The 55,678-nt window shown below is 59.9% G+C and carries 57 protein-coding genes (2 of these 57 running past the window's edge); 30 read left to right on the top strand and 27 right to left on the bottom strand.

The genetic code is table 11. The features are described 5' to 3' along the window. From metF to QU606_RS02350, 4 genes are all read left to right on the top strand, one after another. A protein-coding gene (gene metF / locus QU606_RS02365; RefSeq protein ID WP_069077461.1) for a methylenetetrahydrofolate reductase [NAD(P)H] crosses the window boundary here: on the top strand, nt 1-524 show its 3' portion. The gene continues 322 nt to the left of window position 1, outside the view; the window shows 524 of its 846 coding nt (coding positions 323-846); its start codon lies beyond the left edge, outside the window; it ends in the stop codon at nt 522-524. A gap of 78 nt (nt 525-602) precedes the next feature. Beyond that, a complete protein-coding gene (locus QU606_RS02360) occupies nt 603-1,685 on the top strand; it encodes a hypothetical protein (protein ID WP_304998073.1) in 1,083 nt (360 codons plus the stop codon). Between the two features lie 63 nt (nt 1,686-1,748). Next, complete coding sequence (locus QU606_RS02355; RefSeq protein WP_304998072.1) at nt 1,749-2,552, top strand: ABC transporter substrate-binding protein; 804 nt, start codon at nt 1,749-1,751, stop codon at nt 2,550-2,552. A 222-nt stretch (nt 2,553-2,774) separates the two neighbouring features. After that, nucleotides 2,775-4,661, top strand: a complete 1,887-nt coding sequence (locus QU606_RS02350; RefSeq protein ID WP_069077190.1) for a DEAD/DEAH box helicase — start codon at nt 2,775-2,777, stop codon at nt 4,659-4,661. Nucleotides 4,662-4,729: 68 nt separating this feature from the next. Here the strand turns inward: QU606_RS02350 and QU606_RS02345 are convergent, their stop codons facing one another. Together QU606_RS02345 and QU606_RS02340 are read right to left on the bottom strand one after the other, a co-directional pair. Further along, a complete protein-coding gene (locus QU606_RS02345) occupies nt 4,730-5,326 on the bottom strand; it encodes a YceI family protein (RefSeq protein WP_041161044.1) in 597 nt (198 codons plus the stop codon). Nucleotides 5,327-5,358: 32 nt separating this feature from the next. Then, nucleotides 5,359-5,910, bottom strand: coding sequence for a cytochrome b (locus QU606_RS02340; RefSeq protein WP_024077867.1), 552 nt, complete (start codon nt 5,908-5,910; stop codon nt 5,359-5,361). A 274-nt stretch (nt 5,911-6,184) separates the two neighbouring features. Between QU606_RS02340 and QU606_RS02335 the strand changes: the two genes are divergently transcribed. Together QU606_RS02335 and QU606_RS02330 are read left to right on the top strand one after the other, a co-directional pair. Further along, complete coding sequence (locus QU606_RS02335) at nt 6,185-7,591, top strand: adenosylmethionine--8-amino-7-oxononanoate transaminase (protein ID WP_024077868.1); 1,407 nt, start codon at nt 6,185-6,187, stop codon at nt 7,589-7,591. 150 nt (nt 7,592-7,741) lie between these two features. After that, a complete protein-coding gene (locus QU606_RS02330) occupies nt 7,742-8,461 on the top strand; it encodes a 16S rRNA (uracil(1498)-N(3))-methyltransferase (protein WP_024077869.1) in 720 nt (239 codons plus the stop codon). Between the two features lie 68 nt (nt 8,462-8,529). Here the strand turns inward: QU606_RS02330 and QU606_RS02325 are convergent, their stop codons facing one another. The 3 genes from QU606_RS02325 to QU606_RS02315 are packed head-to-tail and all read right to left on the bottom strand — an operon-like array spanning nt 8,530 to nt 11,059. After that, entirely contained in the window at nt 8,530-9,432 is a 903-nt protein-coding gene (locus tag QU606_RS02325) for a transporter substrate-binding domain-containing protein (RefSeq protein ID WP_024077870.1), read from the bottom strand. A 24-nt stretch (nt 9,433-9,456) separates the two neighbouring features. Next, complete coding sequence (locus QU606_RS02320; RefSeq protein WP_024077871.1) at nt 9,457-9,807, bottom strand: RidA family protein; 351 nt, start codon at nt 9,805-9,807, stop codon at nt 9,457-9,459. A gap of 10 nt (nt 9,808-9,817) precedes the next feature. Further along, entirely contained in the window at nt 9,818-11,059 is a 1,242-nt protein-coding gene (locus QU606_RS02315; RefSeq protein WP_304998071.1) for a D-amino acid dehydrogenase, read from the bottom strand. A gap of 107 nt (nt 11,060-11,166) precedes the next feature. Here QU606_RS02315 and QU606_RS02310 point away from each other — a divergent pair, with 107 nt between their 5' ends. The 4 genes from QU606_RS02310 (at nt 11,167) to QU606_RS02295 (ending at nt 17,498) form a co-directional block, all read left to right on the top strand. Then, on the top strand, nt 11,167-12,033 hold the full coding sequence (locus QU606_RS02310) for a LysR family transcriptional regulator (RefSeq protein ID WP_304998070.1): 867 nt from the start codon (nt 11,167-11,169) through the stop codon (nt 12,031-12,033). A 1,061-nt stretch (nt 12,034-13,094) separates the two neighbouring features. Further along, the gene (locus QU606_RS02305; protein WP_304998069.1) at nt 13,095-14,714 is read left to right on the top strand and encodes a B12-binding domain-containing radical SAM protein; all 1,620 of its coding nucleotides are present in this window, start codon (nt 13,095-13,097) and stop codon (nt 14,712-14,714) included. Between the two features lie 152 nt (nt 14,715-14,866). After that, the gene (locus QU606_RS02300; RefSeq protein ID WP_168232800.1) at nt 14,867-15,715 is read left to right on the top strand and encodes a DUF692 family multinuclear iron-containing protein; all 849 of its coding nucleotides are present in this window, start codon (nt 14,867-14,869) and stop codon (nt 15,713-15,715) included. Nucleotides 15,716-16,241: 526 nt separating this feature from the next. After that, a complete protein-coding gene (locus QU606_RS02295) occupies nt 16,242-17,498 on the top strand; it encodes a hypothetical protein (RefSeq protein ID WP_168232801.1) in 1,257 nt (418 codons plus the stop codon). Nucleotides 17,499-17,813: 315 nt separating this feature from the next. Here the strand turns inward: QU606_RS02295 and QU606_RS02290 are convergent, their stop codons facing one another. Continuing rightward, nucleotides 17,814-18,431 (bottom strand): hemolysin III family protein, encoded by a 618-nt coding sequence (locus QU606_RS02290; RefSeq protein WP_024077878.1) that lies wholly within the window; start codon nt 18,429-18,431, stop codon nt 17,814-17,816. A 144-nt stretch (nt 18,432-18,575) separates the two neighbouring features. Here QU606_RS02290 and QU606_RS02285 point away from each other — a divergent pair, with 144 nt between their 5' ends. Then, entirely contained in the window at nt 18,576-19,490 is a 915-nt protein-coding gene (locus tag QU606_RS02285; RefSeq protein WP_150054231.1) for a LysR substrate-binding domain-containing protein, read from the top strand. A gap of 300 nt (nt 19,491-19,790) precedes the next feature. Here QU606_RS02285 and madM read toward each other — a convergent pair whose 3' ends face one another. The 12 genes from madM to QU606_RS02225 form a co-directional block, all read right to left on the bottom strand. Beyond that, nucleotides 19,791-20,555 (bottom strand): malonate transporter subunit MadM, encoded by a 765-nt coding sequence (gene madM, locus QU606_RS02280; protein ID WP_024077880.1) that lies wholly within the window; start codon nt 20,553-20,555, stop codon nt 19,791-19,793. Between the two features lies 1 nt (nt 20,556). Continuing rightward, nucleotides 20,557-20,961, bottom strand: coding sequence for a malonate transporter subunit MadL (gene madL / locus QU606_RS02275; RefSeq protein ID WP_015886323.1), 405 nt, complete (start codon nt 20,959-20,961; stop codon nt 20,557-20,559). A 67-nt stretch (nt 20,962-21,028) separates the two neighbouring features. Then, complete coding sequence (mdcH, locus tag QU606_RS02270) at nt 21,029-21,928, bottom strand: malonate decarboxylase subunit epsilon (RefSeq protein WP_102623706.1); 900 nt, start codon at nt 21,926-21,928, stop codon at nt 21,029-21,031. Further along, nucleotides 21,925-22,521: a malonate decarboxylase holo-ACP synthase gene (locus tag QU606_RS02265; RefSeq protein ID WP_150295646.1), complete on the bottom strand. Its 597-nt coding sequence runs from the start codon at nt 22,519-22,521 to the stop codon at nt 21,925-21,927. Before QU606_RS02265 ends, mdcH begins: the two co-directional genes overlap by 4 nt. Then, entirely contained in the window at nt 22,515-23,285 is a 771-nt protein-coding gene (mdcE, locus tag QU606_RS02260; RefSeq protein ID WP_069077208.1) for a biotin-independent malonate decarboxylase subunit gamma, read from the bottom strand. The genes QU606_RS02265 and mdcE overlap by 7 nt, the downstream gene beginning before the upstream one ends. Further along, nucleotides 23,282-24,124: a biotin-independent malonate decarboxylase subunit beta gene (locus QU606_RS02255; protein WP_150295644.1), complete on the bottom strand. Its 843-nt coding sequence runs from the start codon at nt 24,122-24,124 to the stop codon at nt 23,282-23,284. Before QU606_RS02255 ends, mdcE begins: the two co-directional genes overlap by 4 nt. Further along, entirely contained in the window at nt 24,117-24,416 is a 300-nt protein-coding gene (locus QU606_RS02250; RefSeq protein WP_024077886.1) for a malonate decarboxylase subunit delta, read from the bottom strand. Before QU606_RS02250 ends, QU606_RS02255 begins: the two co-directional genes overlap by 8 nt. Further along, nucleotides 24,416-25,264, bottom strand: a complete 849-nt coding sequence (locus tag QU606_RS02245; RefSeq protein ID WP_024077887.1) for a triphosphoribosyl-dephospho-CoA synthase — start codon at nt 25,262-25,264, stop codon at nt 24,416-24,418. Before QU606_RS02245 ends, QU606_RS02250 begins: the two co-directional genes overlap by 1 nt. After that, nucleotides 25,265-26,935, bottom strand: coding sequence for a malonate decarboxylase subunit alpha (gene mdcA, locus QU606_RS02240; RefSeq protein WP_304998068.1), 1,671 nt, complete (start codon nt 26,933-26,935; stop codon nt 25,265-25,267). Between the two features lie 308 nt (nt 26,936-27,243). Next, the gene (locus QU606_RS02235; RefSeq protein ID WP_069077206.1) at nt 27,244-27,498 is read right to left on the bottom strand and encodes a DUF6124 family protein; all 255 of its coding nucleotides are present in this window, start codon (nt 27,496-27,498) and stop codon (nt 27,244-27,246) included. Between the two features lie 327 nt (nt 27,499-27,825). After that, on the bottom strand, nt 27,826-28,245 hold the full coding sequence (locus QU606_RS02230) for a hypothetical protein (RefSeq protein ID WP_069077205.1): 420 nt from the start codon (nt 28,243-28,245) through the stop codon (nt 27,826-27,828). Next, nucleotides 28,223-28,606: a polymorphic toxin type 44 domain-containing protein gene (locus QU606_RS02225; protein ID WP_304998067.1), complete on the bottom strand. Its 384-nt coding sequence runs from the start codon at nt 28,604-28,606 to the stop codon at nt 28,223-28,225. Before QU606_RS02225 ends, QU606_RS02230 begins: the two co-directional genes overlap by 23 nt. Nucleotides 28,607-28,932: 326 nt before the next feature. On the opposite strand from QU606_RS02225, the gene QU606_RS02220 reads away from it, so the two are divergent. Continuing rightward, nucleotides 28,933-29,211: a type II toxin-antitoxin system RelE/ParE family toxin gene (locus QU606_RS02220; RefSeq protein WP_304998066.1), complete on the top strand. Its 279-nt coding sequence runs from the start codon at nt 28,933-28,935 to the stop codon at nt 29,209-29,211. 14 nt (nt 29,212-29,225) lie between these two features. Beyond that, nucleotides 29,226-29,513: a HigA family addiction module antitoxin gene (locus QU606_RS02215; RefSeq protein WP_102623709.1), complete on the top strand. Its 288-nt coding sequence runs from the start codon at nt 29,226-29,228 to the stop codon at nt 29,511-29,513. 61 nt (nt 29,514-29,574) lie between these two features. Here the strand turns inward: QU606_RS02215 and QU606_RS02210 are convergent, their stop codons facing one another. The 6 genes from QU606_RS02210 to pilG form a co-directional block, all read right to left on the bottom strand. Continuing rightward, entirely contained in the window at nt 29,575-30,030 is a 456-nt protein-coding gene (locus tag QU606_RS02210) for a chemotaxis protein CheW (protein WP_304998065.1), read from the bottom strand. Continuing rightward, on the bottom strand, nt 30,023-35,842 hold the full coding sequence (locus QU606_RS02205) for an Hpt domain-containing protein (RefSeq protein WP_304998064.1): 5,820 nt from the start codon (nt 35,840-35,842) through the stop codon (nt 30,023-30,025). Before QU606_RS02205 ends, QU606_RS02210 begins: the two co-directional genes overlap by 8 nt. A 198-nt stretch (nt 35,843-36,040) precedes the next feature. Continuing rightward, a complete protein-coding gene (locus QU606_RS02200; RefSeq protein WP_024077895.1) occupies nt 36,041-38,092 on the bottom strand; it encodes a methyl-accepting chemotaxis protein in 2,052 nt (683 codons plus the stop codon). Further along, nucleotides 38,089-38,613: a chemotaxis protein CheW gene (locus QU606_RS02195; protein WP_024077896.1), complete on the bottom strand. Its 525-nt coding sequence runs from the start codon at nt 38,611-38,613 to the stop codon at nt 38,089-38,091. Before QU606_RS02195 ends, QU606_RS02200 begins: the two co-directional genes overlap by 4 nt. A gap of 12 nt (nt 38,614-38,625) precedes the next feature. Continuing rightward, nucleotides 38,626-38,991: a twitching motility response regulator PilH gene (gene pilH / locus QU606_RS02190; protein ID WP_014720320.1), complete on the bottom strand. Its 366-nt coding sequence runs from the start codon at nt 38,989-38,991 to the stop codon at nt 38,626-38,628. A gap of 46 nt (nt 38,992-39,037) precedes the next feature. Then, nucleotides 39,038-39,445, bottom strand: a complete 408-nt coding sequence (gene pilG / locus QU606_RS02185; RefSeq protein ID WP_010564379.1) for a twitching motility response regulator PilG — start codon at nt 39,443-39,445, stop codon at nt 39,038-39,040. Nucleotides 39,446-39,684: 239 nt separating this feature from the next. Between pilG and gshB the strand changes: the two genes are divergently transcribed. The 7 genes from gshB (at nt 39,685) to QU606_RS02150 (ending at nt 45,596) form a co-directional block, all read left to right on the top strand. Then, the gene (gene gshB, locus QU606_RS02180) at nt 39,685-40,638 is read left to right on the top strand and encodes a glutathione synthase (RefSeq protein ID WP_069077201.1); all 954 of its coding nucleotides are present in this window, start codon (nt 39,685-39,687) and stop codon (nt 40,636-40,638) included. A gap of 77 nt (nt 40,639-40,715) precedes the next feature. Further along, on the top strand, nt 40,716-41,621 hold the full coding sequence (locus tag QU606_RS02175) for an energy transducer TonB (RefSeq protein ID WP_024077898.1): 906 nt from the start codon (nt 40,716-40,718) through the stop codon (nt 41,619-41,621). 81 nt (nt 41,622-41,702) lie between these two features. Beyond that, on the top strand, nt 41,703-42,272 hold the full coding sequence (locus tag QU606_RS02170; RefSeq protein WP_069077200.1) for a YqgE/AlgH family protein: 570 nt from the start codon (nt 41,703-41,705) through the stop codon (nt 42,270-42,272). Then, entirely contained in the window at nt 42,272-42,709 is a 438-nt protein-coding gene (gene ruvX / locus QU606_RS02165) for a Holliday junction resolvase RuvX (RefSeq protein WP_003195067.1), read from the top strand. Before QU606_RS02170 ends, ruvX begins: the two co-directional genes overlap by 1 nt. A gap of 83 nt (nt 42,710-42,792) precedes the next feature. Further along, on the top strand, nt 42,793-43,299 hold the full coding sequence (gene pyrR / locus QU606_RS02160; protein ID WP_024077900.1) for a bifunctional pyr operon transcriptional regulator/uracil phosphoribosyltransferase PyrR: 507 nt from the start codon (nt 42,793-42,795) through the stop codon (nt 43,297-43,299). A gap of 24 nt (nt 43,300-43,323) precedes the next feature. After that, nucleotides 43,324-44,328: an aspartate carbamoyltransferase catalytic subunit gene (locus tag QU606_RS02155; protein ID WP_024077901.1), complete on the top strand. Its 1,005-nt coding sequence runs from the start codon at nt 43,324-43,326 to the stop codon at nt 44,326-44,328. Next, nucleotides 44,325-45,596, top strand: coding sequence for a dihydroorotase (locus QU606_RS02150; protein WP_069077199.1), 1,272 nt, complete (start codon nt 44,325-44,327; stop codon nt 45,594-45,596). Before QU606_RS02155 ends, QU606_RS02150 begins: the two co-directional genes overlap by 4 nt. A 66-nt stretch (nt 45,597-45,662) precedes the next feature. Here QU606_RS02150 and QU606_RS02145 read toward each other — a convergent pair whose 3' ends face one another. Beyond that, nucleotides 45,663-46,091: a TM2 domain-containing protein gene (locus tag QU606_RS02145; protein WP_024077903.1), complete on the bottom strand. Its 429-nt coding sequence runs from the start codon at nt 46,089-46,091 to the stop codon at nt 45,663-45,665. 250 nt (nt 46,092-46,341) lie between these two features. Between QU606_RS02145 and QU606_RS02140 the strand changes: the two genes are divergently transcribed. Further along, nucleotides 46,342-46,977, top strand: a complete 636-nt coding sequence (locus QU606_RS02140; RefSeq protein WP_024077904.1) for a C40 family peptidase — start codon at nt 46,342-46,344, stop codon at nt 46,975-46,977. Between the two features lie 139 nt (nt 46,978-47,116). Here QU606_RS02140 and QU606_RS02135 read toward each other — a convergent pair whose 3' ends face one another. Continuing rightward, a complete protein-coding gene (locus QU606_RS02135) occupies nt 47,117-48,151 on the bottom strand; it encodes a type IV pilus twitching motility protein PilT (protein WP_069077198.1) in 1,035 nt (344 codons plus the stop codon). Nucleotides 48,152-48,208: 57 nt separating this feature from the next. Here QU606_RS02135 and QU606_RS02130 point away from each other — a divergent pair, with 57 nt between their 5' ends. From QU606_RS02130 to QU606_RS02090, 9 genes are all read left to right on the top strand, one after another. After that, nucleotides 48,209-48,895, top strand: a complete 687-nt coding sequence (locus QU606_RS02130; protein ID WP_024077906.1) for a YggS family pyridoxal phosphate-dependent enzyme — start codon at nt 48,209-48,211, stop codon at nt 48,893-48,895. Nucleotides 48,896-48,928: 33 nt separating this feature from the next. Further along, on the top strand, nt 48,929-49,747 hold the full coding sequence (gene proC / locus QU606_RS02125; RefSeq protein WP_024077907.1) for a pyrroline-5-carboxylate reductase: 819 nt from the start codon (nt 48,929-48,931) through the stop codon (nt 49,745-49,747). 24 nt (nt 49,748-49,771) lie between these two features. Then, nucleotides 49,772-50,359, top strand: coding sequence for a YggT family protein (locus tag QU606_RS02120; RefSeq protein ID WP_024077908.1), 588 nt, complete (start codon nt 49,772-49,774; stop codon nt 50,357-50,359). Between the two features lie 125 nt (nt 50,360-50,484). After that, nucleotides 50,485-51,624 (top strand): homoserine O-acetyltransferase, encoded by a 1,140-nt coding sequence (locus tag QU606_RS02115; protein ID WP_024077909.1) that lies wholly within the window; start codon nt 50,485-50,487, stop codon nt 51,622-51,624. Nucleotides 51,625-51,631: 7 nt separating this feature from the next. After that, nucleotides 51,632-52,252: a methionine biosynthesis protein MetW gene (gene metW, locus QU606_RS02110; RefSeq protein ID WP_024077910.1), complete on the top strand. Its 621-nt coding sequence runs from the start codon at nt 51,632-51,634 to the stop codon at nt 52,250-52,252. A 21-nt stretch (nt 52,253-52,273) separates the two neighbouring features. Continuing rightward, entirely contained in the window at nt 52,274-52,708 is a 435-nt protein-coding gene (locus QU606_RS02105; RefSeq protein WP_024077911.1) for a DUF4426 domain-containing protein, read from the top strand. Continuing rightward, the gene (gene rdgB / locus QU606_RS02100) at nt 52,705-53,301 is read left to right on the top strand and encodes an RdgB/HAM1 family non-canonical purine NTP pyrophosphatase (protein ID WP_162163625.1); all 597 of its coding nucleotides are present in this window, start codon (nt 52,705-52,707) and stop codon (nt 53,299-53,301) included. Before QU606_RS02105 ends, rdgB begins: the two co-directional genes overlap by 4 nt. Beyond that, the gene (gene hemW / locus QU606_RS02095; protein ID WP_304998063.1) at nt 53,298-54,500 is read left to right on the top strand and encodes a radical SAM family heme chaperone HemW; all 1,203 of its coding nucleotides are present in this window, start codon (nt 53,298-53,300) and stop codon (nt 54,498-54,500) included. Before rdgB ends, hemW begins: the two co-directional genes overlap by 4 nt. Nucleotides 54,501-54,519: 19 nt before the next feature. After that, on the top strand, nt 54,520-54,843 hold the full coding sequence (locus QU606_RS02090; RefSeq protein WP_003176691.1) for a DUF3392 domain-containing protein: 324 nt from the start codon (nt 54,520-54,522) through the stop codon (nt 54,841-54,843). Nucleotides 54,844-54,985: 142 nt separating this feature from the next. Here the strand turns inward: QU606_RS02090 and trmB are convergent, their stop codons facing one another. Further along, nucleotides 54,986-55,678, bottom strand: partial view of a tRNA (guanosine(46)-N7)-methyltransferase TrmB gene (trmB, locus tag QU606_RS02085; RefSeq protein WP_024077914.1) — the 3' portion only. It continues 33 nt past the right edge of the window; 693 of the gene's 726 nt are visible here — the last part of the coding sequence; its start codon lies off the right edge, out of view — the gene reads right to left on this strand; the stop codon is at nt 54,986-54,988.

Raw genomic sequence — 55,678 nt, 5'->3', positions numbered from 1 at the left:
GCATGGCCAGCGGTGAGCTGCGCCACGCCAATGACCTGGTGAGCTTCATCCGCGAGGAAAGCGGCGATCACTTCCATATCGAAGTGGCGGCTTACCCGGAGATGCACCCTCAGGCGCGCAATTTCGAAGATGATCTGCAGAATTTCGTGCGCAAGGCCAACGCTGGCGCCGACAGTGCGATCACCCAGTACTTCTTCAACGCCGACAGCTACTTCTACTTCGTCGAGCGTGTACGGGCCATGGGTGTGAACATCCCGATCGTGCCCGGCATCATGCCGATCACCAACTACAGCAAGCTCGCGCGTTTTTCCGACGCCTGCGGTGCCGAGATTCCACGCTGGGTACGCAAGCAACTGGAAGCCTATGGCGACGACGTCAAGAGCATCCAGGCGTTCGGCGAACAGGTTATCAGCGAGATGTGTGAACAATTGTTGCAAGGTGGCGCGCCAGGGTTGCACTTCTATACCCTGAACCAGGCTGAACCCAGCCTTGCCATCTGGAACAACCTCAAGCTGCCACGCTAAAGCTTGTCCGGCTGTGCCAAGGCCCTCGTTTCTACGAGGGCCTTTGTCGTTTTACATGCCTACGGAACCCAGCAGTTCATGAATACAGCGCCCACGACTTCCCGCCCGCAACTGGTCTACCTGGTCTTTGGCTCCGAGACCTACCACCAGGAGGCGGTATTCAGTATCGCCAGCGCACTGGCGTTTCTGCAGGAAACCCCGGACGCCGCCGTGGACATCCAGGTATTCAGCGACAACCCACAGCCCTATCGCCTGCTGCCGGTGCGGGTGCGCACGCTGGACGAGGCCACGCGCAAACGCTGGAGCGAGCCCCACGGCTATCATTTCCGCACCAAGCACGTGGCGCTGCGCCAAGTGCTGGAAGAGTCGCCGCTGGCGATCCTGATCGACACCGACACCTTCTTCCACCATTCACCCATGGACCTGTTCGAGCGCGTGCAACCCGGCACGCTGTTGTGCAACGCGTTCTACACCCGGTATGGCGATAACCACGAAAGCGTCCTCTACACCGCGCTGCACCAGCGCCTGCTGGACATGGGCGTGGCCGACGATGACATGATGACCCTCAACTCCGGGGTCATGGGCCTGACGCAACAGGACGCGCATATCCTCGATCGCTCCATTGCGTTGATGGACGAACTGTTCCCCCACGCCCAGGGCGCCTACACCCTGGAAGAGTTCTGCCTGTCGATCGCCGCCTACCGCACCGTCAACGTGCGCGAGTGCCCGGACCTGATCCACCATTACTGGAGCCGCAAGCAACTGTTTCGCGCCAAGGTCAAGGCGTGGATCGCCAAGCACGCAGCCGCCCCCACCAGCTCGCTGGCCCTGGCCGATACTCGCCAGGTCTCGGCGCACCTGCCGCGCCCGCCTCGCGTGCAGCGCCTGATGTACAAGCTGATCACCCTGCTTTTGCCCAAGCACCAGCAGCAGTTCATCCGCGAAATCCTCTATGGCTGCTACGAGCATGAGAACGAATTCGACCAGGCTTGCGGCCCGGTTTGGTGGGACAAGGCCCGGCAGAACCAGGAAGAGCGGCAGAAACGCCCGATCGATGCCCACCAGCTGGAGCATTGGTTCGCCAACCCGGTGGTACGCCTGATTCTCGGCACTCGACGCGCCGCGATCTACGAACACTTGATGACCTCGCCGGCCAAGTAGCAGCGCCCGCAGAAGCTTGCGCCAGAGCTTCTCTTTAGCGCAGGAGCGTCGTAACCTCCGGGTATGTCCGTCATCCCCAAGCTGTTGACCGTTGCCCTCTTGACTTGCCTGAGCCTGGCCGCTCATGGCGAGAAACTGCGCATTGTCACCGAGCCATGGGCGCCCTATGTGTACGACGATAACGGTGCCATGCGCGGGCTGGACTACGAAACCACGGTGATCGTGTTCCAGCGCCTGGGCGTCGATGTTGAATGGCAATTCCTGCCCTGGAAGCGCTGCCTGGCCATGCTCGAACAGGGCCATGCCGACGGCGCGCTGGATATTTTCCACAGCCACGACCGCGACGCACTGCTGCTGTATCCCAGCGAGCCCCTGTCGGAAGTGGAATTCGTATTGTTCTACGCCAACGAACGCCCTTATCCGGCCCAGACCCTCGATGACCTGCGCGGCCGGACGGTCGGCACCTCGCCGGGCTATCTGTATGGCACCGAATTCACCGACTCCAGCCTGTTCACCCGCGAACCGGCTCCCAGCCATGAAGCCAACTTCGGCAAATTGTTGCTGGGGCGCATCGATCTGCTGATCACCGACAGCCGAGTGGGTCAGCATGTGATCAAGCAACTGGGCCTGGAGGACAAGGTCAGCCAGGCCCCCCTGGTGGTCAGCCGCCAACAGCAATTCCTCGCCGTGCGCCGTGGCGCGGGCATGGACCTGCTGGTGCAACGCTTTGCCGCTGAGCTCAAACGCTTCAAACAAGAGCCGGCCTACACTGCCCTGAGCGCCAAATACGGCGGCCTCCATGCCAAAAACGCTGCCATTACGGCACCTGAACGCACCGTTGAGCAGCAGGAAAGCAGCGCGCGGTGATTGCTCTGTTATACTCCGGCCTTCCCGCCAGGCTTACGCCCGGCCGCTGAGGTCTTGAAAAAGGCACCCAACCCCGCTACTGCGCAGCTTTCAAGCCCGCGCGAGCCGGTGGAGTGCCCGCCAGACGCAGCAGGACCGGACGGGATTGCGCTCCCCTAAGCGCCATTCACGCCCGGCAAGATTATCCCTTTGGGCCAAGCCCTAACTAAAACAGGATTACTCATGTCCTTTGCTTCCCTCGGTCTCTCCGAGGCTTTAGTCCGCGCCATCGAGGCAGCGGGCTATACCGAGCCTACTCCGGTGCAACAGCGGGCCATTCCCGCCGTGTTGCAAGGTCGCGACCTGATGGTTGCGGCTCAGACAGGTACTGGTAAAACCGGCGGCTTCGCCCTCCCGATTCTGGAGCGGTTGTTCCCCAACGGTCATCCGGACAAATCCCAGCGTCACGGCCCGCGCCAACCGCGCGTCCTGGTCCTGACCCCTACCCGCGAACTCGCCGCCCAGGTGCATGACAGCTTCAAGCTGTATGCCCGCGACCTGAAGTTCGTCAGCGCCTGCATCTTCGGCGGCGTCGGCATGAACCCACAGGTTCAGGCCATGTCCCGCGGTGTCGACGTGCTGGTCGCCTGCCCAGGTCGCTTGCTTGACCTGTGCGGCCAAGGCAGCGTCGATTTGTCCCACGTGGAAATCCTCGTGCTGGACGAAGCCGACCGCATGCTCGACATGGGCTTTGTCCATGACGTGAAGAAGGTCCTCGCCCGCCTGCCGGCCAAACGTCAGAACCTGCTGTTCTCGGCAACGTTCTCCAACGACATCACCGCCCTGGCCGGTAAGCTGCTGCACAACCCGGAACGTATCGAAGTCACGCCGCCGAACACCACGGTCGAGCGTATCGAGCAGCGCGTGTTCCGCCTGGCCGCCAGCCACAAGCGTTCGTTGCTGGCGCATCTGATCACCCACGGCGCGTGGGAACAGGTCCTGGTGTTCACCCGCACCAAGCACGGCGCCAACCGCCTGGCCGAGTACCTGGACAAGCACGGCCTGACCGCCGTCGCCATCCACGGCAACAAGAGCCAGAACGCGCGTACCAAGGCCCTGGCCGACTTCAAGGCCGGTGAAGTACGCATCCTGGTAGCCACCGATATCGCCGCGCGCGGCCTGGATATCGACCAGTTGCCCCACGTGGTCAACTTCGAACTGCCAAACGTCGACGAAGACTATGTGCACCGTATCGGCCGTACCGGCCGCGCCGGTCGTTCGGGCGAGGCCATTTCCCTGGTCGCACCGGACGAAGAAAAACTGCTGAAAAGCATCGAGCGCATGACCAAGCAGAAAATCGCCGATGGCGACCTGATGGGCTTCGATGCCAGCGCCGTCGAGGCTGAAAAGCCTGAAGTACGCGAGCGTCCGGACGTGCGTAACCCACGCAACCCACGCGGTCCGAAGGGCGATGGCCCGAACGGCGGCGGTGGTGGCGGTGGCCGTCGTGACAAGGGCAAGGACAAGGGCGGCAAGGAAAAAGCGCCAACCAACGGCCGTGGCGAACGCCCGGCCCGCGAGCAGAAACCCCGTGAAGGCACCCCGGCCCGCGAACAGCGCCAGCCGAGCCAGCCACCACGCGCCGCATCCGATCGTGCCCCGGACGAGTTCCTCGATGACGACGTGGATAACTTCGGTAACCGCGTCGACTACGTACCCCAGGCCAAACCGGCCCAGGGCCGTGGCCGTCGTCCAGGCGCACCGGCACAAGGTGCTGGCGCTGGTGCTCCACGTGGCGGCCAGCCGCAGGGCGGTCGTCAGAACGGCCCTCGCAACAGCAGCGGCGGCACCACCGGCACACCACCGGCCAAGCGCAGCGGCCCGCGCAATGGCGCACCCCGTGATGGCCAGGCGCGTCGCGAAGATTCGCGCAGCAACAACCGCCGCCCGGCCCGTGACGACCAGCCACGCTTGTCCGAACCCGCCGTGCAGAACCCACGCGGTGGCCCGGCGCCAAAGATCATCCACAAGGAGTCGAAAGCCGACCGCTTCCCGACACCGGAGCAGTTGGATCAACTGCCAGGCCGTCCTCGTGGTGAAAAACCAGCGCTGCTGACCCGCAACCGCTGAGTTTCAAAGCACCATAAAAAATGCCCCGCATCCAAAGATGCGGGGCATTTTTGTATGCGAGGCGAAAATTACTTCGCTTTCACACCTTCAAACGTGACGTACAGTTCAACCGTGTTGGACGCTGGGCCCAGGTCCATCTGCTTGCCGAAGTCCTGGCGATTGAAGCTGGTGGTGCCTTCAAAGCCAGCACGGTAGCCGCCCCATGGGTCCTTGCCTTCACCCAGGAAAGTTGCCTTGACGACGATCGGCTTGGTCACACCGTGAAACGTCAGGTCGCCGGTCACGTCAGCAGTGACTTGGCCTGCAGCATTTTTACCGGTGGTTTTAACACTGGTGGAGACGAACTTGGCATCGGCAAACTTGCCCACGTCCAGGAAGTCTTTGCTGGAGATGTGCTTGTCACGTTCGGCGTGGTTGGTGAACACGCTGGCGGTACGGACATTGAACTCAATCTTGCTGTCTTCAGGCTTGGCGGCATCGAAGCTGAACTTGCCGTCCAGATCCTTGAAGGTACCGGTGATGTAGCTGTAGCCCAGGTGGCTGATCTTGAAATCAACGAAGGCGTGCTGGCCTTCTTTGTCGACAACATAATCAGCGGCCATCACCTGGCCTGCCGACAGCAGAGCAGAACCGATTGCCAGCGCGGCGAGTGTCTTTTTCAACATGCTTTCTATTCCTTGTGAGTCGAGGTTGAACATCAGGCTTTGCGCCCCAGCATTCGCTTAAGGGTCGCATCACGATCGATAAAGTGGTGTTTCAAAGCAGCCACGCCGTGCAAGCCGGCAAAGACCACCAACACCCAGGCGAGGTACAGGTGCACCACGCCAGCGGTGTCCGCCTGGTCCGGTAGACCGGAAACCACGGCAGGAATGTCGAACAGGCCAAACACCGGGATACCGACACCGTCTGCGGTGGAAATCAGGTAACCGGCAATCATCACGGCAAACAGGCCGATATACAGGAACGCGTGGCCAAACGCGGCGCCGATACGAGTCAAGCGGCTGTAGCTGGCCAACGGTGGTGGCGGCGGGCTGATCAAACGCCAGACGATACGCACCAGCATGATGGCGAACAGTGTGATGCCAATACTCTTGTGCAGGTCCGGCGCGTCTTTGCGCCAGGCGCTGTAGTAGTCGAGCCCGACCATCCACAAGCCCAGGGCGAACAGGCCAAACACCACCAGGGCCACGCCCCAGTGCAAAATCATACTGACCCAGCCGTATCGGGCCGGAGAGTTACGTAGCTGCATGTACTTAATCCCGTAAGAACTGTGCCCAAGACTAGCGATTTACCTATCGAATTAAAGCGGAAAATTTTGCTTTGAAATATCGAGAAATACGATCTTGAGGGTATGAAGAGTAAATTAACCAAGGATTAAGGACTATCCAGAAGAAACGTGACAGACCGTCCTGCGTTTACTGCCAATTCATACATAACAGGTTGTGACAAACCCGCCCATTGCATAGGCTTGCGCGATTGTTTCACCTGCGCCAGTTGCAGGACCGCTTCGAGGAGATAACCCGATGGGCTTGAACAACCAGTGGATGCAACGCGACCTCGCGGTGCTGTGGCATCCCTGCACCCAGATGAAAGACCACCAGCAACTGCCGCTGATCCCGATCAAGCGCGGTGAAGGCGTGTGGCTGGAAGACTTCGAAGGCAAGCGCTATCTCGACGCCGTCAGCTCCTGGTGGGTCAACGTCTTCGGTCACGCCAACCCGCGCATCAACCAGCGCATCAAGGACCAGGTCGACCAGTTGGAACACGTGATCCTCGCCGGCTTCAGCCACCAGCCGGTGATCGAACTGTCCGAACGCCTGGTCGCGATGACGCCCGAAGGCCTGACCCGCTGCTTCTATGCCGACAATGGTTCGTCGTGTATCGAAGTCGCCCTGAAGATGAGCTTTCACTATTGGCTCAATCGCGGCCTGCCGAATAAAAAGCGCTTCGTGACCCTGACCAACAGCTATCACGGCGAAACCATCGCCGCGATGTCGGTGGGCGACGTGCCGCTGTTTACCGAGACCTACAAGGCGCTGCTGCTGGACACGATCAAGGTGCCCAGCCCGGATTGCTACCTGCGCCCCGCCGGCATGAGCTGGGAAGAACACTCGCGCACCATGTTCCTGGCCATGGAGCAGACCCTGGCGGACAACCATGACACCGTCGCCGCCGTGATCGTCGAGCCGCTGATCCAGGGCGCGGGTGGCATGCGCATGTACCACCCGGTGTACCTCAAGCTGCTGCGCGAAGCCTGCGACCGCTATGGCGTGCACCTGATCCACGACGAAATCGCCGTGGGCTTCGGTCGCACCGGCAGCATGTTTGCCTGTGAGCAGGCCGGCATCCGCCCGGACTTCCTGTGCCTGTCCAAGGCCCTCACGGGTGGCTACCTGCCGCTGGCGGCGGTGGTGACCACCGAAGACGTCTACGCGGCCTTCTACGACGACTACCCGACCCTGCGCGCCTTCCTGCATTCCCACAGCTACACCGGCAACCCGCTGGCGTGCGCGGCAGCATTGGCGACGTTGGATATTTTCGAAGAAGACAACGTCATCGAGAACAACAAGGCATTGGCCCAGCGCATGGCCACCGCCACCGCGCACCTGGTCGACCACCCGCACGTATCCGAAGTGCGCCAGACCGGTATGGTACTGGCCATCGAGATGGTCCAGGACAAAGCCACCAAGACCGCCTACCCGTGGCAGGAACGCCGTGGCCTCAAGGTGTTCGAACATGCCCTGGAACGTGGCGCGCTGTTACGGCCGCTGGGCAGCGTGGTGTATTTCCTGCCGCCCTATGTGATCACGCCGGAGCAGATCGACTTTCTGGCAGAAGTCGCCAGCGAGGGCATCGATATCGCGACCAACAGCCAGGTCAGTGTGGCGGTGCCGAAGGACTTCCACCCAGGTTTTCGTGATCCGGGCTGATCATCCCGCGCCCCTGCAGGAGCCGGCTTCCTGTGGCGAGGGCGCTTGCTCCCCCTGGGGTGCGAAGCGCCCCAATAGCCGGCGACTGCTGCGCAGTCGAACGGGAGCAAGCCAGCTCGCGCCTACAGAACACTTTTCCAGAGAACAGAAATGAGACTGTCCCGTTTTTTCACCGACACCCCGCTGAGCCTCGGCGACCATGAACTGCCGGAAGCCCAGGCGCACTACATCAGCCGCGTGCTGCGCATGGGCGAAGGTGACGCCGTGCAATTGTTCGACGGCTCCGGCCAGGAGTTTCGTGGCACGCTGCTGGAGGTCGGGAAAAAACGCGTCACCGTGCAACTGACCGAAAGCTTTGCCGGGCAGAGCGAATCGACGCTGCATATCCACCTCGGTCAGGGTTTATCCCGAGGCGAGCGAATGGATTGGGCGATCCAGAAAGCCACCGAACTGGGGGTCAACGCCATCACGCCGATTTTCAGCGAGCGTTGCGAAGTGCGCCTCAAGGACGAACGCGCCGACAAACGCCTGCTGCACTGGCGCCAGGTGGCGATCAGCGCCTGTGAGCAATGCGGGCGTTCGACGGTGCCGGTGATTCATCCACCGTTGTTGCTGGCGGACTGGTTGAAGCAGGTCGAGGCGGACCTGAAGCTGGTGCTGCACCCGGTGGCCGAGCCGATGATCAGCCATGCCAAGCCTGGGAGCCTGGCGTTTTTGATCGGGCCGGAGGGTGGGCTGACCGACAACGAAGTCGACACTGCCCAAGGCGCCGGCTTCCATGCCGCCCGCCTCGGCCCACGCGTGTTGCGCACCGAGACCGCGCCAGTGGTCGCATTGGCGGTCGCCCAGCAGTTGTGGGGCGACTTCTAACCCCCCACTGCAAACCCAATCAAAAATGTGGGAGGGGGCTTGCCCCCTCCCACATTTGGATGCGGTGATCACTCCACCGGATCGCTGACCGGCTTGGCAATGATCGCCTTCAGCTCACTGGTCATCGGGAATTCCAGGTTCAAGCCCTTGGGCGGAATCGGCTGTTCAAACCAGCGCTGGTAAATCCCATTGATCTCCCCCGAGCGGTACAAGTCCCCCAGCGTTTCGTTGACCACCGCGAGAAACTGCGGATCATCCTTGCGCACCATGCAGCTGTAGATTTCCCGCGATTGCTCTTTGCCTACCACGACCCAGTTGTGCGGGTCCTTGGCCTTGGCCCGCTCGCCATAAAGCAATGCGTCGTCCATATAGAACGCCACTGCGCGGCCGGTCTCGAGCATCTTGAACGCCTCGCCATGGTCCTTGGCGCTGATCACGAACATATTGCTCTTGTGCTCGGCGTTGTAGCTCTTGAGAAAGCGCTCATTGGTGGTGCCGGCGGTGGTGACCACGTTCTTGCCCTTGAGGTCGTCAAAACCGTTGATGCCGCTGTCCTTGGCGGTCAGCAATTGGCCCTTCACGTAGATAAACCCATAGGAAAACGCCACCTGCTTCTGCCGCTCGGCGGTCACCCCGGTGGAGCCGCATTCCAGGTCGACGGTGCCGTTCTGTACCAGCGGGATACGGGTCTGGGAGGTCACCAGGTTGTACTTCACGTTGAGGTCGGCAACCCCGGTTTTCTGCTGCACGCGCTCGACGATCTTGCTCGCCAGGTCCACCGAATAGCCCATGGGTTTGCCGCTGTGGTCACCCACATAGGAAAACGGCACCGAGGCGTCGCGGTACCCCAGGGTGATGGACTTGGCACTGGCGATCTTGCTCAGCGTGCCGCCCAGCGCCGGTTCGTTCGCCTGAACCTGTGCGCCGAACAAAAGCCCCAGGGTGCAACCGGTCAACAGGATTGTTCTCATTGTTATGCTCCGTTGGTCTTTGAGTTACTGACGTACTGCAATCACGCTGATTTCCACCAGCACGTCAGGGCGTGCCAGTTCCGCTTGCAGGGTGGTTCGGGTAGGCGCCATGCCTGGCGAAAGCCACGCGGACCACTCCGTGTTCATCGGCGCAAACCCTTGCGCGATATCCTTCAGGTAGATGGTCGCGTTGAGCAGATGATCCTTGTCGCTGCCTGCTTCAGCCAGCAGCGCATCGATCTTGGCCAGCACCTCGCGAGTCTGGCCCGCCACATCCTGGGCGTCTCCCGGCACCTGGCCGGAGAGGAATACCAGGTCCTTGTAGGTCACGGCACCCGAGAGACGCTCATTGCTGCTGATTCGGTTGATGGTCATCGGTGCATCCTCAAGCGGCGCGGGGCGCCAGGCCCTGCATATCAATGGAAGGAAGGTGTTGGTCGATCAGCTCGGCCAGCAATTGGCCGCTGCCGCATGCCAGGGTAAAGCCGAGGGCGCCGTGGCCCAGGTTCAGCCACAGGTTGCGGTAGGCACTGGCGCCAATCAGCGGCACGCCGGTTGGCGTGGCCGGGCGCATGCCGGCCCATTCAATCGCCTGGGCATAGTCGCCGGCCATAGGAAATGTCTCGAGCGCCTGGCGCTTCATCAGCGCCAGGCGCTTGGGCTCAAGGCCGGCGTCGAAGCCGACGATATCCACCATGGCCGCCACCCGCAGTTGCTCGCCAATACGCGCGTAGACCATCTTGCGGTCGTAGTCCGTGATGCTCACCTTCGGCGCCTGGTGCTGCGCGCCAATCGGCACGCTAAGGCTGTAGCCCTTCAGCGGATAAAGGGGCAGCGACAACCCTGGCAAGCCCAGTTCAGCGCTGCGATGCCCGGCGGCCAGCACCAGGTGCTCCACCGGCATCACCTCATCGCCCACCTCGATGGCCTGCACCACGCCGCCGGCATGGCGAATCGCGGTGACCTTGCGGCCCAACAAAAAGCGGCAACGCCCCGACGCATCAAGCCGCGCTGCCAGGCGCTGGCAGAAGGCATGACAATCGGCCACTTCCTCATTCGGTGTGTAGATACCGCCGACAAAATCACCCTCGGCCAGCGCCGGTTCCACGCGCGCGCAATCCGTGGCCGACAGCACCTGTTGTTGGAGGATATCGGCGACCTTGCCGCGCGCATGCTCGAAGCTGGCGGCATGACGAAACGTCACCAGCTTGCCGTTGCGACGCCAGTTGAAGCCCTCCAGGCGATCATCCTCGCGCCATTGCTGCAAGGTGTCCTGGCTCAGGGAAGCCAGGCGCAGCAGGTGGGCCGCATTGCGCTTGTTCACCGAGCCACGGCAAGCACGCAGGAACGCCGCCATCCAGCGCCATTGCTGGGGGTCCAGGCGCGGGCGCAGCTTCAACGGCGAATCCCCCCGCAGCAGCCAGCCAATCGCTTGCAGCGGCACCCCGGCATCCGCCAGCGGCGCAACATAGCGGTAGGACAATTGCCCGCCATTGGCGAAACTCGTCTCGCGACCCAAGGCGTCGCGTGCGTCGATCACTGTCACCTCATGGCCGGCGCGCACCAGCGCATAGGCGCTCGCCAAGCCGATGACCCCGCCGCCGATGATGCAAACCTGCTTGGCCATGCCAGCCCCCGACCGTTGATTAAGAGAGGCCAAGCCTAGGGGCAGGTGACAGGCCACCGACAATGAATAAAGATGGGTCACCTATAAACAAAGGTTATGAACCTGCCATGCGCTTGCGTCATATCGAAATCTTCCAGGCCATCCGCCAGACCGGCTCCGTCAGCGCTGCTGCGCAGTTGCTGCACGTCTCGCAACCGGCGGTGACCAAAGTATTGCAACACGCCGAATTACAGTTAGGCTTCCCGCTGTTTCTGCGGGTGCGCGGTAAATTGCAGCCAACACCTGAAGCCCTGGCGCTGGAACGCGAAGTCGAGAAAGTCACCGAGAGCCTGCAAGGCGTGCGACGCCTGGCCAAGAGTTTGCGCCGTGCACCTGAGCAAAGCGTGCGGATCGGGGCTATTCCGGCGTTGGCGCTGTCGCTGCTGCCACCGGCGATTCTGGAATGGAAACGCGAATACCCGGACATCGCCTGCGAGCTGTCCAGCGACCATAGTCGCGAGCTGGTGCAGAAACTGTTGATGCGCGAGATCGACCTGGCGCTGACCCTCAATTTCTCCGGGCATCCAGGGTTGACCACACAGGTGCTGGCCAACGGTGTGCTGGTGGCATTGGCCTCAAAGGGCTATTGGCCCGACGCACAAATGCACACCCCCTTACCACTGGCTGACCTGGCGGGGGCACCGCTGATTGGTCTGTCCAGCGCCGACCCGTTGGCGGCCAAACTCGACAGCTACCTGGAAAACGTCGAGCCGCCACCGCGCGTGACCATCTCGGTGCAAACCTATTCCCTGGCCCGCGCCATGGTCGAATCGGGCGCCGGCCTGACCGTGATCGATCCGTTCACGGCGTTGGGCGCCTCAACGGCCACCACCCTGTACGCCCTGACCCGTGCCGATGAACCGCCGCCGCATATGTTGGCCAACCTGCTGGATATCTTCGGCAACCGCGCCCGGGAACTACTGGAACGCTTGTAAGCGCACTGAAGACCCAATGTGGGAGGGACAAGCCCTCCTCCATCTATATGTCTCATTGGCTGTTAAAGCACTTACTTAGTACATGAATTGGAACCTGGGTATCGGTTGCAGAAGCCGATCGGATTGGGCTTTTTACAGTCCAAGAAGTAGGACTCGAATTTGCTGGTGCGGCTGGCGAACTGTCGAGTGCATGCCGCTCGCCAGTCTGGATAAACCTCATATTCGACAGGCGAGTCATGAGAGAGCAACACAAAAATATCCGCACGACGTAACGGTTTAAAAATTCTTAAAACTTGGCTAATAGAGCTTTGCTATAACGACCCAGCAATTAATTCGTTTTTTGCAAGCAAAAAAATAAAACAAATTCCGGGACTCAAAAATAATCGACTACATTTGCATAACCTCCCCTTCCTACATGTACGTAGGAGTTATCTTTCAAAGTGGGACCATTCTTACAAAAAAACAAAAACCCTAGGAAATTTCTGAAATTTCATTTTTTATTTGACTCACAGAATATTAGGGGCTTTTATATAAGAGCCACCAAGCTTCTTGCTGGCATACAAGACACTTAATTAATCCGACTGGTTATTCTTACAGCCATCTCCATTCATAAATTAAACACCACTGCTCTTTTGTGTAGTAAACAGAAACCAAAAATAAGAAGGGGTAATATATGAAAGACGAAAACGATGATGAATACCTGGATGAACTGGCCTCTGATGTCGAGACCTTAACCCCGGTATCAGACGGAAGTTACGACATGGTTGCTGGAAAAACGGCTCCCGAATTCTAATGAAGCACTAACTAATTGGGCACTGTAAAGCCGGTGCCCAATTATTGGGAGTGGATGGATAAACATCGTATGAGAATAAAAACGAAGCCCGAAGTAATTTGCCTAACTGAGCTAGGGTATTGCTTTTTTCACAACGGGACGCACCTTCTGAAAATATCGAAAAGAAAGTTTATTGACGCACTAGAATCTGACGAAAAGTCTGCGCTCATAGCGGAGCGCTATCCAGATTTTTTTAACCTGGCTAACGCCAATGAAGCGAGGAGTTATTATGAAAAAAGCTCCCTACTTTTCAGCGACTCGCACGAGTGAGCCTATCGAGCTCTGTCGGCTCGCATTAGTAGCTTTACCCTACGGCGAAGGCCCCCAAAAAGTAATGCCGCTTGGCCTGCAGAATATCTCAGCGTATGTAAAAAAAAATGCCAAGCATGCAACTTGTAAAATCTTTGACTACTCCGATCTATACACATCAGATATTAACGAGCTATCCGATTTAATCAACTGGGCTCCACACCTTGTTGGGATCTCAATATATAGCAGTCATGTGCAAGCAGCAATCACGTGGGGAGGCACAATAAAAAATGCCTTGCCTGGAACATTCATTTTCTGTGGAGGCCCTCATATAAGTCTAGCAGCGGAAGATTTCCTGCGTGCGGCCAAAGGGATTTTTGAGTTAGCGTTACGTGGCGAGGGCGAGCATTCAACTGCCAGACTTATAGTACTATTTAATAAAGTTAATACGCAGACCTCACTTAAAACAAAATCAAAAAAACAAAGAAAAAAATACATATATAAAAATCACTTCAATAAAGTACCAAACGCAGTGTGGCTTACCGCATCTGGAAAGCTTAAAGAGTCCTATATAGAAAAAATACAGCTTCCCACAGCAGACTGGGAGAACCCACTCCTTGAATACTCCTCAGAACGTTTACAAAACCTTTATTTCACAGATAGAAATGATGCTAAAAAGAGAAAAGCCATAGCATTGACGAGCAGTCGAGGCTGCCCATTAGCATGTTCCTTTTGCGCTATTGTCGCAGCAGACAAGGAGGGTCCAAAATGGCGAGCCATCGACGCCACGACGCTTGTTAACTGGATAGCAGAAGCCTATACACAGTACTCGTTCGAACACATATACATGATGGATGCGAATTTTTTTGTTCGAAAAGATAGAGTGCTGGAGTTCTCAGAAAAACTGTACAACTTATTCGAAGGTCGAGTCACATGGAGCAGTTGCTCCACCGTAGGCTATCTTCTAAAATTGCAATCCGAACTACCAAAATTAGTAAGGCAGGGATTAAGGCTTGTCGAGATGGGAGTCGAGTCCGGCTCACAGTCCCAACTAGACTACATGAACAAAAAGGTCACTGTACAAAACAATATTGATGCCGTAAGAGCCCTACAAAACAACAGAATAGATGTCGGCCTTGACTTTATAATGTTTTATCACGACCAACAAAAAAGAGAAATCATTGAGAACTTAGTATTCTTGGTTAAATCCGGACTGACCGAACACGAATCCTTAGATCACTACTTCAACATTATGATGTTGTATCCAGAAACCCCCGTAAGAAAAAATCTGGAGAGAAAGATAGGTACAAAGCTTGACTTGATACAGCTACCAAACAGCAGAGCATTTATTGAAAATCACGAAGTATATAAAATATATACTGCCTATATAGACAACTTTGCAAAACCCATACTAAACCAACTCGAGCAAGCAATTGCATCAAACATTGAAAAGGTCGGGACATCCACTTCACTTACCGAAGTTGCCTACTTATCCTTGCTAAATATTCACTTAAAACATATGCCATTCCAAGTATTATGGTGGCTTTGTCACAACCCAGATAAAACAACTGAAATTAACCGTAAGAATTTTTTTTATTAACTATGTAACTAAAATCAATAAAGCTATCGCCAATGACAATGCAATCAACGCCCCCAAACTCAAAATTCTAGAAACACCGACAACTGGTTCAGGAGGGAGAAAAGGTGAACTCATAGGTAAATCTTTATAACCAGCCTTCAAACAGGTGTTTTATGAAAGAACGTTCAATTCGCATAGGCGTTAGCGGCGACATAGAAAAACTAAAACAGTTCATTCAGCATCGCAATGACATCAACCATATATATCATCACACACCGATTCGTCACTTTAGTTTGGGCATACGCCCATGGGACAAAATAGAAAATTCGTTAGTTGAGACATGCCTATCCGCAGATTTTACAATGTCAGCACACCCCGTAGACATCAATTTTTCTGGGGTTATTGACATGGCGGATTTAAAAAGCCTCAAGGAGGCACTGGCCACACTTCCTATCATTTATATAGAGGAAGATATCGGAATATGGAGGAACGGCAACCTCTTTTTGGGCGCCCATCAAACCAATCCACCCATGAACAAAACAACATTAAAAACCACTGCTGACAATGCCAGAATCATAAATGACTACTTTCAAATACCCATAGTCTTAGAAAACCCGCCAATCTATAGCGAATTTGGAAATATAGAGTTTTGGGGATTTTACCTAGAGCTATGCAGGCGCTCTGAATGCATGATGGCGCTTGATATTGGACATTATCTGGGCTACTGCAAAACTAAAGGCCTAGCGTTCGATTTACCCTGCGCTACCCACGAAATCTGGAATCTAATTAAAACTGTACACATCTCAGGAGTAAAGTCTTGGCTATGGAATGGTATTCCCGTCTGGCTTGACCAACACTCAGACCCTTTCAACAATGAACTCATGGAGGCCTTCAAAAATACGATAATAAAAACCCGAAAAACACATAACGTCTTATTGGAAATGGAGGGAGCACCATTAGAAGTTGAAAACAGCAATATATCCCTCATAAAAAATGCGCTTAGGGATGCGAATAAAAAATGAAAGAAACCTGCAAACTCTCAACAACTATGCTTTTCTCAAAAATATATGAATCTAATAACTTATTATCAAATCCAACATCCCCAGAAGAAAAACACTTCTCATTTGAAAGCATCAGAAGGTATTTAGACATCTCTAGGCACATTAGTAGACGCTGGCCACATACGATCAGATACTTAGAATCCATTCACGGGGAGGACGTTCTAATCGACGTATTTGATCGCTTTGATAAAACCTCGAAAATCTACAAAAACCTAAACGCCGCCGCGTGTGAAATTTTTTTCAAGAAGATAAACACTCAGTTTCCACCCATCGATTCCGAACTACTATTTTACGAAGACTTTCGAAACGGGAGGGACAAGTACTACAAATACACTTCCGTCCTGCCCTTAGGATACCCTCACACTTTAGTCCCCTTCGACCTTGACTCTATTTACACGACACTAATGTTTTATGGTCGAGCTCATGCCCCGTCAATCCTTTATAGAAATCTAGTTCTTGAACCCGGCAAAACTTTCAGAGTCAGCCTATGAAAAGCGCCGCCAATATCGTCTCCCGCTCAGACGCACTATATGGTGGCATCGCGATGGGTGTAACAATACTAGAGTTGGCTCTGATAGCAACCAACCCTAAACTCGGAAGTTTTTCCTTAGAATTTTCACTTATCACACAACTGTTAATTTCCTTGGTTATTGAATTTTACACTGGACATTCGTTCGTAAACCGATTTGGTACGGCCAGCACAACAATTTACGGATTCACATTCAAGCTAGCAAGCGCTGTTTTTTTAACCGCTGGATTCTATTTTGTATTACTCGACTACTGGTATATTAGTTGGTGCTTTATACTCATTTCATTCACCTTAGACTCACTAGGCACTGGCTGCCTGAGGTCATCTTTCAGGCCAGCCTACAACGACCTCCATCTGCACCTCACTGGACATAGCGCAGATTATGTGGGTGCCTTTAAAAAACACCTGCACATACGCATAGGCACTCCATTAACTTTATTACTGATAGCCTCACTCATGATGAGTGGCGGATATTACTTGTATGCTATGTTAGTGACGATGTTGCCAATATTACTATGCCGCTCTATTCAGATTTACTTCTCTCACCATGACCTCAGGCCAATCCTCACTAAAAGAAATAGTTCAGAACATCGAATCCACCTTAACTACATGCAGCACTTTACAATAATATTTAAATACCCCAGCCAGTTTTTTGGATATATAGCAGGCAACACTTTTGAAATGTTGATCCTCATGTACGCAATCGGCTTACTATATCGCCACAACTCCTCTACAGGCATACCTGAAAGCTTATATTGGCTAGGAAGCTCACTAACAGCCTTTTTAGTTTTTTTGGCGTCTACGGCTATCGGAGCAGCCGGGCTATCCAAGCTAACTTTTAAAAAATCCAGCTCAGCACTTTCATCTTTTTGTTTTTTAATGACTATTGCCATATCTCTGGCAATGGCCACTGAAAGCACGGATAGTTTATATTTTTATATACTTTCCGCCTTTTGTTTTCTTGGGACTGGGATCGGAATCATATTGACCCGAGTAACATCAAATGAAATTCTAGATCATGCATGCAGAGAGGAAATATTCTCTTTCTTTTTAATCACAGAACTCATAACGACAGTTTCAGTTATATTCACCGTCACGGCAAGCAGCCTTCTCTTTTCTCCAGAAAAAACAATGAATGGGCTAAGCTACGGCTTAACAATACTCATGGGGGCTTACTGCTTTTCCACTACTTACAAAAAGCCGAAAGAAAAGTAGACTACCGTTGCAAACCAACGCCAAACATAAGCAACAGTTCCGAACCCAGAACAACACAACGTCTCAGGACTGTTCGCTCTTGAATAAACATGGAAATTTTATCGATACACGCCAGAATCGTATCAATAAAATCGACCTTACTGGCAGCATTTCAGCAGGCAGCCCTATCCCCCCTTAGTGTTGATGGCACAGCCCCGTTATTTGCCCAGCGAAATGAGTTGCCCCATTACAGCTGTAAATAAAAAACTCCAAATCCAATGGAGATCCAATGTGGGAGGGGCTTGCCCTCTCCCACATTTTTTACCTCATTGGCTGTTAGAGCACGTACCGCATGATCGCCACAAAGTGCAGCAGGCTGCCGCCGATCACAAACAAATGCCAGATCCCATGGGAATGCCGCAGGCGTTCCTCCAGGGCAAAAAAGATAATGCCGACGGTGTACAGCACCCCGCCCGACGCCAGCCAGATAAACCCCGCCGTGCCCAGCGCGGCGAGCAGCGGCTTGACCGCCACCAGCACGATCCAGCCCATCACCGCATAGATCACGATCGACAGGATGCGGGCCTCGGAACGTGGCTTGATTTCCTGCAAAATGCCGATCACCGCCAGCCCCCACACGATGCCGAACAGCGTCCAGCCCCACGGCCCTCTTAAGGTCACCAGGCAAAACGGCGTGTAGCTGCCGGCGATCAACAGGTAGATCGAAAAGTGATCGACCTTCTGCATGATCGCTTTTCGCCGCCCCTGCACGCTGTGGTACACGGTGGATGCGCTGTACAGCACCATAAGCGTAAAGCCATAGATCGCGACGCTGACAATCTTCCAGGGGCTGCCGTCCAGGCTCGCCACCACCAACATCCACACAGCGCCAATACACGCCGCGACAGCACCGAGCAAATGGCTCCAGGCGTTGAATCGTTCCCCGTGGTACATCTGACACTGACCTCCTGTAACCGTTAACCGCAGGCTGGCAAGCCTCCCGCCTTGCACATAAGAGTGCAAGGGCCTTGTGACGTTCCGGCGACGCCGGGCGGTTTTGCGGGCACAATCGAGCGCATTCGAACAAGAGTCATGGCCATGCTGATCGACGAAGAATTCACCCTCAAGAAGCTGGAAGTCTTCCTGGCGTTCATGCGCACCGGCAACCTGGCCCGCGCCGCCGCCGAACTGCAAACCAGCAACGTCAGCGTGCACCGCGCCATCCACTCTTTGGAAAATGCCCTGCGTTGCCCGCTGTTCAAGCACGAAGGCCGCAACCTCACACCGTTGGAAAGCGCCTACGTGCTGGAAGAACGTGCGCAGAAACTGGTCGCCGATGTGGTCGACAGCGTGCGCCTGACCCGCGAAGCCGCCGGTTTCTCCGCCGAGCGCTTCAAGCTCGGCTCGCTGTATTCGTTGACGGTCAAGACCGTGCCGCAACTGATCATGGGCCTGAAAATCAGGCGCAGCGAACTCAATATCGACTTGATCCTGGGCTCCAACTTCGACCTGCTCTACAAGCTCAAGAACATGGAAGTGGACGCGATCCTCATCTCCCTCGACGAACACGCCAACGACCCCGACTGCGAGCAGATCGCGCTGTTCTCCGACGACATCTTCCTCGCCACCCCGGCTGACTCGCCCTTCGATCGCGACCAGGAAATCGACCTGGCCGACGTGCGCGACGCCACTTTCATCACCCTCACCCAAGGCTTCGCCACCCACCAGGATGGCAACCGTGTGTTCAAGCAGGCGGGGTTCGAGCCCAAGGTGGCGATGCAGGTCAACGACATCTTCACCTTGCTGAGCATGGTCAGTTCAGGGGTGGGCTATGCGTTGCTGCCGGGGCGGATTGCGGCAGTCTACGAGAACCGCGTGAAGCTGATACCGCTGCAGGCGCGGTACCGGCTGCAGCAGCATATCGGCGTGGTGTTCCTGAAGGCCAAGGAGCGCGACCCGAACTTGCTGGCGTTATTGGCGGAGTGTCGGATGTATGCCAATCGGCAGGCTTGAGATAGCCATCGGGGGCAAGCCCCCGATGAGCATGGGTATCTACACAACTTTTCAGCCCCTGACAAATCTCCCTGTGGCGAGCGGGCTTGTCCCGCGTTGGGCTGCGTAGCAGCCCCAAAACCAGCCTCTGCAGAGTGTCTGATACACCGCGTTCTTCTTGACTAGGGCTGCTACGCAGCCCAACGCGGGACAAGCCCGCTCGCCACAACAGCCCTATTTTCCGGGCATTCAGCGTTGAGCCAACGTTGTGTAGATACCTATGCCCCGATGAGGCCAAACCAGACAACACAACTTCCAAAGCTAGCCAACCAACCCGCGAACAATGAAGTACAGCAGCGACGGCCCGAGCAAACACCCAAGCCCGGTGTGGAACGTCGCCGTCAGCGCACCATACGGCACCAACCGACGATCCGTCGCCGCCAGCCCCGCCGTCACGCCACTCACGGTCCCGGCCAAGCCACCAAACACCATCGCCGAACGCGGGTTATCCAACCCCATCCAACGCGCCGCTACCGGCGTGCCGACCATCACCAGGATCGCCTTGATCAGGCCGGTGGCGATCGACAGCGCCATCACATCCGAGGTCGCACCAATCGCCGCACCGGTCACCGGGCCAACGATGTAGGTCACCGCGCCCGCGCCGATGGTGGTCATGCTGATCGCATCCCGATAACCAAAGGCCCAGGCCATGCTCGCACCAACAATAAACGGCAGGATCGTGCCGAGCAGCAGCGCAATCACGCCAATCATCCCGGCTTTGCGCGCTTCGGTGGCTTGCACTTCAAACGCCGTGGCGACAATCGCGAAGTCGCGCAGCATCGCCCCGCCCATCAGGCCGATGCCGGAGAACAGCGACAGATCCGCCAGGCCTTTTTGCCCGCCCGTCATGGTGCCGCCGACCCAGGCCAGCACCAGGCCGATCACGATCGCAATTGCCGAGCCATGGATGCGCCCGAACGTCAGGCGCTTGGACAGCACCACGGAAATCCACATGACCACGCCGACGAAGGCAAACGCGGTGATCAGGCCGTTATGTTCCAAACCTTTTTCAATGAGATCCCACATATCAGCGACCTCCCACTGGCGCGATCAGCGGCTCTTCATCGGGTAACGGTTCACCCTTATGAGTGCGGCTGATCAGGGCGATGGTGCACCCACACACCACCACCGAACCAATGGCCGCAAGCACCGCGACCGGGCCACCGTGCAGGGCGGTGACCACGTTTTGCTGCGCCGCCATCGCAACCACCACGGGGATGTACATCGCGCCCCAGAAGCCGACGCCCATTTCGCAGTCCTTGGTCATGCCGCCACGCTTTTGCATCCACAGGCGTGCGCAGATCAACAGGATCATCGCGATCCCTACCCCGCCCACATTGGATTTCACGCCGAGCAGTACGCCGAGCATGTCGCCCATGATCACGCCCGCCAGCGTGCAGATCGCCAGCAATGCCACACCGTAAATAATCATTGTTGTTGTCCTCAAAGTGCTCGATCGAAATTGTTGTTGTTGTGCTTCGAAAGCCTTGGGTGGTGCTTTATCGGTGGCGGCGCTCCTCCTCTTCCAACAGGGCCTGCAAGGTGTCCAGGCGTGCGCCTTCGCAGGCGATCACCGTGCCTTGTTCAAATACTCGGCGTGACAGGCCGGTGAGTACGCTGCCTGGGGGCAGTTCGATTTGCAGGCGCACGCCGCGCTCATAGGCGCTTTGCACGGTGCCGCGCCAGTCGACGACGCGGCACATGTTGAAGGCCAGGTCGTCGCGCAAGTGCTCGGGGTTGTGAATGGGACGCGCCCGGGTACTGCTCAGGTAAGTGATGCGCGGCGCTTTAAGCGTGACAAACGCCTGGGCCAGTGCCCGGGCAGGTTGTTCCAGCAGCGCGCAATGGGACGGCACGCTCACGGCCAGGCGCTTGGCGATGCCGTTGCCTTTGATGCGTGCCGCGACCTGCTTCATCGCCTCGTCGCTACCGGCGATGACGGTCTGGTTATCGGCGTTGATATTGGCCAGGTATACCGGGGTCTGCGGGCTGTGGATATCGGCCAGCAGAGCTTCGACGGTGGATAACTCAGGGCCGATCAGCGCGGTCATGCCGTAGCCTTGTGGATAAGCGTGCTGCATCAGTTCACCCCGCAGGCTGACCAGCCTGACAGCGTCCGCCAAGTCCAGGGCACCGGCAATGACCGCCGCCGGATACGCCCCGATGGACAAGCCCGCTACGTAATCCGGTGTGCGCTCCAGCAAGCGCGCATGGGCCACACCCGCGATCAACAGACACAGCTGCACCGCGCGGGTACTGGCCAAGGCTTGCGCCGAATCGAGCTGGCGCACGTCTTCACCGAGGGCATCGCTGGCTTCGTCCAGTACCGAGACGGGCAACCGCGTGAGCATGCCCGGACGCTGCGCGCCCTGCCCCGGAAACACCAGCAGGCTGCTCATGCCACGGCCTGCCAGGGATCGAGCACAAGGTGTGCGCCACGCGCGGTTTTCAACAGCACCCGCCGCGAGCCGCCGGCCCATTCGCGCAAGGCGACGGCACCGAACGGGGTTTGCAGTTGCAGGTCCACGGCGCAGGCCGCGGTGTCCAGGATCGCCAGCAGGTCTTGTGCATCCCGTCGGTCAAGCGGCGCGGGCGTGCGCAGGAGCAAATCCAGATCGCTCATTGCATGCAGTGCCTCAATGCCCGTGGCCAACTCGAAACCCGCGCTGCCCGTGACGCCCCAGGTCTGCTGCGCCAACACCGGCCGCAGTTGATCGAGTGCGCGCAACGCCGGCAAATCCCGGGGCGAGATCGCGTCGCGCAGGGCTTCCGGCGCCACACTGCGCTGCACGGCGGCCAGGGGCATTGCCGCTGCAAAACGCTGCTCACGCAGACGCCCGCGCACACCGACCGCCACCTGGCCCGGCTCGGCCATGGCGCGACGCACCACCACCGGGTGACCGGCGCCGATGGCCTCCAGCGCCCAGCCCGGCGCGTCGCTGGGCAGATGCGCCGGGGTCATGCCCCAGAGCAAATCGTGAGCGTTCACCATTGTTCCCGCAGCAACTGGCGTACATGGCTGGAGGCCGCGCGATTAGTAGCACCGAGGCGCCCACTCAAATCACGGCTATCGATATCCTGGATCGCACTGACCAGGCAATCGCTGACTCGCGTCACATCGTCCTGCGTCGGCTGTTCAATCTGGCTGACCGACAAGGTTTCCCACAGCAGGCCGAGGCTGGCAAAACTGTCGATGTCATAGGCCATGGGCGGCACGCTGGCAGCCAGGGCTTCAAGCTCTTCGACACTGCGCAGGGTCACCCGCGCCGCCGATGCCTTACCCATGGCGTGCACCATCACGCCGGGGTCGCGCAGGGCAATCAGGCGGTTGGCCTGGTAACCGTGGGCGAGGAAGGCACCGGACATGGCCTTGCCCACCAGCAGCGCAATCACCGGGTGCCCGGCCAGGCGGGCACGGGCGTAACTGTCGGCGGCGGCGGCCAGGGCCTGGTGGATGCCGAGGGCTTCTTCGCGACGGCCATAGGCTTGGCTCGGGACATCGACGATGGCGATGATGGGACGCTTGTCGCCACGGGCGATGGCTTCATCCACGGCCTTGGCCAACCCCCAGCCTTCCAGCAGGCCGACTTCGCCGTTGCGTGCACGGGGGAAGCGGTTTTGCGCGTCGGGGACCACGGCGATAAAGCGCACCGCATGTTCCCCCAATACGCCGTCGGCAACTTTCAACGAGCCGGGCAAATCGGCCACAGGCGTGGCACCGGCGCTCAATGCGTTAAACCACTGCAAGCCTCTCATGAGCGTTCTCCCTGATACAGAGCGCGAACCGTCGCCGGGTCGATTTGCGGTGCAGCGTCCAATTCGGCCAGGCGCGCGAGGTAATAATCGGCCTGGCGGCTGCGCTGCTGCGCAGGCAAACCTTGTTGCAACAGCGCGCTGACCGTCTCTTGAAGTTGCGCCACATCATCTGCCACATAACGGTCGACCAACCCGCTGTTGAAGCGTTGCTCGCCACCGGTGAGGCTCCAGATGAAAGGCCGGTCGCGGGAGTCGTACTCTTCAAGACCGGCTTCCTGCTCGATCACTTGCGGGCCATTCAGGCCAAGACGGGCTTCGCGGGTGACGACCAGGTAACTGCACAACCCGGCCGCGATGGACATGCCACCGAAGCAACCGACACTGCCCGCCACCACACCGATCACCGGTTGGTACTGGCGCAGATCGACAATGGCCGCATGAATGTCGGCAATCGCTGCCAAGCCCAGGTTGGCCTCCTGCAAGCGCACGCCACCGGTTTCCAGCAGCAGCACGGCACGGGTCGGAACCCCGTTGCGGTTGTCTTCGGCGGCCAGTTCGAGGGCGCCAGCGATTTTCGCGCCGCCCACTTCCCCCAGGCTGCCCCCCTGGAAATTGCCTTCGATCGCGGCGATCACCACGGGCACACCTTCAATGCTGCCCTTGGCGATCACCACGCCGTCATCGGCCTGGGGCACCACGCCCTGGCGACTGAGCCAGGGCGACATGACGCGCTGGAATGGGTCGATCAATTCTCGGTAAGTGCCGCTGTCCAGCAAGGCCTTGGCCCGCTGCCGCGCCCCCAGTTCAACGAAGCTGTGTTTGCTGAGCAAGTCAGTCATGGCCGATCTCCTCGAAACCCTGTTCCAGGCGCAAACGCACCACGCCGGGAGTCGCGCCGAAATCGTGGATATCAATCTTCAGGGCCGGCGGGGTTTGTTCCTGGAAGATCCGCTCGAACAGGTGTTGCCAGCGTTGTTCGGCGCCATTCACCGAGGTTTGCACCTGAATGGTCAGGGTGCCAGCCGTGCCCGGTTCCAGCAGCACTTCCAGGTCGCCCGAGCCGACACACCCCACCAGCGCACGGCCTTTGGGTGGCTGCCCGGCGGGGAATTCAAAGGATAAGGTTTCCATCACAACGCTCCATCGAGGCGGTCGATAAACAGGCAGGCGGCCAACAGGTCGGCGGCACCGCCGGGGGAGGCATTCAGGGCCAGCAATTGTTGGTCGAGTTCATGCAGTTGGCGGCGGCCGGCGAGGGTTGCGCTGCCGCCCGCCTCCAGCACGGCTTGGGCCCCGCGTTGCATGGCGTGTTGGCCTTCCAGGCCGGCACGGTAGAGCACGCAGGTGTCGGCCAGCTCGGTCATGATCGCGAGCAAGGCATCCAGGCGTGCGTTCTGTTCACCGGCATTTTGCCGGCGGCTTTTGTGCAGTTGCGGCAGGCCGCGTTGCAGCACCGAGGGGAAGCCCAGTTGCGCTTCTTCACGGGCGCCGCGTGCGCCGTAGCGCTGGGCGACGTGTGCGCCATGGCTCATTGGCTGAGGCGCGTAGCGGTCATTGAGCAGGGCCAGTTTGGCGGCTTTCAAGGTCACGGCGCTGGCATGGGCGGACTGCGGTTCCAGTGCCGCTGCGGCGGTCAGCAGGCCGAGGGCCCAGATCGCACCGCGGTGGGTGTTCACGCCGTTGGTGGTGGCGAGCATCGCCTGCTCACCTTCGCGGCCCAATCGGCCGAGGGCTTCGCGCAGGGGTAAGCCGACTTCACCGATGTCGAGCGCGGCATCAGCCATCTCCTTGAACATCGGCCACAGCGACAGCGCCGAGGCGTGCATCAGCCCCAGGTGCAAATCGCTATGGGCGCCGTTACCACGACGGTCCACCAAGGCAGGTTTGGGCGACAGGTCGGCTTCATCGATCAGCGCATCCACGGCCATATCCGCCAGGCGTTCGGCGAGGCTCAGTTCATGCAGTTTGAGGGCGCGCATTTACCAGCTCCTGAATTTGGCGGGCGGGTTGTACAAGCCACCGGACCACTCCACCAGGTCGGCGACGCTCTTGGCGGCCAACAGCTCACGGGTGGCGTCAGCGCGGCGAATCCCCAAGTCCTCGGGCAAGGCGATCAGCCCCTCGCGGCGCATGCGCGCGGTGTCCTTGGGGTTATGGCGCATGCCGATGGCGGTCACCCCGGCGACGGCGGCGATCATCGCCTGGCGCTCTTCGAGGGAGCGCGCCTTGTACAGGTAGGCAACGCCTTCTTCGGTGAGCAAGTGAGTCACGTCGTCGCCATAGATCATGATCGGCGCCAGGGGCATGCCGCTTTTACGCGCCACCTCAACCGCGTCGAGCGTGTTGACGAAGGTGGGTTTACCGCCTTCCTGGAAGGTTTCGACCATCTGCACCACAAGCTTTTTGCCGCGTTCCAGCAGGGCTTCGGGCGCATCATCGTGACGCATATCCAACCACGCCGGCGTGCCATGGCGGCGACCGCGCGGGTCGTGCCCCATGTTCGGCGCACCACCGAAACCGGCGAGGCGGCCACGGGTCACCGTTGAAGAGTGGCCATCGCCATCAACTTGCAGGGTGGCACCGATAAACAGGTCCACCGCGTATTGGCCAGCCAGTTGGCAGAACATACGGTTGGAACGCATCGAGCCGTCACGACCGGTGAAAAACACATCCGGGCGGGCGGCAATGTAGTTCTCCATGCCCAGCTCGGTGCCGAAACAATGCACGCTTTGCACCCAACCGCTTTCGATGGCCGGAATCAGCGTGGGGTGCGGGTTAAGGGTCCAGTTGCGGCAGATCTTGCCCTTCAGGCCGAGGGATTCGCCGTAGGTGGGCAAGATCAATTCAATGGCGGCGGTGTTGAAGCCAATGCCGTGGTTGAGCGACTGCACATTGTGTTTTTCGTAGATGCCACGGATCGCCATCATCGCCATCAGCACATGCACCGGCTTGATATGGCGCGGATCGCGGGTGAACAGCGGCTCGATGTAGAACGGCTTGTCGGCCACCACCACAAAGTCCACCCAACTGGCGGGGATGTCGACACGGGGCAAATCGGTGACATCATCCACCAACTGGTTGACCTGCACGATCACGATGCCATCGCTGAACGCAGCGGGTTCGATCAGCGCGGGGGTGTCTTCGGTGCTGGCGCCGGTGTAGATATTGCCGGCGCGGTCGGCCATGAAACCCGCCGAGAGCACCACGTTGGGGATCAGGTCCACCACCAGCCGGGCATAGAGTTCGATGTAGGTGTGGATCGCGCCGATTTCCAGCAGGCCATCTTCGAGCAGTTGGCTGATGCGCAGGGATTGGGTGCCGGCGAAGGAAAAGTCCAGCTTGCGTGCGATGCCCTTTTCAAACAGGTCCAGGTGCTCGGACCGCCCGACGCTGGGCATGATCATGTGCAAATCGTGAAGCTTGGCCGGGTCGGCCTTGGCCAGCGAGCGCGAGAGGAAGTCGGCCTGCTTTTGGTTGTTGCCTTCCAGCACCACGCGGTCGCCGGGGAGGATCAGCGCTTCGAGGGCTTCGACGATTTTATCGCTGGGCAACACGGCCCCGTCTGCGTAGTGCTTGACCCGCTCGAGCCGCCGCTGCTTCTCGTCGCGCCGCCGCGTCCAGCGCGAGTCGGGGTTGATTATTGTTGTCATGGTCGCTCCACGGGTTTGCTGTCGTGGGCTGTACCTTAGGAGTGATTCAGGGGGGTATCAATCAAGCTCAGTGGCAGATCGTTACGGTTGGAGTAATGGAGCATCTGCAAACGCAGACCCGAGCCCAGTGAAGATCAAAAATGTGGGAGGGGCGGTACGACGATTCGACTTGCCCCCGATGAGGGTGGGTCAGCTAAGTGATGTACCAACTGTCAAATAAGCCATCGGGGGCAAGTCGAATCGTCGCACCGCCCCTCCCACATTTGCTCATTGGTGTCTGTTAGATCGCGGTCCCAAAAAGGGAATGATCAGTCCCTGTTTGGGACCTTTTCCAGCGAAGGGCTGACCTGCTCCAGCGCCCGATCCACCAACAACTGCCCAAACTCGGCCATTTGCTGGATCCCGAGCATGATGGCGCGCTGGGAAGTGTCCAGGTCGAAGGCCAGGTTGCAGGTGAGTGCGTTGAGGGAGGACAGGGTTTCGCTGGCGTTGACCAGCAGGGTTTCGGTGTTTTGGTGGGGGTTTACGGTGAAGAGAGGCGGATTAGGGGTAGGTTTGATCATGATGAAACTCCTAAACAGTCAGTAAGGAGCGCCACTGTTCGCTTGCACGCGAATGAGGGTGGCGACCGTGCGCAGGTGTGCAAGACCGGGCCTGTTTAGGACACCCAGCAGGTCCGAAGACCTCCTGCGCGCAGCCGCCATAAAGCAGCGAGCACAAAAAACGCCCGTTGGTTGGCAGGGCGTTTGTACGCCTAAACAGTTTCGTCGGACTTGCACGTCCGTGTCACCGTTTTTTGCGATGACGGGACGAAGACTGGCGCGCGGGCTGCACGCGACAAGTTCATGCACGGCCCAAAATCTTGCAGGAAAAATCCGAAGCCAGCAGGCCTACAGCCTCATGTCGATGCTCACAGCCCCCAAAGCGTCAAGCGGGTAGCTGCGATACTCATAAACCTCCCCACGAACAATGAGGTGGATGACTCCATCCACCTGGTTCACTTGGACATCAGGCTCCTTGGTTTTTAGAAATGGATGTGTAGACACCAATGTCGTGAGTATTTCGTGATCATTACCCAGATCCTTATGGACGTAGTACCTGTAGGAAAAGCCCACTGTCGCGCCGCCCTGGCTATTCCGCACCCCATAAATAGAGTTGCCGTTACTCAAGGAATGCTTGAGTACTACCTCATCCAACTCTGGTGTACCGGGACTCATCAACCAACCAACGCCCAAGTACCCGAGACACACCACCAGCAGCCCGTTGAGCAAGACCTGGACCGACCACTTAATACCCTTGAGCTCTGGCATATTCGATGCCCTCCTTGATCCAGTGCTGGTCGCTATGGTCATCGCCATAAGGCGCATCCCCCCACCAGTCTCCAAACTCCGTTCGAGATGTCCCCGCCGCCTTTTGCGCAACACCGGCCGCTCTCAATAACACGCTTTCCGGAATCCCCAACACCGTACCGGTAACGCCATAGTTGAAGTTACCGAACGCCTCGTACTCACGACTTTTCTGTTTGTAATCCCAAGGGCCACGTCCTCTGACCTGTGAATAAAACCATGAATAGGTGAACGCCGAACCGGGCTTCAAATGCATCCTGCGGTTGTTGGCCTGGGCGATATTGTCTTGCAGCGAAACGCCTGGGGGCATGGGAGGAACGGCCATTTGCGAATCCTTGCTGATGGGGTTGAGCGTCAAAAGCTAGCACTCAACAATCAGCAAAAGTGCTGAGTCCGTACTTACAGAAATTTCAGACAACCATTCGATCCAAGCCTTACGTATACGGGGCTCAAGACAGGACTGTTTGTAGGATCCAGAAGTTACCGACAGGCAGAACAGAATGCTCCGACAGGCTTTTCAGGTTGTTGCTCGGAACTCGCCTCTCTAGCCTTTTCCATCCGAATCGTGCCACGGGCAGACATCATGAATCCGACCGTTAAACCCGATGCAAGGCCATTGCAGAGTGTGATGTATAACATCACAATCGCGCCATGATCGTCAGCTGGAAACATAAGGGACTAAGGGCGTTCTATGAGACGGGTTCAACCAGAGGCATCAACGCAAATCATGCAAAGCGCTTGCGCCGCGTTCTGCTCATTCTGGACAAGGCCGAGCACTCAGATGCACTGGACCTGCCCGGCTGGCGCTTCCACCGTTTGAAGGGCGACCTGATCGACTACTGGTCCGTCAGCATAAGTGGTAACTGGCGCATCATTTTTCGAATGTTCGACGATCAGGTCGAACTGGTCGATTATCTTGATTACCACTGAGTGGAGGTATCGATATGGGTATGCACAACCCACCTCACCCAGGTGAAATTCTGCTTGAAGACGTGGTCCCAGCCTTGGGCATCACCATCACCGAAATGGCTAAACGTCTTGGCTTTGCCCGCGAAACTTTTTCAAGGATCTTACATGGCCACGCTCCCGTCAGCCCGGACCTTGCCGTCCGGTTGGAGAGAGCCGGCGTAAGTACTGCGCAGCTATGGCTGTCGATGCAAAGTGCCTACGACTTGTGGCAGGCCGAGCATCGGGAGCAGCCGGTGATTGAGCGATTTGCGCGGATTGATTGAGGTCTACAGATTGTGGGAGGGGTAAGCCCCCTCTCACAGCGGATCTTCACATGGCTCAGGCTCAGGCCAACCCAGACTCCACCAGCAGCGCCTCAAGCCCCATCAAGTCCGGCACCTTCGCCACATGTTCTCCAACCTGCACCGCTGCCAGTTCCAATGGGCACAGCGGCACGTCCACATAGCTCAATTCGCTATCGAGCTTGTACGACCGCGGAATCCCCTGGATCACCAGCGCAATAAACTTCAACGTCGGCCGCCCGCCCAGCGCATTCAACACCACAATCCGCGAGCGTTCGCCCGTCACGCTCGCCTCGCCGCACACCGCTTCAAAGCTGATCAACGGTATTTGCCGATCCCGCCAGGTCACTTGCCGCAGATACCACGGCGGTGCATCACTGGCCGGTTCGCCACGCTGGAAGTCGATCAGCTCGGCAATGGCGGCGTTAGGCAGCACCAGGTGGCGGTCGGCCAGGGGCAACAGCAGGCCGGTGAGTTGGCTGGTGCGGTGGTCAAGCATGGGACTTGCTCCAATAGGCAATGCTTTCCAGCAGCACCGACTCCTGGTAAGGCTTGCCCAGGTAATCGTTGACGCCGATGGCCATGGCGCGGTCGCGGTGTTTTTGGCCGGTGCGGGAGGTGATCATGATGATCGGCAGGCGCATCAGCCGAGGGTCGTTGCGCACCTGGATAGCCACTTCGAAACCATCCATGCGCGGCATTTCGATGTCGAGCAGCATCAGGTCCGGGGTGTGTTCTTCGAGCACGGCAAGGGCGTCGATACCGTCCTTGGCGGTGAGGACGTTCATGCCGTTACGCTCCAGCAGACGGCTGGTCACTTTGCGCACGGTGACCGAGTCGTCCACCACCAGCACCAGCAGCGGCCGCTTTTTCAGCGGATCGTTGAGGATCAGGGGCGCATCGACTGCCTGGGCCGGCAAGGCCGGTTGCCGGGCGCGAATATGCGCCAGCAAGTCAATGATCAGCACCACGCGGCCATCAGCGAGAATGGTCGCCCCAGAGACGCCCTTCACCCCCGCGAATTGCGGCCCCAGGCCCTTGACCACGATCTCCCGGGTCCCGGCCATGGCATCCACATGCACCGCCACGTGCCGCTCATTGCATTGCACCAACAGCACCGGCACCGGCTGGTACTGGCCCAGCAGTTTCGGGCGGCTGACGGTGTGCAGCAGATCACCGAGGTAGAACAGTTCATACCGCTGGCCGGCGTACTCATAACGCGGCGGGTCTTGCTGGTAGTGCCCGGCCAACTCGTGGGGCAGCACGCGCACCAGGCCTTCGATGGTGTTGAGCGGGATCGCGTATTGGTCATCCGCGCACTGCACCATCAGCGCCCGGTTGACCGACACGGTGAACGGCAGGCGAATACGAAAATGCACGCCCGCGCCCGGTGTCGAGTCGATGAACATCGAACCGCCGAGCTGGCGCACTTCTTCATGCACCACATCCATGCCTACGCCGCGCCCGGAAATCTGCGTGATCTTTTCTGCCGTGGAGAAGCCCGGTTGCAGGATGAACTGCAACACGTCGCGGTCACTCATTTCTTGGTTGGGGTCGAGCAAACCGCGCTTGATCGCCTTGCGCCGCACCGCTTCCAGGGGCACGCCGGCGCCGTCGTCGCGCATGTCGAAGACGATATCGCCGCCTTCGTGGGTCAGGTCCAGGGTGATGCGCCCCTTCTCCGGTTTACCCGCCAACAACCGCGCATCGCGGGATTCCAGGCCATGGTCGACGGCGTTGCGCAGCATATGTTCCAACGGTGCCACCATGCGTTCCAGCACATTGCGGTCCATCTCGCCCTCGGCATTGCCGACCACAAACTCCACGTCCTTGCCCAACTCGCCGGCCACCTGGCGCACGATGCGCTTGAGGCGCGGCAGCATGCGTTCGAACGGCACCATGCGCGTACGCATCAAGCCTTCCTGCAACTCGGTGTTGATGCGGGCCTGTTGCTGCAACAGCTGTTGCGCATCCTGGTTACGGCGCTCGAGGGTTTCCTTGAGGTCCACCAGGTCGGAAGCCGATTCGAACAGCGCACGGGAGAGCTGCTGCAACTGCGAATGGCGGTCCATTTCCAGCGGGTCGAATTCTTCATAGCCCAGGCGCTCGGCCTCGGCCTGCTGGCGACTGAGGATGCGCCCCTGGGTTTCAGTGTCGAGCCGGCGCAGTTGGTCACGCATGCGCTCGATGGTGGTTTCCATTTCGTTGAGGGCGATCTGTGCGTCGCTGACCTGCTGCTCGATGCGGCCACGGAAGATCGACGTTTCGCCGGCCAGGTTGACCAGGTCATCCAGCAAGTCAGCGGAAACCTTCACCATGTCGGCGGCCGGGTCAACCGCCGCTTCGGCCTTGCTCGCCGGCAAGGCCACCGGGGCTACCGGCTCTACGCCGGGGTGTACCAGGCTTTTGATGCGCTCGATCAGCTTGTCCACCGGGCCGACCGGCACGCCATCGGCCACTGCATCGATCATCTGCGCCAGGCGGTCATGGCAGCCTTGCAACAGCGCGAAGAGTTCAGGGGACGGGCCGAGCAAGCCGGCGGACAGGCCTTCGTAGAGAAACTCCAGCTCATGGGCCAGGTCGCCAATCGGGCCGATCTCGACCATGCGCGCGCCGCCCTTGAGGGTGTGCAGGTCGCGCAGCAGGGTTTCCACTTCCTGGCGATTGTTCGGCTCAGCCTGCCAGCGCAGCAATGCGCTGCCTGAACTATCAAGAATGTCGGCGGCCTCTTCGAGGAAAATATCCAGCAGTTCAGGATCCGCAGCCGCGCCTTGCGGTGCCGCGGTCGGCGCGGCAGGCGTGCTGCTCTGGCGAAACTCGCGCAGACGCGCGATCAGCTCGCCGGAGTCGCTCAGGGGTTGGTGGTGTTGCAGTTCTTCAAGTTGCAACGCCAGCCGTTCGTGACTGGCCATCAGCACCTGGGACAGCTCGGTGGAGTAGCTGTAGCGGCGGTCCGCCAAGCCTTCGTAAAGACACTCCAGCTCATGGGCCAGGTCGCCCACCGGGCCGATTTCGGCCATGCGCGCCCCACCCTTGAGGGTGTGCAAATCTCGATGCAACGACGACAACGGTGCCACGCCATCAGGCTCCAGCAACCAGCGCTTGAGGGACTGCCCGGCGCTGTCGAGGATATCCACGGCCTCTTCGAGGAAGATCTCGACAATCTCATCGTCCGGTACCGCTTCCTGGTGCAGCCGCGCCGTGGCGGCCCCCAGTTCGGCGATGTTCAGGGCTCGGCTGCCGTCACTTTTGATCAGGCCGGTGGCAGAGGGGTCGAGGGCATCATCGAGCAGCTCGCGCAGGGCCTGTAACCGTGCCGGCACCGGGCTGATCTCCTGGCCGGCGGCCAGTTGGTCGAGCATATTGATCAGCGCTTCATGGGCCTGTTCGGCTTCCTGGAAAAACCGCTCGCTGACCGCCAGGCTGCTCTCTTCCACAGCGCCATACAGGTCGAGCAAGGCTTCGCAGAGTTCGTCGATGGGGTGCAGGTCGGCGACGTGCGCGCCCTCCCCCAGGGTGGTCAATTCATCCAGCAATGCGGTGAGTTCCTGGCGCTCGCCGGGGTGTTGTTGCCAGCGGCGCAGCAGGCTTTCGGCGTCGAGCAGGATATCCATGCCCTGGGCCAGGAAGTCAGCGATCAGTTGTGGATCGCGCTTGATGCGCAGGCCGGTGCTGGGGGCGTCGAGCAGGGCTTCGAGCTGACGATCAAGCAGGCTCTGTGTGCGGTTGATCAGGTCCGCCGCGCCTTTGATCGGCACCAAGGGGTCGCTGTCCAGTTGCCGCAGCCCGCGTTGGAACAGGTCCTCGGCTTCCAGCAGCAACTCCACTTCATCCAGGTCCAACGGCAGGCGGTGAGCCTTGTACTCGCGGGTCAGGTGATCGAGTGGGCGCGCCAGTTCGGCGATCGGCAGCACGCCGGCCATGTAGGCGCTGCCCTTGAGCGTGTGCAGGGCGCGTTGCAGTTCATCGCTGACTTGCAGCGGCACATGCTCGGCGGCTTGTTGCAGGAAGTGATTGAGGCTGTCGAGGTGGGTCTGGGCCTCGTTGCGGAAAATCTCCAGCAACATCGGGTCATGGGCTTCGACGGCCGAGGCTTCAACCCCGCTGGCCAAGGCGTGGGCACGCGCGGCCAGGGTGTCGACCTCCTTGCGCTGGCGCTGGGCACCGGCGGCGAAGTCGGCGATCAGTTCCGGCAGCAGGGCGACCGCTTCATCCAGTACCTGTTGCACCTCGGGGCCGGGAGCCACGCTGCGCTCAAGCACGCGGTTAAGCAGGTTTTCCACGGCCCAGGCCAGCTCCGCCAGCACCAGGGCGCGGACCATACGGCCGCTGCCCTTCAAGGTGTGGAAGGCACGGCGCATTTCGCCGAGGGCAGTTCTATCGGCACCGCTCGGCAGGTTGCGATGCAGCAGCTCAAGGACTTCTTCGGTTTCTTCGAGGAAGACGTCGCGCAGCTCCTCGTCAATCGGCTCTTCACCGGCCGGTGGCGGCAGCAGGCTACCGGGGCGTTGCTGGGCCGGCGGGTTCAGCCGCGAGGTGGGGCTGGCCAGGGCGTCGAATTGCGATTGGCTCGGTGAGGTCTCGGCCGACAATGCGCCCTCCGGCGCCACCAATGCCTGGCGCCAGGGTTTTTCCGCAGGCAGGTAACCCAGCGCCTCCAGGCTACGGGTGGCCAGCTCCAGCACGCGTTCGCCGGCGGCATCGGGGTCTTGGAGCATGCGTTCCAGGTAGTACTCCAGGCCGCTGATCACGTCGGCAAACTGCTCCAGCTGCGCCTCGGAGGGCACGGCGTCGTTGATCATCAGTTGTTCATCGACGTAAACGCTGCAACCGCGCATCAGGCTCGCTGCGCGTGGCAATGGGATCATCGCCAGGGCGCCGCGCACCTGGCTCAACAGTTCCGGCAAGGACTCCAGGCGCTGGCGCTGCCAATCGGCTTCGATGCAATCGATCACCAGCTCCTTGGCTTGTTGCAGGCACTGGCAGCACTCGCGGATCACCAGTTGGTGAATCTGGGTCAGGTCAGTGGTGGGCAGGCGGCTTTCTTCGCGGCTGTCCGGCTCGACGGTGCCGGCCATCCCCGCCAGCGTGGCTTCGACGTAGAGCAAGGCGCCGGCGACGTCCATCAGCACCGCATCGTTAGGTTCGCGCTGGCCCTGGGCCAGGCTCAGCACGACGGCAAGCTGGTCGATGATGACTTTACGCGGCTGACCAAACCCAAGCACCGCCAGGGTATCGGCGATCTGCCGCAGCGGCGCCAGCAGCGCCTCAAGGTCACGGGTGTGCTGACGGTCGCTGCGCACGAACAGGTCGAGACGTTCCTTGACCCGCACCAACTCCTCACACAAGGCACCGAGCACCGAGCCCATGGCATTGCGATCCGGCCCCGCCATGCGTGCGCGCTCGGCATCGACCAGGGCGCTGTCGGGCAAGGCTTCATCCAGGCCGTAGCGTTCTTTCAGGCTTTGCATACGCGGTGTCGGCCGGGTGACTTTGGCGACGTAGAACAACAGGCTCTTGAGCAGTTCGTCCGGCGCCGCCTGGTTGATACCGCCAATGCCCTGGGCCAGCAGGCGCTTGAGTTGTTTGTCGCTGGCCTTGAGCAGGCTTCGCAGCGCCGGGCTGTTGGCGATCACGCCGGTGAGCATGCCCTCGACCAGCGCCGAGGTGACTTGCCACAGCGGCAACAGCGGCGCGCCCTGGCACAACGCTTCGAGCCGCGCGAACACCCGCGCCATGTCTTCCAGGTTGCTCGGGCCATGGTCTTCGCGCAGCAGGCCGGCCAGGGCTTGTTGCAGCAGGTGGTGCCACTGGCGCAGTTGCTCGGTCAGGTCCGGCGGCGCACGTTGGGCCAGTACTTCATTGGGCAAGGGCGCAATCGACAGCAGTTGCGGGCTGAACAGGCTGGTCTCCGACAACAGGCTTTCGCCGCGCGCACTGCGCAGGTCGTTGAGCAGCGGCAACACCACCAGGGGCAGGTCGCGGCGCGCGCTGTGGATACGGTCAAGGTACAGCGGCAATTGGCCCAGGGCCTGTTGCAGCAGGCGGATACTTTCTTCCCACTGGCTGACATGCCCGGTCTGGAGCGCCAGGGCCAGCTGTTCGATTTCTTCGGCGAGCAGGGCCGCGCCGTAGAACTCGACCATCTGCAGGGCACCGTGCACCTGGTGGATACCGGCCAGGCACTGGCTGATCACATCGCCGTCATGGGTTTCGACAAACGCGTCCAGCGCCGAACGGGCCTGTTTCAGGGTTTCGGCAATGTCGCCCTTGACCCATTCGAGGGCCACGTAGTCGTGCCGATCAACCATAACTGCTCCGCTTAGAATTCATGGGTTGCTGGTAGTGCGAGATCTCCAGACAGATGGAGATCAAATGTGGGAGGGACGGTGCGACGATTCGACTTGCCTCCGATGGCGGTGTATCAGTCAGCAAGTGTGTTAACTGACCCACCGCTATCGGGGGCAAGTCGAATCGTCGCACCGCCCCTCCCACACTTGGATCGCATTTCAATCATCTGCCTGCTTGGCCACAGGCAAGGTGAAACCCGACACCGACCTGCGCAACTGGCTGGCCATCTTCGCCAAATTGCCGATGCTTTCGGCGGTGGCGGTGGACCCCGAGGACGTCTGAGTAGTGATCTGCTGGATCACGTTCATGGTCAGGGAGATCTGCCCCGCCGACGACGTCTGTTGCTGCGCCGCATTGGAGATGCTCTGGATCAGCGCCGCCAGGGTTTTCGACACGCCTTCGATCTCTTCCAACGCGACGCCAGCGTCCTGGGCCAGCCGCGCGCCACGCACCACTTCGGTGGTGGTCTGCTCCATGGAGATCACGGCTTCGTTGGTGTCGGTCTGGATCGCTCGCACCAGGGTTTCGATTTGCCGGGTGGCCGCCGACGAGCGCTCGGCCAGGCGCTGCACTTCGTCGGCCACCACCGCAAAGCCGCGCCCGGCATCCCCGGCCATGCTCGCCTGGATCGCCGCGTTGAGGGCGAGGATGTTGGTCTGGTCGGCGATGTCGTCGATCAGGCTGACGATGTCGCCAATCTCCTGGGACGACTCGCCCAGGCGCTTGATGCGCTTGGCGGTGTCCTGGATCTGCTCGCGAATGTTGTCCATGCCGTGGATGGTGTTGTGCACCACCTCGTTGCCCTTGTTGGCGATTTCCACCGAACGTTCCGCCACCGCCGAGGACTCAGCGGCGTTGGCCGACACCTGGTCGATGGACTGGGCCATCTGTTCGATTGCGGTGGAGGCTTCGGCGATCTGCTGGGCTTGATGCTCAGAGGCTTGCGCCAGATGCATGGCCGTGGCCTGGGTCTCCTGCACCGCACCGGCAACCTGCCCGGCGGTGAGGTTGATGGTGGCGACCAGGTCACGCAGTTGGTCCACGGAGTAATTGATGGAATCGGCGATGGTGCCGGTGAAATCTTCGGTCACCGAGGCGGTGACGGTGAGGTCGCCATCGGCGAGGTCTTCGATTTCATCCAGCAGGCGCATGATCGCGTTCTGGTTGCGCTCGTTCTTCTCGGCGGTTTCATGCAGTTGGCGGTTGGTCTCGCGCACCATCACCAGGCCGATCAGGATGATCGACGCCAGCGCCAGCAGGCCCAGCACATAACCGCCAATGGTGTCGAAGCTGCGTCCGCTGGCCAGGTTTTCAAAGCCGGTGGCCAGGTGCGAGGCTTCATCGAGCAGGGTTTGCGAGAGGTTGAAGATATTGCTCGCCGAGGCGCGCACTTGGAACAACTGCGGCGAGGTCTCGAGGATTTCATCCACGGAGCCGGAAACAAACTCGAACAGCTCGGCAATTTCTGCCAGCCGCGCACGGGCATCACGGTCTTCAACCTGGGTGATACGCAGGCCTGGGTTGCCATTGAGCATGCCATTAAGGACTTGGCCGAAGCGGTTGGCATCGCGGCCAAAGGCATCGGCGGCCTGCACGGCGGTTTCATCGCCGGCGAGCACGGTGTTGACCGCACCGAGGATGCGTTCGGCCAGTAGCGACTGGCGCTGGGCCACGGCCACCTGGCTGGCGGGGGCGCCGCGTTGCAGGAGGATGTCGACGACCTTTTCCGATTCCATCTGTAATTGCGGCACGGTTTCGGCCAGGGTCGCGGCCACTTGGTGCAGGGACAGCACCGTTTGTTCGCTGGCCAGGATGACGTCGGTGTTTTTCAACAACGCTTCCCAGTCGGTCTGCACTGCGCGCATTTCGGTGCGCACCGCGCTGGGCGCCGCCGGCAGGCCGGTTTCCGGGTCGCCTTTCTTCAGGTACCCCCAGCGCTGGGCAAAATCATTGCGGGCCTCCCCCAGCAGCTTGAACGCGGCGGCCTTGCCGGCGGCGGCTTCCGTGGCGTTCTTGGCGATACGCTGGGACAGCACGCGCAACTCACCGGCGTGGCCGATGTACTGCTTATCGTAGGTGGATTGGGTATTGAGGTAGGCGAAGTTGGCGAACAACAACATGATGAACACGATCAGCGCGATAAACAGCACGATGATCTGGGAGCGGCTACGCGAGCCGGCCTGGGGTTTAGGCGTGGTGACAGTGGTCATGCGGCAACATCCATGAAACCTGGGGCCTGGGCCAGGGCGAAGGGGCTGAAGACCTGCCACAGCGGGTCGCCATCAAACTGGCCTTGGATAAACGGCGCGCCTGGGGCGGCGTGTGCCTGCAACGCGTCTTGTGCGAAATGCTGCATACCCACCACCTCATCCACCAGCAGCCCGACAAATATGTCCTGGTACTCCACCACCAACACCCGCCGCTGCTTGCGCGCCTTGGACAACGCATGGCCGAGGAAGCCGCCGAGGTCCATCACCGGTAACAGGCGCCCACGCAGGTTAGCCACGCCCTTGATCCAGGTCTTGACCCCGGGCATTAAAGTGCAGCGAGGCTCATGCAGCACTTCGGCCACTTCGCCCATGGGCGCCACATACCAATGCTCGCCCAGGCGAAAACCGATGCCGCTCCAGCTGTGCAGGCGGGCTTCCTGGGATGGCAGGTCAGCGGCCAACAGGCGGCAGCGGCGATCGATGTCCAGCAGCAACTCGAAGGCGGTTTGCGACTCGGTCATGATGGCGTGCCGTCAGCCGGCCAACACCTTGTTCAGTGTGGCGATCAGGGTTTCTTCATCCACCGGCTTGGTCAGGTAGTCCTTGGCGCCTTGGCGCGCGCCCCAGATCTTGTCGGTCTCCTGGTCCTTGGTGGTGATGATGATGATCGGAATACCGTTGGTTTCCGGCTCCTTGGACAGCTGGCGGGTCGCCTGGAAACCATTGAGGCCCGGCATCACGATGTCCATCAGGACCGCGTCGGGCTTTTCCTGGCGAGCCAGGGCCACACCGTCTGCGCCGTTTTCGGCCTTGAGGACCTGGTGGCCGTGCTTTTCCAGCATACCGGTCAGTTTGTACATTTCAGTCGGCGAATCGTCGACGATCAGAACGCGTGCCATGGTTTTCCCCACTACATTGGTCGGCGCCAGCCCTTGTGAGGTGACGTCAGTGTGCTTGTTCTACCGCGGCGAACCCAGGCACGTAGGCCTTGATCGCGCCCAGCAGTTCTTCCTTGCTGAAAGGCTTGGTCAAAAACTGATCAACTCCGACGATGCGCCCCTTGGCCTTGTCGAACAGGCCGTCCTTGGAGGAGAGCATGATCACCGGGATCGACTTGAACGCCGGGTTGTTCTTCACCAGGGCGCAGGTCTGATAGCCATCCAGGCGCGGCATCATGATGTCGACAAAGATAATGTGCGGGTGATGATCCACAATCCGAGCCAGGGCATCGAAACCGTCGATGGCCGTGATGACATCGCATCCCACATTCTTCAACAAGGTTTCGGCGGTGCGGCGGATCGTTTTCGAATCGTCGATCACCATCACTCTCAAGGCGTTGGAATGCTGTTCCATATCTGCTCTACCATCGCCACAGCGAATCGGTTTTCGGTGTGTACTGCCTGATGTTGCACAGGATGAGCGCCGCAAGCCTTGGAATTCAAGGGCTGCTGCGCCGTGGCAGTCTTTTTAGCACAGTCTCCGGGCGCAATCTATCGAGCAGCCTGCCAGGTGGTTTTTCCTTGACCCACAACAGCCGCAGCGCCACTCTGACGCCACTTTTATATGCCCTAATTTGCTAGAGGAAATCCCCCATGAGCGTTCGCGTCGGCATTGTCATGGACCCTATCGCCAGCATTTCCTATAAAAAGGACAGTTCGCTGGCCATGCTCCTGGCTGCCCAGGCCCGCGGCTGGAGCCTGTTCTATATGGAGCAGGGCGATCTGTATCAGGGCGACGGCGAGGCCCGCGCGCGCATGCGTCCGCTGCAAGTGTTCGCCAACCCTGATAGGTGGTTCGAGCTGCATGACGAAATCGATAGCCCCCTGAGCGACCTGGACGTGATCCTGATGCGCAAGGACCCGCCCTTCAATATGGAATTCGTCTATTCCACCTACCTGCTGGAGCAGGCCGAGCGCGCCGGCGTACTGATCGTCAACAAGCCGCAGAGCCTGCGCGACTGCAACGAAAAGCTGTTCGCCACGCTGTTCCCGCAGTGCACCCCGCCCACCGTCGTCAGCCGCCGCGCCGATGTGCTGCGTGAATTTGCCGACAAGCACGGTGATGTGATCTTCAAGCCGCTGGATGGCATGGGCGGCACGTCGATCTTCCGCCACAGCGCCGGCCACCCGAACCTGTCGGTGATTCTGGAAACCCTGACCGACCTGGGCACCCAGCAGATCATGGGCCAGGCCTACCTGCCCGCGATCAAGGATGGCGACAAGCGCATCCTGATGATCGACGGCGAGCCGGTCGATTACTGCCTGGCGCGTATCCCGGCGGCCGGCGAGACTCGCGGCAACCTGGCGGCCGGTGGTCGCGGTGAAGCGCGACCATTGTCAGACAAGGATCGCTGGATCGCTTCCCAGGTCGGCCCGACCCTGCGGGAAAAGGGCCTGCTGTTTGTAGGCCTAGACGTAATTGGTGAAAACCTCACCGAAATCAACGTCACCAGCCCAACCTGTATCCGCGAGATTGATAACGCATTTGGCACGAACATCGGCGAAATGTTGATGGCAGCGATTGAACGCAAGCTACAAGCCAAGTGACATAGAACAGCCGGACACCAACCAACATTGCGTTATCATGCGCCACCTGTGAAACGCGCGATGTTGGTTTTCTTGTCATGACACTCCCGTCCGAACTGCCCCCCGAACTCTCCCAACGCGGCGTGCGCCCGGCTGATCGGCTCGGATTTACCCTGTTTCTCGCGGCGTTGATCCACCTGGCCCTGATCCTGGGCGTGGGTTTCACCATGGTCGAGCCCAAGCAGATCAGTAAAACCCTGGAAATCACCCTCGCCACGTTCAAGAGCGAAAAGAAGCCCGAGAAGGCAGACTTTCTCGCCCAGGACAACCAGCAAGGCAGCGGCACCCTCGACAAGAAAGCCGTGCCGAAGACCACCGAGTTGGCGCCGTTCCAGGACAACCAGGTCAACAAAGTCACGCCGCCCCCGGCCCCCAAGCCCGAGGTCAAGCAGGCCGCGCCCAAGGCTGCCGTGACCACCGTCGCGCCAAAACCGCAGAAGGCTCCGACCCAACGCGAGAAAACCAAGACCGAGCCGCAGCCCGAACCGGTGAAACCGGCGCCCACCTTTGACAGCTCGCAACTCTCCGACCAGATTTCCAGCCTCGAAGCCGAACTGGCCAACGAACAACAGCTGTACGCCAAGCGCCCGCGCATCTACCGCCTGAACGCGGCCTCCACCATGCGCGACAAAGGTGCCTGGTATAAGGACGAATGGCGCAAGAAGGTCGAGCGCATCGGTAACCTCAATTACCCGGATGAAGCCCGGCGCCAGCAGATTTATGGCAATTTGCGCTTATTGGTGTCGATCAACCGCGACGGAACGTTATATGAGGTCCAGGTGCTGGAGTCGTCCGGCCAGCCGCTGCTGGACCAGGCCGCCCAGCGCATCGTGCGCCTGGCTGCGCCCTTTGCCCCGTTTACCGGGGACCTGAACGACGTCGACCGCCTGGAAATTATCCGCACTTGGAAGTTTGCCAAGGGCGATCGACTCTCCAGCAACTGATAACACCCACCCTGCGGCGGGCTTGCCACAACAGGCAACTCCAGCTTGTCAGTTCGCCGCTCCAACGCCACACTAGCGGACATGAAAAATGTCGACCCGACCTACCTCAAGCACCAATTCCTGATCGCCATGCCCCATATGGCCGACCCGAACTTTGCGCAGACCTTGACCTACATCGTCGAGCACACGGCCAATGGTGCCATGGGGCTGGTGGTGAATCGCCCGCAAGAGCTCAACCTGGCCGATATCCTTGAGCAACTGCGCCCGGAGGTCGACCCACCGGCCCGCTGCCAAGGCGTGCCGATCTATACCGGCGGGCCGGTGCAGACCGATCGCGGCTTTGTATTGCACCCGAGCGGGCCGAAGTTCCAGGCCACGGTAGACCTCGAGGGGCTGTCGCTGTCGACGTCCCAGGACGTGCTGTTTGCCATTGCCGATGGCGTCGGCCCCGAGCAGAGCCTGATCACCCTCGGCTACGCCGGCTGGGAAGCCGGGCAACTGGAAGCCGAACTGGCCAGTAACGCCTGGCTGACCTGCCCGTACGACGCCGACATCCTGTTCAACACCGCCAGTGAGCTGCGCCTGGAAGCTGCCGCCGCCAAGCTGCGGGTCAACCTCAGCCTGCTCACCAGCCAGGCGGGGCACGCCTGATGGCCTTGCGTCTGATCCTCGGTTTTGACTACGGCACCAAACAGATCGGCGTTGCGGTCGGCCAGGTGATCACCGGCCAGGCCCGCGAGCTGTGCACCTTGAAAGCCCAGAATGGGGTGCCGGACTGGAACCAGGTCGAAGCCCTGATCAAGGAATGGAAACCCGACGCCGTCGTGGTTGGCCTGCCTTTGAACATGGACGGCACCCCCAGCGACATGTGCCTGCGCGCCGAGAAGTTCGCCCGCCGTCTTAACGGCCGCTACAACCTGCCTTTCTATACCCACGATGAACGCCTGACCACTTTCGAAGCCAAGGGTGAGCGACGTGACCGTGGCGGGCAAAAAGGCAGCTACCGCGACAACCCCGTGGACGCCATCGCCGCCGCCTTGCTGTTGCAGGGCTGGCTGGATGAAAACACCGCTTTATTTGAATCCTGACTGACGCGGCTTGCCGCGTCTTTTTACGTTTGAGCCCGGACCGTGCAGGCACCCCCGCCACGCAGGGCCTTGAAGGAGCCACCATGAGCCTGCCCAATCCCGCCGACCTGATCAGCCAGATGGCGATACGCCTCAAGGCCCATCTGGAACACCGTGCCATCAGCGAACCGCGCTTTATCGGCATTCGCACCGGCGGCGTATGGGTCGCCCAGGCACTGTTGAAGGAACTGGGCAGCGACTCGCCACTGGGCACCCTGGACGTGTCCTTCTACCGCGACGACTTCAGCCAGAATGGCCTGCACCCGCAGGTGCGTCCCTCGGCGCTGCCGTTCGAGATCGAAGGCCAGCATCTGGTGCTGATCGATGACGTGCTGATGAGCGGCCGTACCATTCGCGCCGCCCTGAACGAACTGTTCGACTATGGCCGCCCGGCCAGTGTGACCCTGGTCTGCCTGCTCGACCTGGACGCCGGCGAATTGCCGATCAGCCCCGATGTGGTCGGCGCCACCCTGTCGCTTTCAGCCCACCAGCGGGTAAAATTGTCCGGTCCCACGCCGCTCGAACTCGAACTGCAAGACCTTGCCCTTTAAACCGCCTTGTAAAGAGTCCCCGCGATGACGCCTCTCGATGCCAAGCGCCCGCTGCAGCTCAATGCTCAGGGCCAGTTGCAACATTTCTTGTCCCTCGACGGTTTGCCCCGCGAACTGCTCACTGAAATCCTCGACACCGCCGACTCGTTCCTCGAGGTCGGTGGCCGCGCGGTGAAGAAGGTCCCGCTGCTACGCGGCAAGACCATCTGCAATGTGTTCTTCGAGAACTCCACCCGCACCCGCACCACCTTTGAACTGGCGGCCCAGCGACTGTCGGCCGACGTGATCACGTTGAACGTGTCCACCTCGTCGGCGAGCAAGGGCGAGACCCTGCTCGACACCCTGCGCAACCTGGAAGCCATGGCCGCCGATATGTTCGTCGTGCGCCACGGCGACTCCGGTGCCGCGCACTTCATCGCCGAACACGTGTGCCCGCAGGTAGCGATCATCAACGGCGGTGACGGCCGTCACGCCCACCCGACCCAGGGCATGCTCGACATGCTCACCATCCGTCGGCACAAAGGCAGCTTTGAAAACCTCTCGGTAGCCATCGTCGGCGACATCCTGCACTCGCGGGTGGCGCGCTCGAACATGCTGGCCCTGAAGACCCTGGGTTGCCCGGATATCCGCGTGATCGCGCCGAAAACCCTGCTGCCCGTGGGTATCGAGCAATATGGCGTGAAGGTCTACACCGACATGACCACCGGCCTCAAGGATGTGGACGTGGTGATCATGCTGCGCCTGCAACGCGAGCGCATGGCCGGTGGCCTGCTGCCCAGCGAAGGCGAGTTCTACCGCCTGTTCGGCTTGACCACCGCACGCCTGGCCGGCGCCAAGCCCGATGCGATCGTGATGCACCCGGGGCCGATCAACCGAGGGGTGGAGATTGAGTCGGCGGTGGCCGACGGTAACCAGTCGGTGATTCTCAACCAGGTCACCTATGGCATCGCCGTGCGCATGGCGGTGTTGTCCATGGCCATGAGCGGGCAAACCGCGCAACGTCAATTCGAGCAGGAGAAGGCCCAGTGAAGCTCAGCATTCTCGGCGCCCGAGTCATCGATCCAGCCAGTGGCCTGGATCAAGTTACCGATCTTCATCTGGAAGCCGGCAAGATCATCGCCATCGGTGCGGCGCCCAGCGGGTTCACCGCGGTCGAGACCATCGATGCCAAAGGCTTGGTGGCCGCGCCTGGCCTGGTTGACCTGAACGTCGCCCTGCGCGAGCCGGGTTACAGCCGCAAGGGCAACATTACCAGCGAAACCCGCGCCGCCGCTGCCGGTGGCGTGACCAGCCTGTGTTGCCCGCCGCACACCAAGCCGGTACTGGACACCTCGGCCGTGACCGAACTGATCCTCGACCGCGCCCGTGAGGCCGGTAATTGCAAAGTGTTTCCCATCGGCGCCCTGAGCAAGGGCCTGGAAGGTGAACAACTCGCCGAGCTGATCGCCCTGCGTGACGCCGGTTGCGTGGCCTTCGGCAACGGGCTGGAGAGTTTTCGCAGCACTCGAACCTTGTGCCGCGCCCTGGAATACGCAGCGACCTTCGACCTGACCGTTATTTTCCACTCCCAGGACCGCGACCTGGCCGAAGGTGGACTGGCCCATGAGGGCGCCGTCGCCAGCTTCCTCGGCCTGCCGGGCATTCCGGAAACCGCTGAAACCGTCGCCCTGGCCCGCGACCTGTTGCTGGTGGAGCAAAGCGGTGTACGCGCGCACTTCAGCCAGCTGACCAGTGCTCGCGGCGTCGCCCTGATCGCCCAGGCCCAGGCCCGTGGCCTGCCAGTGACGGCGGATGTGGCGCTGTACCAGTTGATCCTGACGGACGAGGCGCTGATCGACTTCTCCAGCCTGTATCACGTGCAACCGCCGCTGCGTACCCGTGCCGACCGTGACGGTTTACGTGCCGCAGTGAAGTCTGGCGTGGTCTCGGCCATTTCCAGCCATCACCAACCCCACGAGCGCGATGCCAAGCTGGCGCCGTTTGGCGCAACAGAGCCGGGTATCAGCAGCGTAGAGTTGTTGCTGCCACTGGCGATGACCTTGGTGGAGGATGGCTTGCTGGACCTGCCGACACTGCTGGCACGCCTGAGCGCAGGTCCGGCCGAGGCCTTGCGCCTGCCGGCGGGTAAGTTGGCGGTAGGTGCTGCGGCAGACCTGGTGCTGTTTGATCCAGCCAGCTCGACGATTGCCGGCGAGCACTGGTTGTCCAAGGGTGAAAACTGCCCGTTCATCGGCCATAGCCTGCCGGCGACGGTGCGCTACACCCTGGCGGATGGGCGGATCAGCTACCAGGCCTGAAGCGGGCACGGTCAATGTGGGAGGCAAGCCCCCTCCCACATTGAGTTCGCTATAAGGTCTGAGAAATCAGCGCCCGCCTCTCAGCTCGGCATTGCGGATCGAAATCTGCGTATTCAACGTCCAGAAGTCATACAGCACCCCCACCAGGAACAAACCTCCGGTCAGCAGGTAGATCAGGCCGGTGATCCATTTGCCCTGGTACATCCGGTGCACACCGAATACCCCGAGAAACGTCAACAGAATCCACGCCACGTTGTATTCGATCGGCCCGGCGGTAAAACGCAGGTCGGCCTCACGGTCCATGGCCGGGATGAGGAACAGGTCGATCAGCCAGCCAATACCGAGCAAGCCGAAGGTGAAAAACCAGATCGTGCCGGTCACCGGCTTGCCGTAATAGAAGCGGTGCGAGCCGGTAAACCCGAAAATCCAGAGCAGGTAACCGATCACCTTGCTGTGGGTGTCTTGCTGCGAACCAAGCTGTTGATAGGTGTTCATGGAGTACCTCTTTTGCCTTGATAGATAAATTTTTTCACTTTATTTGTGACTTTTTTACGGGCGCCCGACGTACGGCCAATGGTATCTTCCATCCCCTGAAAGCCTTATGCCACCTGACTTGTGTAGGACAATTGCGGCGATTCGTCGCGTTTTTCCTGGATTTGACCCCAAGGTTCAGTCGACAAACGGCCTGAGAACGACACAAAAAGCTGTTATAAAGTTGCGCGCAAACCCATAAGAGCCACGCCTAATGCGACCATTTTTCAAGACATGGCTAACCATTTGCCTATTAATGCCACTGGCCGCCCACGCCACCAATCGTGAGCAACGACTTCCTAACGTAAACGGTTTCACCCCTAAAGTTCACAGCACACCAAGCACGGCCAAATCAGCCAAGCCTACTGTCAGCCGCCCGACTCAACTGAGCAAGGCCCACGGCAAAACCACCCCAGGCCTGATGGCAGCCAACACCAAACAAAGCAGCACCGTCCTCAGCCGCGCCGTCAACGTGCTCGGTACTCCTTATCGTTGGGGCGGCAGCAGCCCAAGTAAAGGGTTCGACTGCAGCGGTTTGGTTAAATATGCGTTTAACGACGTAGCGGCCGTGGATTTGCCGCGCACCTCCAACGCCATGGCCGCCGGCCACGGGCAAAAGGTTGAGCGCAAGGATTTGAAACCGGGCGACCTGTTGTTCTTCAAACTCAAGAGCCGCAAGGTCAACCACGTTGCCATCTACCTGGGCAACGACCGCTTTATCCACGCACCACGCCGTGGCAAGTCGGTCAGCATCGACACCCTGAAAAAGCCGTTTTGGGACAAGAACTACGTGATTGCCAAGCGGGTTCTGCCAAAAGAGCAGAACACCTTGCGGGTAGTCCAACGCTGATCCAAAGCTGGAATGCAGTAATAAATGTGGGAGGGGGCTTGCCCCCGATAGCAGAGTGTCAGTCGACATCAAAGTGACTGATCCACCGCTATCGGGGGCAAGCCCCCTCCCACATTTGATTTGTACTGTCCACAAGCCCTCAGATATCCCCAGGTACCCTCGCCTTCTCCCGCGCCTCTTCCCGGCTGATCACGCCTTCCGTGACCAACGCCTTCAAACTCATATCCAAGGTTTTCATCCCCAACGCTGCACCGGTCTGAATCGCCGAGACCATCTGCGCCACCTTGTCTTCGCGGATCAAGTTACGGATGGCTGGCGTGCCCAACATGATTTCATGGGCGGCCACCCGCCCACCGCCGAGCTTCTTGACCAACACCTGTGACACCACCGCTTGCAGCGACTCAGACAGCATGGTGCGGACCATGGCCTTTTCCCCCGCCGGGAACACGTCCACCAGCCTGTCCACGGTCTTTGCCGCCGAGGTGGTGTGCAGGGTGCCAAAGACCAGGTGGCCGGTCTCAGCGGCCGTCAGCGCCAGGCGAATGGTTTCCAGGTCGCGCAATTCGCCCACAAGGATCACATCCGGGTCTTCCCGCAGGGCCGAACGCAGGGCGGTGGAAAAACTGTGGGTGTCGCGGTGGACCTGACGCTGGTTGATCAGGGCCATTTTCGGCGTGTGGATAAACTCGATAGGGTCTTCGAGGGTGAGGATGTGCTGGCGCCGATGCTGATTGAGGTAGTCGATCATCGCCGCCAGGGTGGTGGACTTGCCGGAGCCGGTGGGTCCGGTCACCAGTACCAGGCCGCGCGGCAACTGGGCAATACGCTGGAACACCTCCCCCAGGCCAAGGGCTTCCAAGCTCTGGACCTCGGCTGCAAGCGTGCGAAACACCGCCCCCATACCGCGCGCCTGCTGAAATACATTGACCCGGAACCGCGCCACACCGGGCAGTTCGAAGGCAAAATCCGTTTCAAGAGATGTTTCGAAATCCTTTTGTTGGTATTGGTTGAGCAAAGGGCTCAATAAGTTAGCCACTTGGGCAGGTGCCAGTACCGGCCAATCCAACGGCCATACCTCACCGTCCACCCGCAGCATCGGCGCCAGGCCAGCCGACAGATGCAGGTCGGAGGCGCCCTGGCGTACGCTGTGCGCCAGTAATTCAGTGATATCCATAGGGCTTTCCATTTCCAGTAGAATGCCGCGGACTCCATATCCACGGGCGCATCTTGAATGTCGACGATAGCAGACAACATCGGCCTGGTTAGCGAGCGGATCCGCGCCGCAGCCAACGCCGTGCAACGTGACGCAAACAGCATCCACCTGCTGGCCGTGAGCAAGACCAAACCCGCGCAAGCCGTGCGCGAAGCCTATGCCGCCGGCATGCGCGACTTCGGTGAGAACTACCTGCAGGAAGCATTGGGCAAACAGGCCGAATTAACCGACCTGCCCTTGAGTTGGCACTTCATCGGCCCCATTCAATCGAACAAGACTCGTGCGATCGCCGAGAATTTCGCTTGGGTGCATTCCGTGGACCGCCTGAAAATCGCACAACGCCTCTCCGAACAACGCCCGGCTGACCTGCCGCCACTGAATATCTGCATCCAGGTCAACGTCAGTGGCGAGGCCAGCAAATCCGGCTGTACTCCCGCCGACCTGCCGGCCCTGGCCAACGCCATCAGCGCCCTGCCGCGCTTGAAGCTGCGCGGCCTGATGGCGATCCCCGAGCCGACGGAAGATCGAACCGCTCAAGATGCAGCGTTCGCCACCGTGCGTGACCTGCAAGCCAGCCTGAACCTGCCGCTGGACACACTTTCCATGGGCATGAGCCATGACCTTGAGTCGGCCATCGCCCAAGGTGCCACCTGGGTGCGGATCGGCACCGCCCTGTTTGGCGCCCGCGATTATGGCCAGCCGTGAAATGGCTGATCTCCCACTGAATAAGGACCTGTCATGAGCAACACGCGTATTGCCTTTATCGGCGCCGGTAACATGGCGGCCAGCCTGATTGGCGGCCTGCGGGCCAAGGGCCTGCAAGCCCAACAGATTCGCGCCAGCGACCCGGGCGCCGAGACCCGCGCCCGCGTCAGCGCCGAGCACGGTATCGACACGTTCGCCGACAACGCCGAGGCCATCCAGGGCGTCGACGTGGTCGTGCTGGCGGTCAAGCCGCAGGCCATGAAGGCCGTGTGCGAAAGCCTGCGCCCAAGCCTGCAACCCCATCAACTGGTGGTGTCCATCGCCGCCGGCATCACTTGCGCCAGCATGAACAACTGGCTCGGCGCCCAGCCGATCGTACGCTGCATGCCCAACACCCCGGCGCTGCTGCGCAAGGGTGTGAGCGGTTTGTACGCCACGTCCGAAGTGACCGCCCAACAGCGCGACCAGGCCCAGGAACTGCTGTCCGCCGTGGGCATCGCCTTGTGGCTGGAACAGGAACAGCAACTGGATGCGGTCACCGCCGTGTCCGGCAGCGGTCCGGCGTACTTTTTCCTGCTGATCGAAGCCATGACCGCCGCCGGCGTGAAATTGGGCCTGCCCCAGGAAGTCGCCGAGCAACTGGCCGAGCAAACCGCCCTGGGCGCCGCGCAGATGGCCGTGACCAGCGAAGTGGATGCCGCCGAGCTGCGCCGTCGCGTGACCTCCCCAGGCGGCACCACGCAAGCCGCTATCGAATCGTTCCAGGCCGGGGGGTTTGAAGCCCTGGTGGAAAAAGCTCTCGGCGCCGCTGCGCACCGTTCGGCTGAAATGGCCGAACAACTGGGCCAATAGTCGTCCCTTACAAAGGAATAAATGATGCTTGGACTCAATGACGCTGTGATCTTCATCATCCAGACCCTGGGCAGCCTGTACCTGCTGGTCGTGCTGATGCGTTTTATCCTGCAACTGGTGCGGGCGAACTTCTACAACCCGCTGTGCCAATTCGTGGTGAAGGCCACGCAACCACTGCTCAAGCCCCTGCGCCGGGTGGTCCCGAGCATGTTCGGCCTGGACATGTCCTCGTTGGTGCTGGCGCTGCTGCTGCAGATCCTGCTGTTTGCGGTCATCCTGATGCTCAAGGGCTACTTGCCCAAAACCTTGCTGTTGCTGCCGTGGGCACTGATTGGCGTGTTCTCGCTGTTCTTGAAGATCCTGTTCTGGTCGATGATCATCAGCGTGATTCTGTCGTGGGTGGCACCGGGCAGCCGCAGCCCGGGGGCTGAGCTGGTGGCGCAGATCACTGAGCCTGTGCTGGCGCCGTTCCGTCGTTTGATTCCCAACCTGGGTGGCCTGGATATCTCGCCGATTTTCGCGTTCATTGCGATCCAGCTCCTGCAAAGCTGGGCGATTCCATACCTGGCGGACTTCGTCGCCATGCCGCCGCTGTTGTTTGGCCTGATCTGATCCTCCCTCGGATGATCGTTCTCACGCCCTGCGCGAGAACGATCTCCCACTCCCCTCCGGCCTTTGCTTGCCGCTGGGTGCAGCGGTCTTTAGACTTACGCCTCATTTAAACGAGAGCAGGGTCGATGCCAACTGCCTTCCCCCCCGATTCTGTTGGACTGGTCGTGCCCCAAGTGGCGCACTTCAGCGAACCGCTGGCCCTGGCCTGCGGCCGTTCGCTGCCTGCCTATGACCTGATCTATGAAACCTACGGCCAACTGAACGCCACGGCGAGCAACGCCGTGCTGATTTGTCACGCCTTGTCCGGCCATCATCACGCCGCCGGTTTCCACAGTGCCGACGAGCGCAAGCCGGGCTGGTGGGACAGCTGCATCGGCCCCGGCAAGCCCATCGATACCAACAAGTTCTTCGTGGTCAGCCTGAATAACCTCGGCGGCTGCAACGGCTCCACCGGCCCCAGCAGCCTCAACCCGGAAACCGGCAAGCCGTTCGGCGCGGACTTCCCGGTGCTGACCGTGGAAGACTGGGTCCACAGCCAGGCCCGCCTGGCCGACCTGCTGGGCATCCAGCAATGGGCCGCCGTGATCGGCGGCAGCCTGGGCGGCATGCAGGCGCTGCAATGGACCATCACCTACCCGGATCGCGTGCGCCATTGCCTGGCGATCGCCTCGGCGCCCAAGTTGTCGGCGCAGAACATCGCCTTCAACGAAGTGGCCCGCCAGGCGATCCTGACCGACCCCGATTTTCACGGCGGTTCGTTCCAGGAAGCGGGCGTGATCCCCAAGCGTGGGCTGATGCTGGCGCGGATGGTCGGGCATATCACTTATCTGTCCGATGATTCCATGGGCGAAAAATTCGGCCGTGGCCTCAAGAGCGAGAAGCTCAACTACGACTTCCACAGCGTCGAATTCCAGGTGGAGAGCTACCTGCGTTATCAGGGCGAGGAGTTCTCCGGGCGTTTCGATGCCAACACCTACCTGCTGATGACCAAGGCCCTGGACTATTTCGACCCGGCGGCGAACTTCAACGATGACCTGGCGAAAACCTTCGAAGGTGCCAAGGCCAAATTCTGCGTGATGTCGTTCACCACCGACTGGCGCTTCTCGCCTGCCCGCTCGCGGGAACTGGTGGATGCCTTGATGGCAGCGAAGAAAGACGTCTGCTACCTGGAAATCGATGCTCCGCAAGGCCACGACGCCTTCCTGATCCCGATCCCTCGTTATCTGCAGGCGTTCAGGAACTACATGAACCGCATTACTCTGTGAGAACGCCATGAGAGCCGACCTGGAAATCATCCAAGACTGGATACCCGCCGGCAGCCGTGTGCTCGACCTTGGCTGCGGCGATGGCGAACTGCTGAGCTGGCTGCGCGACAACAAGCAGGTCACCGGCTACGGCCTGGAAAACGACCCGGACAACATCGCCCAGTGCGTGGCCAAGGGCATCAACGTGATCGAGCAGGACCTGGACAAGGGCCTGGGCAACTTTGCCAGCAACAGCTTCGACGTCGTCGTGATGACACAGGCCCTGCAAGCGGTGCATTACCCGGACCGCATCCTCGACGAGATGCTACGCGTCGGCCGCCAGTGCATCATCACCTTCCCCAACTTCGGGCACTGGCGCTGCCGCTGGTACCTGGCCACCAAGGGCCGCATGCCGGTATCGGATTTCCTGCCTTACACTTGGTACAACACGCCGAACATCCACTTCTGCACGTTCGAAGACTTCGAAGCGCTGTGCGGCGAACGCAAAGCCAAGGTGATCAACCGCCTTGCCGTCGATCAACAGCATCGCCACGGCTGGGCGAGTAAGCTATGGCCTAATTTGTTGGGTGAGATTGGGATTTACCGGGTCAGCAGTCCTGGTCTGACGGACCATAAGATTGCCGTCTAACTATTTTTAAGGAGGACGATCATGAGTCGCCTGGCTGTTTTTCTACTCACCGCGTGCCTGGGCGTCAGCGCCATGGCCGCCGACCCTATCGACAGTAAACGCCAGAAAGAATTTGGCGATATCACCGTACACTACAACACCTTCACCTCCAGCTTCCTGCAGCCCGACACGGCCCAGGCGGTTGGCGTGGTACGCAGCAAAAACAAGGGGCTGATCAACGTGACCGTGATCAAGGGCGTGACGCCCGTGGCCGCGCAAGTCACCGGCACGGTCAAAGACCTGAGCGGCAGGAGCGAAATCCTGACGTTCAAGCAGATTACCGAGAAAGGTGCGATCTATTACCTCGCGCCCTACAACGTGCCGCAACAAGAAATGCGGGTTTTCACCATCAATGTTGAAACCGGCGGCAAGGCCCATGGTTTCCAATTCAACCAGGAACTGTTTCCGGCGGACTGATGAACCTGACTCAACTCGTGCTGGCCAGCCATAACGCCGGCAAACTCAAAGAACTCCAGGCCATGCTCGGCGAATCCGTGCAACTGCGCTCGATCGGTGAGTTCAGCCAGGTGGAACCGGAAGAAACTGGCCTGTCGTTCGTCGAGAACGCCATCCTCAAGGCGCGCAATGCTGCACGCATCTCGGGCCTGCCGGCGTTGGCCGATGATTCGGGCCTGGCGGTGGACTTCCTCGGCGGCGCTCCGGGTATCTATTCCGCGCGCTATGCCGACGGCAAGGGTGACGCGGCCAACAACGCCAAGCTGCTGGACGCCCTCAAGGAAGTACCGGACGCCGAGCGCGGTGCGCAGTTCGTCTGCGTGCTGGCTCTGGTGCGACATGCCGACGACCCGCTGCCGATCCTTTGCGAAGGCCTGTGGCACGGGCGCATCCTGCATGCGGCCAGCGGCGAGCATGGGTTTGGTTACGACCCGCTGTTCTGGGTGCCGGAGCGCAATGTCTCCAGCGCCGAACTGAGCCCGGCCGACAAAAACCAGATCAGCCACCGCGCCCGCGCCATGGCTTTGCTGCGCCAGCGCCTGGGCTTGAAATGACCCAGAACACCTCCGCGCAGCCGCTGATCCACGGCGGCGCGCAAACACCACGGGCGGCGTTGCCGGTGCTGCCGCCCCTGGCGCTGTATATCCACATCCCGTGGTGCGTGCGCAAATGCCCTTATTGCGACTTCAACTCCCACACCGCCAGCCCCGTGTTGCCGGAAGAAGAGTACGTCGACGCGCTGCTGGCCGACCTCGATCAGGACCTGCACGCGGTGTACGGCCGTGAACTGAGTTCGATCTTCTTCGGCGGTGGCACCCCGAGCCTGTTCAGCGCCGCCGCGCTGGGTCGCCTGCTCAAGGGTGTGCAAGCACGCATCCCGTTTGCCGACGACATCGAGATCACCCTGGAAGCCAACCCCGGAACGTTCGAGCAAGAGAAGTTCGTGGCTTACCGCAAGCTGGGGATCAATCGCCTGTCCATCGGCATCCAGAGCTTCCAGCAGGAAAAACTCGCAGCCCTGGGCCGCATCCACAACGGCGATGAAGCCATGCGCGCCGCCGACATGGCGCGCCAGGCCGGGTTCGACAACTTCAACCTGGACCTGATGCACGGTTTGCCCGATCAGTCCCTGGATGACGCCTTGGGCGACCTGCGTCAGGCCATCGCGCTCAAGCCGACCCATTTGTCGTGGTACCAGCTGACCCTGGAGCCCAACACCGTCTTCTGGAACCAGCCGCCGGCGCTACCGGAAGACGATACCTTGTGGGATATCCAGGAAGCCGGCCAGGCGCTGCTGGCCGAGCACGGTTACGCGCAATATGAAGTCTCAGCCTATGCGCAACCGGGGCGTGCGGCGCGACATAACCTCAACTACTGGAGCTTTGGTGACTTTATCGGCATCGGTGCCGGCGCCCACGGCAAGCTCAGCCACCCGAATGGACGCATCGTGCGTACCTGGAAGACCCGCGCGCCAAAGGACTACCTCAACCCGGCCAAAAGCTTTCAGGCTGGCGCGAAGGAACTGACCAACGAAGAATTGCCGTTCGAGTTCCTGATGAACGCCCTGCGCCTCACCGAAGGCGTCGAGGCCAAGCTCTATGCCGAGCGCACCGGCCTCGACCTGGCCAGCCTCGATGAGGCCCGGCGCGAGGCAGAACAAAGTGGCTTAATGCAGGTCGAACCGTCACGCCTGGTGGCCACCGACCGCGGGCAACTCTTTCTCAATGACCTGTTGCAGAAGTTTTTGAGCTGATCGCTCTTAAGGAAATCGAATGGATTTGGTACTCGACCTGCTCGCCACCGTATCCCGCTGGAGCCGCAGCAACCTGTCGGAAATATCCCTGGCCCTCGTCGGCTGCCTGTTGGTGCTGTTCGGCGCGGACATCAAGGGCTGGGTTGAAGCCCGCCTGGGCAGCATCGCCGGCGCGTTGCGCGTACCGTTGATGGCCCTGCTGTGCATGATCGGCAGCGGCGCGGCGCTGATCTACGCCACGCCGTGGATTGTGCGAGGGTTGAGCCAGTTCAATAACTACAGCCTGGCGCCGGTGCTGGTGGTGGTGCTGGTGTTGATTGGCGTCGTCGCTGATCGCCGCTGATTCCATACCCAACACAGATACAAATGTGGGAGGGGGCTTGCCCCCGATAGCAGAATATCAGTCAACCACTCTATGACTGACCCACCGCTATCGGGGGCAAGCCCCCTCCCACATTTTGACCGCATTCCAAGTGACCGGCTGATCAGTCCACTTTCTCGAACTTCAAATCCCAAACCCCATGCCCCAGCCGCTCGCCGCGGCGTTCGAACTTGGTGATCGGGCGTTCGGCCGGGCGCGGTACGCATTTGCCGTCTTCGGCCAGGTTGCGGTAGCCGGGGGCGACGTTCATCACTTCCAGCATGTATTCCGCGTAGGGTTCCCAGTCGGTGGCCATGTGCAGGATGCCGCCGACTTTCAACTTGCTACGCACCAACTCGGCGAAGGAGGCCTGGACGATACGGCGCTTGTGGTGACGGCTTTTGTGCCACGGATCAGGGAAAAACAGCATCAGGCGGTCAAGGCTGTTGTCGGCGATGCAGCGGTTGAGCACCTCGATCGCGTCGCAGTCATACACCCGCAGGTTGGTCAGGCCCTGGGTGAGCACGCCGTTGAGCAGCGCGCCGACACCGGGCCGGTGCACTTCCACACCAATGAAATCCTGTTCGGGCGAGGCCGCGGCCATTTCCAACAGGGAGTGGCCCATGCCGAAACCGATTTCCAGGGAACGTGGGGCCGAGCGACCGAATACCTGGTCGTAATCCACCGGCGCGTCGGCCAGGGGCAGGACGAACAGCGGCGTGCCCTGTTCCAGCCCCTTTTGCTGGCCTTCGGTCATGCGACCGGCGCGCATCACAAAACTCTTGATACGGCGGTGCTTGGACTCGTCGCCTGCGTC

The sequence above is a fragment of the Pseudomonas sp. OVF7 genome, assembly GCF_030644265.1.
GTDB classification, from domain to species: Bacteria; Pseudomonadota; Gammaproteobacteria; order Pseudomonadales; family Pseudomonadaceae; genus Aquipseudomonas; species Aquipseudomonas gorinensis.
Note: the sequence above shows the minus strand (reverse complement) of the source record. Positions and strands in the feature narration are given on the sequence as shown.

Excerpts from the sequence above, each read along its gene's own strand:
- QU606_RS02360 (WP_304998073.1), top strand. The coding sequence starts at position 603 with ATGAATACAGCGCCCACGACTTCCCGCCCGCAACTGGTCTACCTGGTC.
- QU606_RS02355 (WP_304998072.1), top strand. The coding sequence starts at position 1,749 with ATGTCCGTCATCCCCAAGCTGTTGACCGTTGCCCTCTTGACTTGCCTG.
- QU606_RS02350 (WP_069077190.1), top strand. The coding sequence starts at position 2,775 with ATGTCCTTTGCTTCCCTCGGTCTCTCCGAGGCTTTAGTCCGCGCCATC.
- QU606_RS02345 (WP_041161044.1), bottom strand. The coding sequence starts at position 5,326 with ATGTTGAAAAAGACACTCGCCGCGCTGGCAATCGGTTCTGCTCTGCTG.
- QU606_RS02340 (WP_024077867.1), bottom strand. The coding sequence starts at position 5,910 with ATGCAGCTACGTAACTCTCCGGCCCGATACGGCTGGGTCAGTATGATT.
- QU606_RS02335 (WP_024077868.1), top strand. The coding sequence starts at position 6,185 with ATGGGCTTGAACAACCAGTGGATGCAACGCGACCTCGCGGTGCTGTGG.
- QU606_RS02330 (WP_024077869.1), top strand. The coding sequence starts at position 7,742 with ATGAGACTGTCCCGTTTTTTCACCGACACCCCGCTGAGCCTCGGCGAC.
- QU606_RS02325 (WP_024077870.1), bottom strand. The coding sequence starts at position 9,432 with ATGAGAACAATCCTGTTGACCGGTTGCACCCTGGGGCTTTTGTTCGGC.
- QU606_RS02320 (WP_024077871.1), bottom strand. The coding sequence starts at position 9,807 with ATGACCATCAACCGAATCAGCAGCAATGAGCGTCTCTCGGGTGCCGTG.
- QU606_RS02315 (WP_304998071.1), bottom strand. The coding sequence starts at position 11,059 with ATGGCCAAGCAGGTTTGCATCATCGGCGGCGGGGTCATCGGCTTGGCG.
- QU606_RS02310 (WP_304998070.1), top strand. The coding sequence starts at position 11,167 with ATGCGCTTGCGTCATATCGAAATCTTCCAGGCCATCCGCCAGACCGGC.
- QU606_RS02305 (WP_304998069.1), top strand. The coding sequence starts at position 13,095 with ATGAAAAAAGCTCCCTACTTTTCAGCGACTCGCACGAGTGAGCCTATC.
- QU606_RS02300 (WP_168232800.1), top strand. The coding sequence starts at position 14,867 with ATGAAAGAACGTTCAATTCGCATAGGCGTTAGCGGCGACATAGAAAAA.
- QU606_RS02295 (WP_168232801.1), top strand. The coding sequence starts at position 16,242 with ATGAAAAGCGCCGCCAATATCGTCTCCCGCTCAGACGCACTATATGGT.
- QU606_RS02290 (WP_024077878.1), bottom strand. The coding sequence starts at position 18,431 with ATGTACCACGGGGAACGATTCAACGCCTGGAGCCATTTGCTCGGTGCT.
- QU606_RS02285 (WP_150054231.1), top strand. The coding sequence starts at position 18,576 with ATGCTGATCGACGAAGAATTCACCCTCAAGAAGCTGGAAGTCTTCCTG.
- madM (WP_024077880.1), bottom strand. The coding sequence starts at position 20,555 with ATGTGGGATCTCATTGAAAAAGGTTTGGAACATAACGGCCTGATCACC.
- madL (WP_015886323.1), bottom strand. The coding sequence starts at position 20,961 with ATGATTATTTACGGTGTGGCATTGCTGGCGATCTGCACGCTGGCGGGC.
- mdcH (WP_102623706.1), bottom strand. The coding sequence starts at position 21,928 with ATGAGCAGCCTGCTGGTGTTTCCGGGGCAGGGCGCGCAGCGTCCGGGC.
- QU606_RS02265 (WP_150295646.1), bottom strand. The coding sequence starts at position 22,521 with ATGGTGAACGCTCACGATTTGCTCTGGGGCATGACCCCGGCGCATCTG.
- mdcE (WP_069077208.1), bottom strand. The coding sequence starts at position 23,285 with ATGAGAGGCTTGCAGTGGTTTAACGCATTGAGCGCCGGTGCCACGCCT.
- QU606_RS02255 (WP_150295644.1), bottom strand. The coding sequence starts at position 24,124 with ATGACTGACTTGCTCAGCAAACACAGCTTCGTTGAACTGGGGGCGCGG.
- QU606_RS02250 (WP_024077886.1), bottom strand. The coding sequence starts at position 24,416 with ATGGAAACCTTATCCTTTGAATTCCCCGCCGGGCAGCCACCCAAAGGC.
- QU606_RS02245 (WP_024077887.1), bottom strand. The coding sequence starts at position 25,264 with ATGCGCGCCCTCAAACTGCATGAACTGAGCCTCGCCGAACGCCTGGCG.
- mdcA (WP_304998068.1), bottom strand. The coding sequence starts at position 26,935 with ATGACAACAATAATCAACCCCGACTCGCGCTGGACGCGGCGGCGCGAC.
- QU606_RS02235 (WP_069077206.1), bottom strand. The coding sequence starts at position 27,498 with ATGATCAAACCTACCCCTAATCCGCCTCTCTTCACCGTAAACCCCCAC.
- QU606_RS02230 (WP_069077205.1), bottom strand. The coding sequence starts at position 28,245 with ATGCCAGAGCTCAAGGGTATTAAGTGGTCGGTCCAGGTCTTGCTCAAC.
- QU606_RS02225 (WP_304998067.1), bottom strand. The coding sequence starts at position 28,606 with ATGGCCGTTCCTCCCATGCCCCCAGGCGTTTCGCTGCAAGACAATATC.
- QU606_RS02220 (WP_304998066.1), top strand. The coding sequence starts at position 28,933 with ATGATCGTCAGCTGGAAACATAAGGGACTAAGGGCGTTCTATGAGACG.
- QU606_RS02215 (WP_102623709.1), top strand. The coding sequence starts at position 29,226 with ATGGGTATGCACAACCCACCTCACCCAGGTGAAATTCTGCTTGAAGAC.
- QU606_RS02210 (WP_304998065.1), bottom strand. The coding sequence starts at position 30,030 with ATGCTTGACCACCGCACCAGCCAACTCACCGGCCTGCTGTTGCCCCTG.
- QU606_RS02205 (WP_304998064.1), bottom strand. The coding sequence starts at position 35,842 with ATGGTTGATCGGCACGACTACGTGGCCCTCGAATGGGTCAAGGGCGAC.
- QU606_RS02200 (WP_024077895.1), bottom strand. The coding sequence starts at position 38,092 with ATGACCACTGTCACCACGCCTAAACCCCAGGCCGGCTCGCGTAGCCGC.
- QU606_RS02195 (WP_024077896.1), bottom strand. The coding sequence starts at position 38,613 with ATGACCGAGTCGCAAACCGCCTTCGAGTTGCTGCTGGACATCGATCGC.
- pilH (WP_014720320.1), bottom strand. The coding sequence starts at position 38,991 with ATGGCACGCGTTCTGATCGTCGACGATTCGCCGACTGAAATGTACAAA.
- pilG (WP_010564379.1), bottom strand. The coding sequence starts at position 39,445 with ATGGAACAGCATTCCAACGCCTTGAGAGTGATGGTGATCGACGATTCG.
- gshB (WP_069077201.1), top strand. The coding sequence starts at position 39,685 with ATGAGCGTTCGCGTCGGCATTGTCATGGACCCTATCGCCAGCATTTCC.
- QU606_RS02175 (WP_024077898.1), top strand. The coding sequence starts at position 40,716 with ATGACACTCCCGTCCGAACTGCCCCCCGAACTCTCCCAACGCGGCGTG.
- QU606_RS02170 (WP_069077200.1), top strand. The coding sequence starts at position 41,703 with ATGAAAAATGTCGACCCGACCTACCTCAAGCACCAATTCCTGATCGCC.
- ruvX (WP_003195067.1), top strand. The coding sequence starts at position 42,272 with ATGGCCTTGCGTCTGATCCTCGGTTTTGACTACGGCACCAAACAGATC.
- pyrR (WP_024077900.1), top strand. The coding sequence starts at position 42,793 with ATGAGCCTGCCCAATCCCGCCGACCTGATCAGCCAGATGGCGATACGC.
- QU606_RS02155 (WP_024077901.1), top strand. The coding sequence starts at position 43,324 with ATGACGCCTCTCGATGCCAAGCGCCCGCTGCAGCTCAATGCTCAGGGC.
- QU606_RS02145 (WP_024077903.1), bottom strand. The coding sequence starts at position 46,091 with ATGAACACCTATCAACAGCTTGGTTCGCAGCAAGACACCCACAGCAAG.
- QU606_RS02140 (WP_024077904.1), top strand. The coding sequence starts at position 46,342 with ATGCGACCATTTTTCAAGACATGGCTAACCATTTGCCTATTAATGCCA.
- QU606_RS02135 (WP_069077198.1), bottom strand. The coding sequence starts at position 48,151 with ATGGATATCACTGAATTACTGGCGCACAGCGTACGCCAGGGCGCCTCC.
- QU606_RS02130 (WP_024077906.1), top strand. The coding sequence starts at position 48,209 with ATGTCGACGATAGCAGACAACATCGGCCTGGTTAGCGAGCGGATCCGC.
- proC (WP_024077907.1), top strand. The coding sequence starts at position 48,929 with ATGAGCAACACGCGTATTGCCTTTATCGGCGCCGGTAACATGGCGGCC.
- QU606_RS02120 (WP_024077908.1), top strand. The coding sequence starts at position 49,772 with ATGCTTGGACTCAATGACGCTGTGATCTTCATCATCCAGACCCTGGGC.
- QU606_RS02115 (WP_024077909.1), top strand. The coding sequence starts at position 50,485 with ATGCCAACTGCCTTCCCCCCCGATTCTGTTGGACTGGTCGTGCCCCAA.
- metW (WP_024077910.1), top strand. The coding sequence starts at position 51,632 with ATGAGAGCCGACCTGGAAATCATCCAAGACTGGATACCCGCCGGCAGC.
- QU606_RS02105 (WP_024077911.1), top strand. The coding sequence starts at position 52,274 with ATGAGTCGCCTGGCTGTTTTTCTACTCACCGCGTGCCTGGGCGTCAGC.
- hemW (WP_304998063.1), top strand. The coding sequence starts at position 53,298 with ATGACCCAGAACACCTCCGCGCAGCCGCTGATCCACGGCGGCGCGCAA.
- QU606_RS02090 (WP_003176691.1), top strand. The coding sequence starts at position 54,520 with ATGGATTTGGTACTCGACCTGCTCGCCACCGTATCCCGCTGGAGCCGC.